Genomic DNA, 57,671 nt, shown 5'->3' with positions numbered 1-57,671 from the left:
TGGTCTGAAATTGCACAAAAACAAGCTCGAGGCTTTACATTCAACATTTATGTCAGCATAGTTATCCTTTATTGTGTATATTGTATTGGATAGTGGAAGACTACTATCATTTAATTTAGCATCTTTGAAAATGTAGGATATAGCATTATTATCATCTTGTAATAATTTATCAATTATATTTTGAATATTTTTATTCTTCATGAACAACTCTTTTCATAATAACTAGATCTTCATTGCTATTATATGCGTTTTTAAGAAGTTTTTCTTTGTCAATTTTAGTGCAATCACATATTTCGTCGTCTCTTAAATCATTAAAAGAAATTTTAGATTCGTTGATATGCGATAACGGTTTTATATTGGCTAGATTTATTTCGTCAAGATCAGTTAGCGATTGGTTAATTGAATCTAATAATTTTTTGGCCATATTAATAACTTCATCAGATGGGTCTAGTAATAAATTATTTGCTATTGTTTTTAGTTCTTCATCGTTCATTTTTGGTCCTTTTTATCAACGCGGTTGAGATATAAAAATTTGATTATTGTATTCATTAAATTCATCAGGTAAATTTTGAAATTTTATTGAATATGAATGCAAATATAATCTTTTTGCTTTTTTTCCACCATATTTAGTATCTCCCAAAATTGGAGATTTTAGATATTCAAGAGTAGCCCTGATTTGGTGCTTTTTTCCTGTAACAATTTGAGCGTAACTACGGTTTCCTTCCTTGAAGAAGATGGTTCTAGCTTTTATTCCAAAATCTGGATTTACTCGCATTTTTTCATTTTTAATATCTTTTTCAAGGCGTACAGTTATGTCAAGCTTTTCTTCGTTAAAGTCTGCAACAAATTGATAAATTTTTTCAAAATATTTTTGATACTCATCAAAAACTACTAAGGTTTTATAGTTCTTTGCATATACCACTAAACCACTAGTTTTTTTATCAATTCGGCCGATTGAAGCCGGTACAAAAGAAGAAGTTTTTTTAAAATTTAGATATTTATGAACTTGGTCATCTAGGCAATTTTCTTCTGAATGCATTGCAATGTTTATTGCTTTATCAACAATTAAAATATTTTTATCCTCATATATAACTTTAAAATTAATATTTGCAGTATTTCTCTTTTTTGGTTTTTGAATTTCAGAGATTCCATAAACAATAATTTCATCGTCTAACTGTAATTTATATTGTTTATCGTTAGTTTTAACTCCATTTACTCTTATGTCTTTTTCACGGAAAATTTTTTCAATTCGTGATTTCGGGACATTGTCACATACTTTTAATATGTATTTATAAAGAATACGATCCACATCATCTTTTTTTGCTCTAAATTTATTCATTATATGTTTCCTCTACAAATAATTCATTATTGGATGCGTCGACTCTTTGAGAATCAAATAAGTCAAAATTTTCATCAGCCATTTCTTCTTCGATATTCGAGTAGCGGCTAAATTCAGGAAAAGGAGGAAGTTCAGCTAGTGTTTTAATTTTAAAATAATCATAAAATTTGTTAGTTATTCCATAAATGATGGGATTACCTGGGGTTTGAGCTACACCTACCTCCTCAATAATTCCTTTTTCTAATAAACTTGCAACAATTCCGTCACTAACAACACCTCTAATGTTTGAAATCATTGAACGAGTTACTGGTTGTTTATATGCAACAATTCCAGCTACTTCAATAGCTGCATTTGAAAGTCTTTGTTTCTTGACAATTGTAACTAGTTCAGATATATATTCCTTTACAGCCTCAACTGTAAGAAATTTATAAACATCATTGAATTCATAAACCTTAATACCATGATCTTGGTTATTAAAAAAAGTCTTGAAATCTCTTAATATTTTTCTGCCTTCTTGGATGGTGTTTAATTTAAAAATATCTTTCACTTGTTCCGAACTTAATCCTTCACTTCCTTGAACGAATAGTAGTGCTTCAATTATTTTATTCTTCATATTCTATTCCTTTTGTAAATTTGATAATACCTTCATCAACATCTTGTTCTAAAATAACAATTTGTTGTCTTGCGAGATCCAAAACGGCCAACATTGTTATGACAAAATGGCCTATTGTTGGTACATTAAAAATCTCATTAAACATAACCTCATTTTTATCAACAAAAAGACTGATTATTCTCTTTTTTTGATCCTCAGGATTTACAGCAACTGTTGATATAGTAATATTTCTAATTAATTCCGAATATGTTCGTTCAAACATTTTTCTTAATGTTATAACTAACTTCGAGCTATTAGAATGTCCATCAAGAATTGTTGAATCAACTTCTTTAACAAATTCCTCGGTTTCTTCTGGTTCTTTTGAAAACAAGTTTTGTCTTTGTTCTTCTTGTTTTTTTAATATTGAGGAAATTTCCTTAAACTTTTCATATTCCGCAATTTGTTCAAGCAATCTTTTCTTTTCTTGTTTGATTTCTTCTTCTGCTTCTGGGTCTTGTAGTAACATCCTTGCTTTTAATTGAACTAGTGTTGCAGCCATAACTAAATATTCTGATGCAAGATCAATTTCATAACTTTCTATGTGTTTAATAATTTCTAAATATTGAGCAGTCAATTCAATTAAATCTACCTCAAAAATACTAATATTCTTTTCTCTTATTAGCGTTACTAAAAGGTCAAGTGGACCATCAAAATTAGAAAGTTTAAAAATATGTTTATCGCTTTCGGTACTTGTGTTTATTTTTTTGTCATCTTCTGAAGATAATTTACCTGATTTTGGTGTGTTTGTATGGTTCATAATATTGATTATTCTCTATTTTCTTTTCGTAAAAGTATTTTTTATGGTTTCATCTGATGAGATATTTTGATCTTGATATTTGCTTGAAACAATATTTTTAACTCAGTTAGCAAAATCTTTTTTATCTAATGTTTGAAATTGTTGAGGTTTTATTGAAGGGTGAAAAATTACCTTAACAACAAGCTTTCCTCGTCTTTTATTATCAAGAGCATTAGCTGCATTATTTATTGTTACTGGTACAAGGGGAATGTAGGTTGATTGAGCTGTTAGAAATACACCACTATTAAAATGAGCTATCTTGCCATCTCTTGTTCTAGTGCCTTCAGGGAAAATAACACCACAAGTTTGGTGTTTTTTAACATATTGCCCAAAATCTCTTAGAATTGCTAACGCTTCCTTTGGCTTTTGTGTATTTATGTAAAAGGTGCTAATTAGTTGACTAATTTTGTAAATTGATTTCTTTTGTTTAGCTTCCTCTCTAGCAACAAATGTCATTGGTTTTGATTTTCTTTCGCCATTACCATGGTTTCATAAAGCTGAAGCAATAATTAAAGGATCTAGATAAGTTGAATGATTAGGCGTTAAGAAACAAGGCCCACTTGGAATATTTTCAAATCCTTCAACTTCAACCTCGACATTCAGGTGTCGCAAAATATTTGAACTATATTTGTGGATAAAATGTTGTTTTTCCACGTCTTTATAATAATCTGGCATTACTCTATTTCTTTTTGCTTTTGCCAAAAGTCTCACAAAGTTGTGTAGTAAAGGAATAAATCTAAGAAATTTTCTTGTTTTTAGTGTCATAAGTTTTTTCTCCTTGTTTTATTTTTTAGGATTTAAATGCAACAGCAACAACATAACCATCTTCACTAGTTGTAGATAATTGGTAATTGGCATATGTATATCTTCCAGCATTCGTTTTTTTGATTAGTATGTTTTTAAAACTGAATATTGAATTGTCAATTTTGAATATGCACTCTTTTAATGCTCATCTGGTTGCTAAAAATATTGGTTTTTTAGAGTCGCTGATTTTTAAATATTCTTCAATTTCAATTGGGTGTAAAATTTTTTTAATGGCGTTGGTGGATATATTTATAAATCTATTAATTTTAGCCATATCAATTGAAATCATAAAACTCCTTAATAAATAATTATTAATTATAATTTAATTAATAAATATTATGATTACAAAAGGAAAAAAATACCAAGCTATTAAACTGGTATTTTGCTATTAATTATTCATCACATAGTGGATCAAATGGAGAAATCGTAAAAATAGGTTTATTAAATGATTCAATTATTTCTTTATCTAAATATTTTTTATCAACAATAGCCATGTAATTATAATCAGTAAATCATTGGTCGCTCATTGACCAAAAACCTTTTGATCCCCGATCGCTTCCTCAACTATTTTCGACCTTTCAATTAATTGCTTTTCCTTGGGAATCTAGGTTTACTCCTACCATATTCATTGCATGAGCAATTACTGAAGCTCTTGATTCGAATTTTTCAGCTTTTGAGAAGTCTGGCGTTTTTGTTAGTGTTAGATCAAAATTGTAAAGTTCGGAATCTAGGATGCCCTCTCTATTTCCAAATGTAGAAACATCGCATCCAAATCATACTGGGTCCCCTGCTTTAATTTGATTAATCATAACTTTTTTCATTATCTCGATATCAATATTAATCATTGTTAAGGGAGTACCGCCAACCATATTATTGCATAGAGGGGCTTGGATAACAGAATTATGTGGAAACTTATTTCTCGGATCAGATACAAGAGTGATTTTTGTTTCAATATGTTTGCTTAGGTATTTTTGATAAAACTCAACTGGTGTCATTTTATCTAATGATACATATTTTTTATCCTTATTCATATATTCGAATTTGAATTCCTTTGGTGGTTTACCTAATGATTTTACTAAAATGTTATAAACATCTTCTAGTGCTTTTTCTTTTAGTAAAGAAACTTTATTTAAATCATTTGTTTGCAAAAATGTTTGTCTCATCTTAGCAGTATAAGCCTTTAATCTTCAATTAATTTGTTCTACCATTTCACTCGTGGCTTCAGAACTGAATGATTCATTCATTGCATCTTTTGTTACAATTCCATATTTCTTAATAAGATTTGTAAAGAAATCTCAATAGCCACCATCTGAAACTGGGTTAGTATTAAAATATCTAAATAGGCGATCTTCATTCTCTAATTTTAGTCCTTCATTTTCAATTCAATTTAAGTAGAAATTTGCCTTTTCTAATTTATCAAAGAAATGAATATAGTTTTGTGAAAGTTCTAATGATTCAACATTAAATTCTTCCATTAGTTTAGTTCTAATAGAGTTTAAGCCAGCAAAAATTCAACATCTTCCTGACGCTTTTTGATTAGTAATATTCCCTACTTTTGTTTCATGAGAAAAAACAAAATTATGTTTTTTTATTGCCTCATTGTTTATTGAGCTTTGTTTTAATCCATTTTTAAAAATGGCTGATTCAATAATTTTGTTATTCATATTATTTTCATAATTTTCTTCAAACTTGTTAATTAATTCAAAATTAATTTCTGACATATTTTTATATTTTCTCCTTATTTTATTTAGATTATTTTGATTTGGTACAAAATTCCGTCACTCTTATAATATCTTCAAGTTTACCAATAAACGTAATTAGGTCACCATTTTCTATTTCAAAGTCGCCGCTAGGAAGAAATCAACTTTCGCCTCTTTGAATTAATGAAACTGATACGGAGTATTTGCTTCTAAATTCTGTTTCTCTAATTTTCTTGCCAATTATTTCATGATTTTTAATCCCGACTTTTGAACTAACAAATCCATCTTGAATTTCAGTAATACATTCCGAAAAATTTGTCAAAGCATTATCCGAAACTAGGATAGCTGTTTTTGTTCCTGCTTCTTCCTCTGGAGAAACAATTCACTTGACACCAATTTGTTTTAAGACACGTGAATGACGAGAATTTGATGCTCTTGCAATTACTGTTTGCACACCTATTTCTGCTAGCGCTGCAACAATTTCAATGTTGTCTGATGTCGCAACGATAACGACATCAAATTCCTTAACATTAATTGATTCAAGAGTTTTTTTATCAGCACAATCAGCGACGTAAATGTTTTCAACTTCATCTTTAAATGGTAGAAGGTGTTTTTCATCTTGGTCAATTAGTACTAATCGAATATTGTTCGTTCTATCTAAAAGAAGTTTTCTTACAACCGCTTGTCCAAAACGGCCAATGCCGATTACACAAATTTCCCTTGCCTTTTTAAAAAGTTTCATATTTTCTCCTAAACTATTTTGATGATTACAAAATCATATACTAATAAATTTTAAGACTTTTATATTTAAATAAAGTAAAGTAATTTCAAAAAGATAACCCTAGCAAATGATTGAACTATTCAATCTAGTTGTCTGCAGATATAAATTATTAAATTTTTCTTTTTAATTTAAGTTGCCTTTTTAAATTTTAACATTTAAATTTTTTTAGTCAATTTCACCAAAAATATATTTTTTTACCTTTTGCTATATAATATAGCAATGATAAAAAAGCATCATATACCTAAAAAAACTAATATTTTCCTAAGATTTTTACGTAAGCTTGGGGTGGTAAGATATATTTTTATAATATATATCTTATTTACTATTCTTATGTCACTTTTGTTATTCTGAAACATATCCCATAAGGCCGATATAAAGGAACCAGTTAAATATATAGATGCACTTTTCGTATCTTCATCAGCATTTAGCGACACCGGGCTAACGCCATTAGTCACATCCGATACATTTAATACCTTTGGCCAGTTTTTAATTGCCTTAAGTATGGTTGTTGGTGGAATTGGAATATTTACATTTAAGATTTACATTTTTCAATCTATATTGGGTTTGAGATCTAACATCTTTAGCAATATGGTTTCTCAAACAGAAAGAGGTTCTATAACTGTTAGTGAAACAAGAAAGATGATTAAGATAGCAATTTCGTTCTTAATTATTACAACTGCTGTTGCTTCATTTATCTTTACAATGCTTTTATATTTGAGACCAAATTCAAATTTTATAACACAAGAGTTAAAAGAAACTAGCCCTTTATTGTTTAATAATAAAGTCGTTTTGAAGGCTAATGAGATACCATATAATAACTTTCTTCAATCATTAAAGTATGGATTTTTTCATGCGATTAGCTCAATAAATAATGCGGGATTTGACTTGTTTGGAAATAAGAGTTTACAACCTTTTTATAATGATTATGCTTTTCAAATAGTGACAATAATAACCTTTTTGATTGGCGGAATAGGCTTCCCAGTGATTTATGATATATGAAAAAAAATTCAATCAGTCAAGTTAGACCAACCACATCATAGATTTAATTTATTCACTAAATTTACAATAATAACTTATCTAATTACTACTGTATTAGGTTTTAGCATAAGTGTTATATTGGAATATAGTTCTAAATCAGAAACTACTTTTTGATATCAAAAGGAATATGGAACTGTGGGCGACAAACTATTTGCTATATACTTTCAAGTTAGTTCAACTAGATCTGCTGGTTTTTCAACTGTAAATTACTATAATTTTACACACTCAACCGTTTTATTACATAGCATCCTTATGTTTATCGGCTTTTCACCAGTTTCAACTGCAGGTGGTATTCGAAATACAACAATAGCAGTTATTTTTCTAAGCATAGTTACAATGATGACTGGCCGCAGTAGAATTAACGCCTTTAAGAGACAAATTGGTAAGGAAACTCTTATTAAAGCAGTTAATGTTTTTACTCTATCTATTGTCTTGATATTTATTGTATCAATTGTTAGTTATTCAACTCTTCCGACTCAAACTAAACAAATTGGTGATGTTAATTATCCAATTATTTTTGCAACATTTGAAGCATGCTCAGCTTTTGGTAATACTGGTTTGACAACAGGACTATCTTCAAATTCACACAACTTGCATATTGCTGGCAAATTAAGTCTTATTTTTATCATGATAATTGGGCAATTTGGTATTCCTCAGACTATCAAAATATTTGGTCGAGGAAGAAAAGCGCCAGAATACTATCAATATATCTATGAAGATGTATCGATTGGTTAGGAGGTTTCTCATGAAAACGAAAGAAATGATTAAAAAAGTTACTAAAATAACTGTTGGTTTATCACTTGGATTAGTAATCCCAATTACTTCTATTTCTTGTGATAATAAAAAAGCACCAGATCAAGCAAAACCTAAAATTCAAAAGAAAAATATTCAAAAACCAGTTAGCGGAAAAATAAATTATGTTGCCATCGGTGATGATTATGCAGCTGGAAATAATAATAGTTTTAATGCTCATAGTAATAACTTTTTTAGCAAAGAAGATAATGAAGTATACGGAATTTCATATGCCTCATATTTAGCTAATTCAATCTCGCTAATCAATGATGATGAAACAATATTAAATAGATATGAAAATCTAGGTTTATCTTATTCTACTACTGATGCTTGATTGCATTTATTAAAACCAACCAATACTAGCAATTTAAATGAATTTAATGAGGTAATAAATCTAAATAAAAAATTAGGTTTGTATAATGCTAATTTGAATAGTGAAAAGGTTATTAGTAATATTAAAGAATCAAATTTTATAACCATTTCATTAGGATTTAATGATATCTTTAAGAAAGATGAAATTTTGTCATTAGTATTAAGACAATTTAAAGATAAAAAAGAAGAAAATCAATTTATTGTAGGCTATAATAAAATTATTTCAGCAAGAATTGCACAATTGTCAAAAAATTATACAGAGATAGTTAGGGAAATAAAACAAATAAATCCTAATATAAATATCAATCTAATTGGATATAGTGCGCCCTTAATTCATACTATCAATATTCAAGGTAATTTTCAAAATAACGTTTTGAAAACAACAACAGATTTATTGAATAAAACAATTAGCAATATCGCCGACAGTGAGAGTTTAAACTATTATAGTTTTTCATCTGAAAATAGCATTTATGAAAATGCTGAACAATTTTCGACTGATTATTTAAGTATCTTTCCAAGTGTCAACGGTTATAAAAAACTTGCGCAAGACATATTTGCAAAAATGTCTACAAATATTACAGAATATAATTCATTATTCAATAACAATGAATTTTCAAATCACAATAAAGCAATTTCATTTATAAAAAAAGCAACAACAATTAAATCATTAATTTTTGGAGTAGTTGGAAATAATGTAGATACATTTAAGAAACCGTATCCATTTGAAAAAAATTCAAAAAATAGTAGTCTTATTGCTTCTGAATCAAGCAATGTTTTTGCTCAAACTGTTTTGGCTGAATTTAGTAGTAAAATAAAAATGCTAAATAATGAACAACTTAAAACTTTTATTGATAACGTTCTTTCAATTATTGGCATTAATGATAAAGAGGCAAAAACATGATTTAATGAATTAATAAATTCATTGATATCTAATCATAAAAATAATTTAATAGTTTCATTATTTGAACAGCTGTTTGATTCAGTTTATGTTCAACACTTTCTTAATAAGGCAAATATCAAGGTTTCACAATTATTGGCAAAAAAATCTCCTCAAAATACTTTAACATCTGAAATTAGGAAAATTCTTACGCAAGAATTTCAAGATAAAAACAGTATATACTTAATCTTAAAATCAGTATTAAATTCTAACTATTTATCTAAAATTGAAAATAAGGTTTTTATTAGACAAAATTTAGCGTCATTAATTAAAATATTATTTTCAAATAAATCTATTAAGCAACTATTTCCACAAGAGCTATTGCCATTATGAGATAAGAAAACAATAGATAAAAATATAGTTGTAAAATTTGACAATCTTGTTAATAAGGCAGTGGATAATTTATTAAGCAAAAGCGAATTATATTTTGCTAATACTAATTTTGATGGTTTCATAAATGATATTTTGAGGGACTCTAAGAAAGAAATTATTTCTCTATTTCAAGCAATTGTTGATTGATTAACCAAAGATAAGGGATCTCTAAAAAAGATTATTGATAAGATTGCAACCTCCTTAAAAAATGTTTATAGAGTGCCGCAAGAAAGACTTGATGACATTAAATATTTCATTCAAACAACAGTGGAAAATCTAAAGGATTTTAAGTATTCATATGAACTTCTTGATCTTTTTGTAGAAACTACACTCGATTCATACAAAGATAATAAGTTGTTAGATACACATTCATTTATTAAAGCATTTGTTAAGGGGTTGCTATTTAATACAAAGGATGCCAATAAAAATAATCGTGTCTTTTTTGCTTTAATTAGCAATGTTCCTAGAACGCCTAATATTGATCTTAATAAATACTATAATGGAATAAAATATCTCGGAGTTGGATTAGTGCAAGCGGAAAACATAATAAATTCAAATAATATAAGTAACCTGCTTGATGATCAAACGAGAGAAGCTATGCTTACATTGCTTAGAAATATTGCAAATAATTCTGATAACATTTTGAATATAACAGGTAAGAACTATATAAAAGACTTATTTTCATTATTGATTGATGATATCACTGCAAAGGGTAGTTTATTTAACCAAATTTTAGATAGACTTGGGGACTATGTTGTTATACATCCATTAATTAATTTCATTAAAAAACAAGGTTATGAGAAACAAATACTATCAGCAAATCCCGAATTTAATAATATAGAAGAGTTTGTAAAGTCTAGTTATTCTTCATTATATAAATCAGTTAATAATAAGATAATTATTGATAAGCTAAAATTTTTGGTAAATGACATTGTTGATAATGGCAAGTTATATGACAAAAGTTCACTATTTGCTTTTGTTGTTTCAACCTTAAAAAGAGTGCAAGAAAATGGATTGATAACATTAGTGGAGACTTTATTGCAACAAATATCGAGTAAGGAAAATACTAAATTATTAGTGAATGTTCTTACCTCATACATTAATTCATCGTTAAATGTAAAACTAACCAATGTTGAAAAAGAACTGATCGAAACTTATATACAAAGCATTTTAAGAAACATTAAGGATTCAAACTTATTTAAACACTTTATTGATAATTTTAAGAAGATAACTAAAAAAATTGATATATCAAAAGTTGACACTTTTGATAAGCTGGGTTTATATCTAAAAGAAGAATTAAGCAATCTTTTGATTGAATCAACAAACCCCGGTGTAATACAAATGTTTCTTGATTTTTTAAGCCTAAAGAATACAAAAGAAAAAGATGGATTCAACAAATTTATTAATGTTTTATCAATATTTTTAAAAAATGAAAATAATGTTGATTTTATTCTTGACAAGCTAAATCTTAAAAAAATTGTTGCGGATATCCCCAAAAAGATTGATTTTGCAAAGCTGCCCCAAAATGTTAGAGATGATGTTAAAGGGTTATTAAATAATGTATTGGCATTAATAATTAAAAGATGAGATGACAAGATAAATCCAAAAATTAAGGAATTAATTAAAAATTCAGTTTCAAATGAAAAAATTAAAAATGTAAAAAATTTAAATGAATTATTTTTCTTATTAATTAATGAAAATAAGGAATTTTTGAAGGAATTTATTTTAGACATAATAAACAATGTTATTTTGGTTAATCAACAAAGCGAGCAAAAAACTGTTGATATAGTTGTTTATTTAATTTCTACTCAAATTAATTACAAAAAATTAAGTGTTAGTGAACAAGGAAACATCAAATCGATAGTCAAAAAAGCAATTGCCTTTGTTAAGGATAAAAAAATATTTGGGCCATTGGTCGAAAGTTTATTAAATACAATGACTTCAAATATTAAGAAATTTGGTATTGATTTTAATAAATATGACTGAGCAAAAATTGTTGACTTTATTGATGATTTAGATATTATAAAAATTGTTGAAGCATCTGAGGATTTCTTTATTAACAAGATATCAAAAGATGAGCTAAAAACATTATTAAAAACTCTCCTTCTAAATGCTGTGCATCTTTTTGCTTTGAACGAGAAGTCAACAAATGATGAATCTACAGCATCTTCATTGCAAGAACCAACTAAAAAAACTATTCCAAACATTAATGTTGAAAAAATTTTAGGTATATTTCAAAAGATATTGAACAAACTTTCTTCTGAAAATAAGAAGGAATTAATACCTTATTTAGTTGATGCTATCTACGATCTAAAAGAAAATGAAGGTTTTAAGAAATTCTTATCTGATTTACTATCTAAATCTCTTAAAAATGGCAATCAGACAGTTATTAAGGAAATATTAAATAATAAAGGAGATTATTCACTATTAGCCAGCCTAATTATTAACAAGTCATATAGCCTTTTATTAAATGAAGAAAATAAACAAGGTTTAGTTTTGATTTTAAATAGTTTATTTGCCGATGACAAACCAATAGTTTTAGATGCAAATAAACTTGCGATTAAATTATTTAAAAATGTTAAAACAAATAATTTATTAAATTTCATTAAAACCAATTTAGACCGTATATTGGGTGACGAGGAATTGCTGGATGTGATTGCCAGATATCTAATTAGTTTAGTAAAACAACAAGTAAACATAAAATTAAGTGGCAATGAAGATCTAACAGTTCTTAATTACCTAAAATCATTATTAAAATCTATTTCAAACAATCCTTTAATCCATAAATTAAAGAATAATTTGGAAGAAAAACTCAGCGAATTAACAGATACATCAAGTTATATTGATTTCCAAAAAAAATTGAGTGATGCCCTTAAACAAACATTTAGTTTTAATAAGGAAAATATAGAACAAATTTTTGATCTTTTAATTATAAAACAAGACAAGAAGGCACTAGGTGAAAAAAAACTTGTAGAAACTTTAAAAGTATTGTTAGGCAAAAAAGAGTTTTTAGAATTTATTTTAAAAAATATTAATCCTAAACAATTGATTAATAATATGTTTGATAATATAAATTTATCTAATTTAAATTTAGGAGAACATTCAAAAGGAGCTCTTACTTCAATAATTAAAGACACGAAAGATCTTATTAATCTAAAATATAATGATTTTGTTTCGCAAAATATCAATGAAATTATTGAAAAATTATTGCTTGAGGATGTCCTAAGGAATGTAGATTCTTTTGAAGGCTGATTTAAGAATTTCTTCATAGTTAACGAGGATTGGATAATTAAAAAGGTAGACTTAATTCTAAATGATATTTTATTATCAAAAGAAAGCGAACAATTAAAGCAATCAATTGCTAATTTCTTAGTTGAATTTGTTGCCGAAAAACTTAATGGCATTGAATTTAAAAACGGCCAAAAAGAATCGCTAAAAGCAATATTTAACAAGGCAATTAATTTCCTTCCAGATCTTAATATAAGCAACGCTATAACTAAATCTGCTATTAAATTATTAGTTAAAAATATTAACCAATATCAATTCAATTTTGAGAAATATAACTTTAATAGTGCGTTCGACTTTATTAGTATATTTAATAAAATAAACATAGATAAGTTAGACCAATTCTTATCAGGATTAGACTCGCATGACTTAGCTAATATTATTCTTTTAGTTATAAATAATTTTGATAAGCTAGAGTTACTTTTTGCTACTCCATCTGTTACTTTGCAAGAAAAATCAAAGAATAAAACAATTGTTGAGTTCAATAAAAAAGAGGGAATTAAGATAAATATAAATGATATTTTTAGATTAATTAAAGTTGGATTTTCAATTTTAAATGCCTCTGATCGCGAGTCTATCAAAAAAGAAATTCCTAGTCTAGTTCAAAAGATACGTAAATCTCCAAAAATAAAAGAGTATGTAAAAACTAAATTAGACTTTTTAACAAATCTTATTTTAAAAGTTGACTCAAACGCTCGAGATTTTGCTGACAAAACAAAAGAAAAGATTATTGAATTTATCTTTGATAAGGAAGATACTAAGGACCTTATAACTAACTTTATTAATACACTAATTTCCTTAGACCAAAAATCATTAGAGAATATTCATAATATAAATGAATTAATTAAGAAACTTTTGAACCTAAATAAGTCTTCGATCAGTGACTTTATTAAAAAAATTGTTTCTAATGCCACTTCTGATGAAGCGTATATTAATAGTTTAGTTAAATTTGTGTTGAATGCAATTCATTCAGAATTAAAATTTGATTCAACTAGCGACGAGTTTGAAAATATTGCTAACTTGGGTACCAGAATTATTAAAAATCTAGGTAATAAAAATATTGTATCAGACATAATAAGTAAGCTTTTTGAGAGTCTTGTTGACATTGATATTATTGACCCAAAGGGCCATTTTGATCAAAATATATTGATATCAAAAATAATTTCAGGGTTAAAGAAAATCGATTGAAAGGCTTTATTTACATCCCAAAATATAGAGGATATGTTTAAATCACTTATTGGAAATAACATATCAAAAGAACAGTTAGTTAAAGAATTTAGTTCTTTATATCATTATTTGGAAAGAAATATACCAAAATTGACTAATCAAATAAACAACCAACATACAATATCTAATAACACTCAAAATGTGCTAAATCCAGTTATTTCTGATGAACAAAAAGAGTTTTTAAAGAATATTGAAGGCACAATATTCAATGTATTAACTGGCTTGAATGGTTCACTTGATTCTAGCGAAACTGTTGGCAAGGAAGCAATAATCGAGGTTGTTCATACAATCTTTAAAGACCAAATTAAAAAGATAAAATGGCAAGAAATAAAACAGGATTTAATACCTAAGTCCGAATTGCAAACTATAGTTGATAAATTTGTAGACAAACCAATTTTAAAAACGTTAATTAGCGATGTTATATCTGATTTTCTAACAAAACCAAAAGTCCAAGCAGCAAATATTGGTGAAATAGTAACTAAAACATTAGAAAAAGTTTCGCAAAAATTAAAAGATAATGTAACAAAAGTACTTGAAGCAGTTGTTGAAGACGATGATTTAATGAAGATTGTTATTGGTCATGTATTAAATTATTTAAAATTGGAAAATGTTACAGCCGAAGATATTTCATTTATCAAAGAATTAATTAGCGCTATTTTTAAAGAATTAATCAAAACTGATTTTTATAAACGAAAAGTTGTTAAGAGAACTATCGATCATATTGTTGGCTATAGTAAAAATTTCTCAATATTTGAACCAGTCAAATGACTCCTTGATGCCATTGAAAAAATTAAGGCCGGATTTTCATTTAATGATCTTAAGATTATTGCTTCTTTTGTTGGTGAAACTAAGGCTATTAATGGTGCTCGCTTGATTAAGCTTATAAATCTATTATTTGGAAAAAGTAATTTAAAAGATTCGGTTTTATATAATGGCTTGCGAAACATTAATATGAATCCCGATCCAACAAAGCGTACTAATATTAATACTCTACTTGATTTTGTAAGTATTGGACAATTAAGCAACTCGACTTCAACGAGTAACATTCAAAATGATGATCCAGATAATATTTCTCCCGACCTTGATGCACTGTCATTGATTAATGAAATCTTTAAAATGTTAAGTATTGAATATTATAAGAATAAAAATACTCAAGATAGTAGTTTTAAAGTCAGATCTAAGACACCTGAATGGCAGGCGTTATATCGTTTTAAGGTAGCGATTGATTATATTCTTTTTGAAACATTTGGACGTGAAACCGATATTGCTCAACGTGATGTGAGTCAAAGAAAAATTAATTTATATACAGGTGTTCGTTCGTTATTATGAGAGATTCAGGAAGGAACTAACATTTCGGCCATTCCGTTTTTAAGCTCTAAATTTTCAGGTATGCAAAGCTATTTTACAAAAGATATTGATCGTCGTCAATTTACTAATTATGCAGTAAGTGAATCTGGTTTTTTATTTGTCAAGTCATGAACTTACTTTGATGATAGTAATTATGGTCCTGAATCAATTACTTATTTAATTACTAGTTCTGGTTATAATGATAAAGAAAAGGGTAATTTAACTAGATTTAAATATAAGATTAGCGAGGGCGGACAAGCATATGAGATTTCTAAAAAAGAATATATCTTACTAACTTTAAAAGAAGGCGGTTATGGTAAATTCATGAAATTAAATAATAAACGTTCGAATTCATCATGGTCTGGACTTGATAAAATTAATCCCGAAGATTTCTATTAGGATTTAGCTAAAAAAATAAAAATAGAGTAAAATAATTATGCACAGCCAACTGCTGCATAATTATTTTATGTAGAGGAAAATCCGCTCTAGCACTTGCTGCGATGCAAGTAGTGATCATGCTAGGCCAAATAAGCCTAGGCAGTTATTTAAATAATTGACGACTAGTGCAACAGAGACGAGCTTATTTAGTTAAGGTGCAACGATGTAAACTCCATGAGTTAGAAACCCAAATTTTGGTAGGGGAACCTGATTAATATAAATGAATAAAGATCGGGAAGCATATTATTTTAATATGTTTAGATAAATAGTTGGCGCTGTTAATTTACAGAACAAAAAGCGGTTTATCGTGCAAAAAGGCATTTTGTGCCTTTTTATTTTTTTTATGCGCAGCATTTAGGCGTTAATAAATTTAGTCTAATTTTAAGAACTATATAAAAAATAAATTTATAGAGAAAAAGCGAAAACTAGAGCCTTTTATCTTTTTTTAACAAAAAATAAGTCACTAATTTTCATTATTTGGTGAATTGGGTATCTACATTATATTTTGGAATAAAATTAAATATATATGGATGTTAAAAAGGAACAATTATGAAAAGAATGAAATTATTATTACCTATACTAACTATAATGCCTCTATTTGTCATATCGGCTAAAATTTCTAATGATCAATTTCAGAGTGATGAAGAGAAACAACGTTTTTATGTTTTGCACGATTACATAAAGCTTACGGGTAGACAAAATACTAAAATAGTTAGAGAGTTTGATGTCGTGAGTAACCGTATCCCCAATTTTTTAACTGGTAAAATGTATTGATTTAATGATAAAGGTTATTCTGTTATTAGCAATAAAACCAAGAAAATTTATGAAGTAAATCCAGATTTGAAATTCGATAATTTTTATCTAAGAGAAGCCAGACAATTAGAATATCTTGGAAACGGTGGTTTTAATGAAACTATTATTATAGAACCTAAGGAAAAAATATTACCTCATGAAAGAGAAAGAGATCCTAACAATCTTATTTCTTCGGAATATATCCACTTTAAAAAAAGCAATTATATTGAAGTAAAAAATGCTAAAACGGAAAAAGAATTTAAAAAATATAAAATTAATAAGGAAAAAAACGGACTTATTTATGCTGACCATGAGGTTGCTAATTCGTGGTGATTTAAGGTAGCTGATTATAATAATTATGGCTTAAATAGTGAAGAAAATTCATTTATTCCAAACGATAATGATGAATTTCAATATTATAAGAAGTTTCCTTCATATTACACCAAAAGTGAACAATATTTAAAAAAATCTAATGGTGGAATTTGCGGTTATGTAGCTATTAATATGTTAATTTTATATAATGAATTATTTGAATCTTCAGGATATTATAACAGTTGAGAAAGAAAAACTTTTTTAAGGATTCCGAATGGTTCATTTAATTCATACAATGATTTAAAGACTAATTTAAATTATGCTCTAATTCCTCAATTAGATAGTAATTTTTTGAAATATTTATATCAAAAAACATGGTTTGGTGGCGGTGTTAATTATTGATGACAGGCAAAATATATTGCAGAATCAATATTAAATAACAAATGATATAACTCTAAAATTAATTATTCATATTGAGGTGACTATATCTTTGGCCAACCCTGGTCAACAATTGTAGATTATAAGAGGCCAACTGCCTTGGCGGGATTTTATACAGGGGTATCTCAAGATGACGGCGATAAGAAATTATGAAAAAGTGGGCATGTAATTGTTGCGTATGGTGCATATGAGGATGGAAGATTTTTGTGTAACTATGGATGAGACAAAAATTATTCGCAAATGATAATATCAAAAAATCATGTTGCTGGAGATTATAATTTTGTAATAAATAATAAGAAAAGAGATAAATTAGAAAAAATGTTTAATTATAATGGAGTTAAATATGATGGGAATGAAATGAATTTTTTACTAAAAGAAAAGGGGTATATTAAATAATGAGTAAAAAGAAGAAAATAATTATTGCTATTGTAACTATTTTGGTTATTGCTTACATTATATTTGTAATATTTGGTTTTGCTTCATCATTAGAAAGAAGATATACAGAATATAAATAATGGAAAATAAAAACAATTCTAAATCAAAATGAATAGCAATACTAACCATTTATACAATATTTGTAGTTTTATTTTTTATTATAACACTTCTATATACGCAGTATTTTTTGGATTATGAAGCCCGGCAATCTTATCCTCAAGTCATTAAACATGAGGAAGCAGTAGCAATATTTTGATATAGTGGATTTAGAGCCACAATTTTAGTTTTAGGGATAATATTAATCACATTTTCCGTTATCTTATATATATGTTTTAAATCAAAAATAAAAACTATATCTAAAACGAACACTATAATAATTAATATATTATTTGCAATTAACATAATTTTATTATCGATATCAGTTATACTAGATGCAACCTTACTCAATGCAATTGATGTTCTTTTATGAAAACTAAAAAGCAATAAACCGACTGAATTCTTAAATCCAAAGCACAAAGCCATTTCGATAATTTATTATGAAAATCTAGAAGTATTAGAAGCATTTCTATTTCTATCATCATCATTATTTGTAATTTTATCGTTCTTTAAAATTTACTATTTTGCAAGCGTAATTCATAAAAATTATTTATTAAAACAACATTAGAATAGAAACTACAAAAATGATTTGAAATACACTAGAATAGGCAAAGATAAATATTATAACGTCATTTAAGTATACTTTTTGTTGTGTTATTAGCGAAATTTTAGATAAAAATTGGAGATGTATTTTATATAGCATATGGAATTTCATCTTTTTATAAAAAGGCATTTTTGTGTCTTTTTATTTTCACTGTTTTTTCCCAATTTGGTTGAAGAAATCATCTTCTTAGCATATTATGTTTATATGTGGAGGACGAATGAACGAAATACTATTATATTTTATATTTAAATACAAAGGTGATTGAAACGATGTTTATAAGGCAATAAAAAATAAGGAAGAAATTAAAGAAGAAGAATTTGATACATTTAAATTTAAAATTCATGAGAAAAATAAAAAATTTATAACTATTTTAGATGATGAATACCCTAAACAACTTTTAAATATAACTAAGCCACCATTTGTATTGTTTTATGAAGGAAATCTTAATATCTTAAAACAAAGCAATAGGCAACAATGCATCTACTTAACAGGATCATATGAAACTAAAAATATAATTGAATATATAGAAAAATACAAAAATGACAATGATAGCGTGTTTATTAATTTATATTGGACTGGATTAGAGCAAAAAATCCTAAAAACATTTTTGAAGCGTAATTTTAAGGTTATTATATTGCTTCCATGTGGAATTGAATATGCTAAAAACAATTTAAATTTAAAAGAATTTTTAAATGATAACTGTTTAATTATATCCGAATATCCTAGTGAATATCACATAACTAAAAATGCATTTTATAGTAGACAAAGAATTAACGCTTGTTTATGTCAAAAGATAATTTTGCTTTCTTCATTGGAAAAAAAATATAACGGAACAATTAATGAGTTTCTTGACCAAGGTAAAGATGTGCAATGCTTACTCTTTAGAGATCATTTAAGTGAAGATCAAAATATTGATTTAATTAATGAGGGGGGCTACACTTATAAATGATAATAATCAAATTTGTTAGGACTTTTATATATCATAAAGATAATTAAAAACTAATTTTGTAATAAAATTTTTAATATATAAGAAAAAAATAAGAAAAAAGGAGATTTTATGACACCTCATATAAATGCTAAAGAAAATGCGTTTGCAAAGTTAGTTTTAATGCCTGGTGATCCCTTGAGAGCTAAGTATATAGCTGATAATTACTTAGAAAATGTTGAATTAGTTTCTAATGTAAGAAATGTCTTAATGTATACTGGTTTTTATCAAGGAAACAAAGTTTCTGTGTGCGCTTCCGGGATGGGTGTTCCATCAATTGGAATTTATGCATATGAACTATTTAAAGAATATGGTGTTGAAGCAATCGTTAGAATTGGTTCAGCAGGATCGTTTAAAGCAGAATTAAAAAATTATGAAATCGTTCTTGCATCATCTGCATATAGCGAAAGTACAGCTTTTAGAAGTTCAATTATTAAAGGAGATAAAAATAATATCGCAATACCAAGCCATGACTTGAATGAATTGATCTTAGATTATGCTAAAAAGTTGGGAATGGATGTTCATTTTGAAAGAATTTTAAGTGAAGATGCATTTTATACAGAAAAAACTATTAGCGAAAGAATTGAAACATCTGGTGGTGCGGTTTGTGCAGAAATGGAAGCATATGGTTTATTTACTGTTGCTGAAAGATTAAACAAAAAAGCTGCAACATTATTAACAATTTCTGATAATCTAGTTACAAATGAATTTACAACTAGTGAAGAAAGACAAAATTCATTTAATGGAATGATGAAAATTGCTCTTGCACTTGCTAAGGATTTTCAATAATGAGAATAATTGATATCATAAATAAGAAGGCTAATAGAGAAGAATTAACAAAGGAAGAATTAGAATTCTTTGTTGAAAACTATGTTAATGGAAATATTCCTGACTACCAAGCTTCAGCCCTTCTTATGGCAATTCGTTTAAATTCATTAAATGAAACAGAAACATCGTATCTAACTAATGCAATGATAAATTCGGGTGACACAATTGATTGGTCATATTTAAATACAACTATTGTTGACAAGCACTCAACGGGCGGAGTTGGAGATAAGGTAAGTATTGTTTTATGTCCAATACTAGCGGCTCTTGGCCTTACAGTTGCTAAAATGTCTGGCCGTGGCCTAGGACACACTGGCGGAACATTGGATAAACTTGAATCAATTTCCGGATATACGATATCTCTAACGGACAATCAATTTAAGACTGTTGTTGAAAAACATCACATTGCAGTAGTGGGACAAAACGAGAGACTAGTTCCAGCAGATAAAAAGATTTATGCACTACGTGATGTTACAGGCACTGTGGAATCCATACCCTTAATTGCTTCATCAATTATGTCTAAAAAGCTAGCAACAGGTTCAAATTGTATACTTTTAGATGTTAAATGTGGTAATGGGGCATTTATGAAAAATATTGATCAAGCTGAAAAACTTGGTAAATTAATGATTGAAATAGGTAAAAAATTAAACAAGAAGATTGCAGTTGAAATTACAAATATGGAGAAACCTCTTGGCCGTGCTATTGGTAATAAAATTGAAATTCTCGAAGCAGTGGATACTTTAAAAGGTATGGGTCCTAAAGATTTTACCGAAATTATATATTCATCGGGTGCTACATTGCTTACTATTTCAAATAATGCTAAAGATGAGCAACATGCCAGAGCAATGATTAAAGAAGTTATCGCTAATGGTAAAGCATTGCAAAAATTCAATGAATGAATTAAAGCGCAAAACGGAAATGTTGATGAAGTTTATGAATCTAATTGATTTAATCCAACATATAAGTTTGAAATCATTTCACAAAATGAAGGATATCTAAAAATTAATTCAGCTATTGAATTTGGATTAGTGGCCATGAAACTTGGCGCTGGAAGAAGCAAAAAAGAGGATAATATTGATTTTGATGCTGGTGTTTATTTAAATAAAACAACAAACGATTTTGTTAAAAAAGGTGATGTTTTATTTACTTTATATTCATCTAAACCAATCGATGAAAAGCTATCTAATGATTTAATAGATAAAATTGAGTTTGGTTCAAAACCTTTTGAAACCAAAGAAGTTCTAACTAAATTAATGTAATTAAAAAACAAAAAATAGGAGAAAAAAATGCTAAATAAGTTAATTGATCATACTTTCCTTGGTCAAGCAGGAACAACAAAAGATATAGATAAATTAATAGAAGAGGCTAAAAAATATGACTTTAAATCTGTTTGTATAGCGCCTTCTTATGTTAAATACGCAAAAGAACAATTAAAAAATACTGATGTCTTAATTTGCACAGTTATTGGTTTCCCATTAGGATATAACGTTGCAAGTGTTAAAGTTTTTGAAACAAAAATCGCTCTTGAACATGGGGCAGATGAAATTGATATGGTTATGAATGTTGGGCGTTTTAAAGACAAACAATATGAATATGTTCTTAATGAAATTAAAGCAATTAAAGAAGTTTGTGGTAATAAAGTTTTAAAAGTAATTATTGAAACAGCACTACTAACAAATGAAGAAATTGCTAAAGCAACTGAAATAGTATTACAATCAGGTGCTGATTTTATTAAAACGTCAACTGGTTTTTCATATAGAGGAGCAAGTTTTGAAGATATTAAAATTATGAAGGAAGTCGCTAAGGATAATTTATTAATTAAAGCATCTGGTGGAATCAAATCACAGGATGATGCATTAAAAATGGTTGAATTAGGCGCTAATAGACTAGGTACCTCAAAATCAGTTACAATTATCGAAGGTAAAGTAGATAATAGTTCAAATTACTAGTTAAAAATTTAACAAATAAGTAAGGACAAAATATGGTAAAAATTTTTCAACACCCTCTTATCAATGCTAAGTTGACAAAGATGAGAGACGAAAACACCACTCATAATGAGTTTAGGCAAAATCTTAATGAAATAGCATCTTTAATGGTTTATGAAATGTTAAGAGATTATCAAACTAAGCCGTTAGAGGTCAAAACACCAACAGGTTCAATTTTTCATGGCGAGCAATTGGATAAGGAGATTGTCATTATTCCTATATTGCGTGCTGGTCTTGGTATGGTTAATGGTATATTGGATTTAGTACCACAAGCTCGAGTTGGTCATATTGGAATGTATCGTATCGAGGAAACCACACAAGTAGTTGAGTATTTTTTTAAAATTCCTAATGTTGAGAAAGATAGCTATGTAATTATTGTTGACCCAATGTTGGCAACAGGTTCATCGGCTTGCGATGCTATTAGTAGATTAAAAAAACAAGGTTTTATAAACATTAAACTTATATGTTTGGTTGGTGTTGAACAAGGGATTAACAAGGTTAATATTGAGCATCCTGATGTAGATATTTATTTAGCTTCAAAAGATGAAGAATTAAATGAAAATAACTATATTCTTCCTGGTTTAGGAGATGCTGGTGACCGTATTTTTGGAACAAAGAAATAGAAAGAGAGACTATGTGTCTCATTTTCTATTTTCTACCTTATTTTTAAAGAAAATAAATATTTAAATTTTGAAGAAAGGAAAAAAATGGCTTTTAATAAAGAATCAAATAATAGAAGATTTTTATTTGCTCTTGATCTTGATGGTACATTGTTAGCAGATTCTGGTGCTGGAACTATTCACCCTAAAACAGAAGAAGCAATCAAGAGAGCTATTAAGGAAGGACATATTGTATCTATCATAACTGGTAGACCATGAAGAAGCACAATGCCAGTTTACCAAAAACTTGGATTAAACGCTATTGTGGGTAATTATAATGGAGCTCATATACATAATCCTGCAGATCCATTCTTTATACCAACAATAACATATCTTGATTTGAATGAGGTTTTATACATTTTAGGTGATCAAAAAGTTAAAAAAGAAATTTCAAATTATGCTATTGAAGGGCCGGACTGAGTTCAATTAATGCATAGAGATCCGAACCTAGAGAAGGTCTTTGGTTTTAATCAAGCTACAAAATTCCGCGAATCAATAAATTTGGAAAAATTACCCTTAAAACCAACAGGAATAGTTTTTGATTGTCAACCTACAACTGATGTTCTTGATTTATTAACATATTTAAAAAGAAGATATGGAGATCTTGGTGAATTTTCATCTTGATCAAAAGGTGAAGGATTAAGCCCTGTTTTTGATATTACATCTATTGGAGTTGATAAAGGTAAGGTTATTTCTTTAATGATGAGATATTACAACATTGATATTGACGATACCATTGTAATGGGAGATTCATATAACGATCTGAGCATGTATGAAATCGGTAATGTGGGAGTTTGCCCTGCGAACGCTGAGCAAGCAATTAAGAAGGTTTCGACAGTTGTGATGCCTCAAACAAATAAAGAAGGAGCTGTTGGATACTTTATTGATGAATTCTTAGATAATCCAGATAAATATATTGAAATGGCTAAGAACCTAAAAAACGAATCAAAGAAGAATTTAAAAACTGTAAAAGCCGATAATTTTTATAATAAAGACGAAAAATAATATGATGACAAAAGATTCTGATTATATTGGCGTTGATGAAACGGGAGTAGGCGATTATTTTGCTCCTATTGTTTCAGTTGCTTGTTTTATTCCGGAAGAAAATATTCAATTAATTAAAAATCTTGGCGTTAAGGATAGTAAAAAACTTAGTGATTCTAAGATAATAGGGATTGCTGAATACATTATTAAAAATAATGTTGTTTTGTTTAAGGATACAACAATGAGCCAGAAGGGTTATAATAACTTGATTAAGTTTGGAATTAATAATAATGCAGTTAAAACTCTTATTCATATGAATTCAATTGATAGATTGCAGAATATTGTAAAAAATAATAAAAAAGTTGTTATTGACCAATATACAACATTGAATAAGTTCAATGAGCATATAGCAAACCTTTATAATAAGAATCTTATCAAGAAGAATATTTTTGAGAGAATTAGTTTGGTACAAGAAACAAAAGCTGAGGATAAATTTTTATCCGTGGCTTGCGCTTCCATTTTAGCAAGATATATTCTTCTTAAAAAGATGGAAGCTCAAAAAGCTAATTATGATGGCTTTGATTTTATACTTGGAGCAAGCGATTTGGTTATTAAACAAGGAGTTAGTTTTGTGAAGAAATTTGGGATTTCTGAGTTATATAACGTCGCAAAGTTTCAATTTAAAACAACAAAGAAAATTCTTGAAGAATTAGAAAAATAGCTGTGTTTTGTGTAACTTAACCATAAAATTTATATATTAAAAAAATCCCTATATTTTCTAGTAAAATAATTAGGTTAAAATATTTTAATTTTTAAAAAATTATTAACAAAAGGGTGAGACTCCTTGGCCAAATATAAAGGCCCAAAAGTCCAAAAGGAGAACTATAATGTCAAAATATGAAATTATGATTCTAGTTAACCCTACATCAACAGAAGAAAGTGTTAAAGATTTAGTATTCTCAGTATTAGATGAAAAAAACACAAAATTCGAAAGATTAGAGAGAACTGAATTAGCGTATCCAATTAACAAATTAACACGTGCAACATATTTCTTGATTTTAACAAGTGCACAACCTGAATTAATAAAAGAATTAACAAGAAAATTTAATATTGATAAGTCAATTATTAGATCATTAATTATTAATTTAAATTCAGAAAAAGGATTGAAGCCAAGAAAACAAAGAAGATTTACAAAAAGAAATTTTGAAAATAGAAGATCATTTGATAAAAATGAAAACAAAGAAGCAACATCAAATGATAGAAGAAATGAACAAAGAAGACCATACATTAAAAAACAACAACCAGTGGCTAAATAGTTAATTTTATTTTATTGGAGGCAAAAGTTATGAACAAAGTTATTTTAGTCGGAAGACTAGCTTCAAAGCCATATAAGGGGATTACTGCTTCAAGCGTTGAATATTCAAGGTTTACAATCGTTGTAACTAGAACATATTCGACGCCTAACTCTGAACCTGTTGCGGATTTTATTCCATGCGTAGCGTGAAGAAGCAATGCATCATTTATTAACAAATTTTTAGATAAAGGGTCGTTGATGCTAGTTGAGGGAACTTTCCAATCAACAAGAACAACTGATCAAAATGGGCAATTAATTAATAATTATGTTGTTAGTGCTGATAAAATACAATCTCTTGAATCGCGAGAAGTTACTGAGGCTAGAAGAAAAAATAATTTTAAAGAGTTTAGCATTTCCAATGAAGAAAATAACAAGGTTCCAACTAGTGAACAAGCATCTACGGAACATACAAGTGATGTTGATGATGCCATAGATGGTTTGAGTTGAGACTTTTAAATAAAGGAGAAAAAAATGGCGAGAATTGTTCGTAAGAAATTATTCGTTCGTAAACGTCCATGTCAATTTTGTTCAAATAAATTACCTGTTGCTTATGTTGATTATAAAAATGAAGAACTATTATCAAAATTAGTAAATCTACAAGGAAGAATTATATCTTCAAGAATAACTGGAACATGTGCTAAACACCAAAGAGCGGTAGCATTGGCAATCAAAAGAGCAAGATTAGTTGCTATTTTGCCTTATATTGGTCCAGTTAAAAAAGAATTTGTTAAGAAGGAAGCAACCCCAAAACCAGTGGTTGATACTACAACACAGGAAACAAAATAAATTTATTTTATAAATAAGTGCACACGAAAGTGTGCGCTTTTTTATTGGTAAAATTGAATGAGAGTTGCTTTTAAAACACCATCATAGAATATTCTTATAGTTTTTTAATTTCAATTATAATTAGTAATATGAAATTAAACCTATCTAATCAGTTGCGCCCTAATAATTTAGATGATTTTGTTTGTTCAAAAATTAAAAGAAACCTTTTCAATTCTATAATCAAAAATAAAGACCTTTCTTCATTTATTTTTTATGGTAAACCAGGTTGTGGTAAAACTACAATAGCTTCAATTCTTGCTAATCAAATGAATGTTAATTATGATTTTTTTAATGCTGCTATTGATAAGAAGGATGATTTACTTACAAAAATCAAAAATAATGACATTTTAATAATTGATGAGCTGCATAGATTAAATAAAGATAAACAAGACATTTTGTTGCCTTACTTAGAAGACGGTTTTATTACCATTTATGCCACAACTACTGAAAATCCTTATTTTAAAATACAACCAGCATTGCGTTCAAGAACTCATATTATTGAAATGGATTTTCCAACGCAACAAGATATTAAAAAAAGACTACAACAGATATCTATACAAATGCAATTCGACTGATTAAAAAATGTTGAAATACAAGATTTTATTGCCACACAGGCTAACGGCGATTTTCGAGGAGCCATAAATATTGTTGATCTTATAAGTAAACTTAGCACAAGTGATAATATTACATTGGGAAAAATTAAAGAGTTGGTCCCCTCAATAAATTTTGCAAGTGATAATAATGCCGATAATCATTATGATTTGCTAAGTGCTTTTCATAAGTCATTACGAGGTTCCGATCCTGATGCTGCTTTGTATTGAGGACTATTAATTTTAAAAACTGGAGACACTAGCGATTTATTTCGTCGAATGTTATGCGCTGCTTATGAAGATGTTGGGTTAGCAAATCCAATGGTCGGCCCACAAACGCTAGCAGCAATTGAAAGTTTCGAGCGATTAGGATTACCAGAAGGTTATTTGCCGATTGGTTTTGCGATTCTTAATATTTCTTTGAGTCCCAAATCAAACTCAGGATATCTTGCTATACAACAAACTAAAAAAATATTGGAACGTAATTTAATTTATCAGCCTCCTTACTATCTTAAGGAATTTAATTTGTCTGCAAGTTTTAAAAAAGAGAAATATAAGTATCCTCATGATTATCCTTATCATTGAGTCCAGCAACAATATCTGCCTAATGAATTGATAAATTTAAAGACATATGAATATCAAGGCCAAGGTTGAGAAAAGAAAGTTAAACAATACTGAGAAATAGTTAAAAAAAAGGAGAACAATAATGTTTAATTTGGATAAAATCAATAATTTAGAAGACTTAAAAAATATTAAAAATCAATTTAATAATTCTCCTGAATTAAAACAATTAATGGAGCAATTAAAAACAGCCTCTAAGGAATTAAAACCAGAAATAGGTAAAAAAATTCAAGAATTAAAAAAACGAGCAGAAGACTTTTTTGATATAGCAAAGGATAAACTTAATAATTTAGAAATCCAAAAACAACTAGAAAAAGATTTTGTGGATTATGCCACTCCTGTTGAAAATGAAGGTTCAATTCATCCCGTTAATCTTGTTTCTCAAAAATTTAGAGAGTGGCTTTTATTTAATGGTTATATTGAGCTAAGTTATTCTGAAATTGAAAATGATAGATATAATTTCGAGAATTTAAACATTCCTGCATCACACCCAGCGCGAGAAATGCAGGATTCCTTATATTTAAATAATAATGAGCTTTTAAGAACACATAATACAGGAATAAGCGCTCGTGCACTTGAGAAATTTGCTAATAAGGAATTTTCACAGTTCGCCATTGGTAAGGTTTATAGAAATGATGAAGAAGATAAAACACATACTCATCAATTTACACAACTTGATTTAGTGAGCGTGGGTAATGTTTCCTTTGCGTCATTAATGTATACATTGAAAGAAATGCTTTCTTATGTACTTGAGGAAGACATAAAAATTAGGCTTCGTCCATCATATTTTCCATTTACAGAACCTAGTGTTGAGGTTGATATTTTTTTCAAAAATAGATGAATTGAGGTTTTGGGAGCAGGCATGTTAAATGATAAAGTTTTAAAATCTGCTGGTTATACTAATATGATGAACGGGTTTGCAGCTGGCATTGGAATTGAGAGAATTACAATGATTAAATATGGTATTGAAGACATTCGAGAGTTATATACCAATGATAAAAGATTTTTAAATCAATTTAAATAGAGGTTTAAGGAGTTAAGAATATGATTTTTTCATTTAAAACATTATGTAGACTAGCTAATTTACAAACTCATACTATCGAGGATGTTGTTGAAGCAATAAATTCAATTGGTTTTGAAGTGGAACAATATTATAAATTCAGTGATGTTGAAGGTATAAAAATATGTCATGTTACAAATACATACAAGAATCCTCAAGCCGATCGTTTAACAGTGTGCGAGGTTGAATATAGTGACGGACATAAAGCTATTATTCAAACAACTGCAACCAATATGAAAAAAGGTCAGTATGTTCTTTCCTTTGTTCCTGGTTCAAGAAGTAAAGAAATTATCTTTGCTCCAAGAAAAATGAAAGGCATTACTTCGGAAGGTATGTTTGTGAGTTTGGATGAATTAGGTTTTAATTCGAATGTAATTCCAGAGGAATTTGGCAATCAAATATTTCAATTAGATAAAATAGATTTAAATATCGACCCAATAACCTATTTTGATTTAGATGATTATATGATTGAAGTTTCAATTCTTTCTAACCGTGCTGATGCGCAATGTTATCTTGTTATGGCTAGAGAATTAGCGGCATTTTTTGATACCGAGATAAAATGACCAAAAAAGGCAAACCCTAACTTGATTTCTTCATTTGAGGTCAAAAAGTTAAATGATACTCATTCTTTTTCATTGGTTGAAGCGTCTAATAGTAATTTAAGATGTTCATTACAAGAACAAATGCTATTATGAAGACATAACATTAAAACATTCAATAATGCTGTAGACCTTACCAACTTAGTGCTTTTATTTGCCGGCGTCCCATGTCATATTTATAATAAAGAAGACCTACAATCAAATGTGTTTAATGTTGATTATTATAGTGGTAAGCTAAATATTTTAGGTAATAAAGAAGTTGAATTAAAAAATGCACTTTGTGTATTTAATAATGAAACGCCTATATCTATTGCTGCTACTATAGGTTTAGAACAATATCAATTTAAGAAAGAATCTCAAAAAGTTATATTTGAACTTGCTTCGTTTAATATTATGAGTGTTAGAAAAAATGCTAAGCAAATCAAATTAAATACAAATTCATCAATGCGTGCAAGCCGTGAGATATCGGATGGCTCTTTGATTTTGGCTTATAATTTTTTAGCTCAATATTTAACTGATTACTCGCATCAAATCAATGTTCCCAAAACCCACAAGAAGAGTATCTTAATAGATAAATCATATTTGAATAAATGCGCAGGGTTTTCAATTAATAAAACTAAAAAGTTTAATGAGGTAATGAAAAAAATATCTAAACTTGATTTTAAATTTAAAAATGATGAATCAGTTGTTGTTTTTCCAACTTATCGCTATGATTTAAATACTTTGCAAGATTTCGTTGAGGAGGTCTTTAGATTTTATGGTTATGATAATTTTCCACTAAAACAACCTAAAATAACAAGATTAAATTATGATATTAACAACGTTTATGAATACTATAGAACATTAGCAAATAAAAATTATTCAAATGTTAGAACATATACACTAATAAAACCTGAGGAAAATATTTTCGACCCTTTTAATATCAGAGAAATTTTGAATGCAGTGGATGCAAAAAATTATGATCACTCGCAGGTTCGTCTATCATTTATTCATAGTTTGAATGAGGTGGCTATTCATAATGAGAAACAAGGTTTTAAAAAAGGGTCTTATTTTGATATCGGAATGATCGGGCGCAAAATGAATATTTTGGGTCTTTGTTCAAATATTAAATCATTTGCTGAAATTAAACAAGATGTTATGTCATTGACTAATAAACAATTAGAGTTTAAAAAAACACATAGCACAATTTTTCATCCCAACGCATCATGTGTTATTTATCTAGGGTCAGAAATGATTGGATATATAGCTAAAATTCATCCCCAAATTATTAACTCAGATTATATTTTTGTAGAAATAATGCTTGATAAATTATTAAATGATTCTAATACTTTTATTAATTATCGACATGAACCTATAAAAACAAGAGATATTACTTTTGAACTAAATAAACACGAAACTGTTGAAAAAATCATTGAAAAAATTAAGTCAATAAAGGGCATTTATTCATACAAAATTATTGATACTTTTTATAAAAATAATGATACTAAAAATGTTACATTTTCCTTTTTAATTGAGGATTGAGCAATTAAAAAACTTGATCAAGTTTTTGCTGTTTCTAAATAATTCAAATTTATATTTTTTTCATCTGTTTTCGCTATTTTTTCCTAAAATACCCTACTTTAAAAGCGAGTATTGCAAAATATTAGTGGAGGCAAAAATATGAATGAAACAAACATAAAAAAGGTTGTTAATATTGATCAAATTTTGAAGGAAATTGAAAAAGAATTCGGTAAGGAATCAATTATGTTATTAGGAGAAGAACCTAACATAATTCCAGAAACTTTTAGTTCCGGTTCTTTAAACATTGATAATATTCTCGGAATTGGTGGATGGCCAAGAGGCAGAATTGTTGAGATATTTGGTCCTGAAAGCAGTGGAAAAACTACATTAGCATTACATGCAATTGCCGAAATTCATAAGAATGGCGGTATTGCTGCTTTTATTGATGCTGAACATTCTATTGACCCAATATATGCTAAAAACCTTGGCGTCGATATTAAAAATTTAATTCTAGCTCAACCAAATTCCGGTGAAGAGGCATTAGAAATAGCTGACAGATTAGCCAAAACCGGTGCAGTCGATTTGATTGTTATTGATTCAGTGGCCGCATTAGTTCCAGAAGTTGAACTAAATGGCGAAATGCGAGACCAAACAATTGGTGCTCAAGCTCGATTAATGTCGAAAGCATTAAGAAAAATTACCGGTACATTATCTAAAAATAAAACAACGATTATATTTCTTAATCAAATAAGGGAAAAAATTGGAGTATTGTTTGGCAATCCAGAAACTACAACTGGCGGTAAGGCGCTTAAGTTCTATTCCTCGATTAGGCTTGAGGTAAGAAAGTCACAAAATATAACTAGCAACGGTGATATAACGGGGAATCAAATTAAATGTAAGGTTGTTAAGAATAAATTAGCCCCACCATACAAAAGTGCACAAATTGAAATTGTATTTTCAAAAGGTGTATCAAGGGTTAATGAGATTATTCAATTAGCAGAGGAATTTATGATTATTTCTCGTAAAGGTTCATGATATAACTATAATGGCCAAAATATTGCCCAAGGTCAAATTAATTTATCGCTATTGTTACAAACAAATAATGAACTCTATAGTGAAATTTATAATCAGGTCATTGAAAAATTAAACAATGTCTAATGTTTATTAAAAATGTGTTTACTTATAAAGACTTGTTTAACCTAAAAAACGTTAAATTATATATAATTTAAAACTATGAAAAAAGAGAATATAAACATTTTATTTCTTGGTGATATATTTGGAAACCCAGGTATTGATTTTGTTATAAAGAATTTAGACAAAATTATTAAAGACGAGAATATAGACTTTGTAATAGCACAATCTGAAAATGTTTCTGGTAGAAAAGGCTTTATTCCTGAACATTACTTTCAATTAAAAAATGCGGGGGTGAATGCCTTTACATTGGGTAACCACGTTTGAGCTAAACATGAAATAATGGATATAATTGATAATAACGACTTAATTAGACCTGTTAACATAGATCAAGGCTATCCAGGGTCAGGTATTAGACTATTTGATGTTAAAGGGAATAAAATTGCTGTTATATCATTTATGGGGATAACTTTTAACCCCCTATTGCAACCTTGGAAACAAGAGGTTGCAAATAACTTTTTTGATAAGTTTGATGAGGTATACAGCTTATATAAAGCTGATTATTATATAGTTGATTTTCATGCTGAAACGACATCAGAGAAATCAGTTTTTGGTTTGTATGTTGATGGAAAAGCTGACGCACTTATCGGTACCCACACACATATTCAAACAAATGATGCTAAAATTCTTCCGCATGGAACATATTATTTAACTGACGCCGGAATGTGTGGCCCAAGGGATTGCGCTATTGGTTCTAATTTTGAAGAAGTTTATCAAAAAATGAGATATGATGCAAGATTGCCATTTAAAGTATCAAACAATAAGTGTCAGTTTAATGGTGTAGTTTTTACGCTAACTAAAAATAAAGATAAAAAAATGATTAAATTAATAAATTTCTTGGAGAAGTAATGAAAGAAAAAAAACAAATAAGCATGAAAGGCAATTTTCTAGTTAAAAAGTATAATTATCGAAAAAACATCATTTTTTATCTTTATCAATCAGAACTATTTAGTGTGCATTTAGATACGAGCGTTATTGTTAATAATCCTCTAAATGAAATAAATCCTTGTGAAATACAAGCGTTGCAAATAATAGAGTCAAAATATGAAACCTTAAAAAAAATTATTGAGAAGTTTATACTAGAAACATGGGAGTGGGAGCGAATTAGCCCATTAATTAGAGCAATATTAATATTTGGTGTTTATGAACTAACTTACAATGATAGTAGCGTAGTGATATATGAATTGGTTAATATTACTAAGCTTTTTTCACCTGGCAATGATTATAAATTTGTTAATAAAATTCTCGATAAAATTTCTAAACAAATAATTAATAAATAATATGAAAAAAACCTTGAAACAGTTAATAAAGGAAAAATTTTTATTGGATGAAAAAACCATCGATTCTTTAGCAATGCAAGGAAGGATAATTGTAAATAATGAAAAAGTTTTTTACCCAACATTAAGATTTAGTGATGATTGTGTTATTACCATTAAACAAAAAAAGGATAATTATGTTTCACGTGGGGCATACAAATTGAAAGAAGCAATTAAGGAATATGGTATTAACGTGGAGGATAAAGTTTGTTTAGATATTGGCTCTTCAACAGGCGGATTTGTTCAGGTATTATTAGAAAACAAAGCAAGAAAGGTTTATGCTCTTGATTCGGGCACAAACCAATTAGCTTTTTCTTTAAGAATAAATGATAAGGTCGTTGTATATGAAAAGACAAACCTTAAGGTAATAAATAATAATTTATTCGGTGAGGATATAAACTTAGTGACTTGTGATGTTTCTTTCATAAGTTTAAAATATGTTTTTGAGGTTTGCAATAAGACCTTTGGTAATGGTGTTTTATTAGTTGCTTTAATTAAACCTCAATTTGAAGCAAGCAGCAAATATGTTGAACCTGGTGGATATGTTCCTAAACAACATCATGAATATATAATTAATAAAGTGATTAATATAGCTAGGGAAAATAATTTTATATTACTAAAGCCTATTATTGAGAGCCCAATCCGTGGGGAGAAGTCAAAAAATATTGAATATCTTTCTTTTTTTGTTAAACAGGAGAAAAAAAATGACTAATGAACAAAGAGAAAAAATTTTTCCTATGTTTAAAAATAATCCTAATATTATCTATTTAGATAACGCTGCCTTAACATTTAAGCCTGATGTAGTGATAAAAAAAGGGATGGAATTTTATGAAAATTATTCAATTTCAACTCGTACTGCTGATTCGAAACTAGGAATAAAATTAAACAGTGATCTACAAAGAATTAGACGTGATGTTGCTATGTTTATTAATGCTGATCCTGAAGAGATAATTTTTACTTCGGGTACAACTGAAAGTTTAAATTTGGTGGCGCAGATGCTTTCAAAGGTTGTAGAGAGTGGTGAAATATTATTTACTTATTTTAACCATTCTTCTGCAATTGTTCCCTTTCTTGAAAATTTTAGCATTAAAAATATAAGATTTAGATATTGTTTTGACGGTGAGGACATTATAAAATCTATTAATAAAAATACACGAATTATTGTTTTACCTCAATTAACAAATAATTTTCAAATAAATCTTGATATTAAGAAAATATACTCACTTTGTAGAGAAAATAATATTATTTTAATAAACGATGCAGCCCAAGCTATTGTACATAGTAGCGTTGATTTTCGCTATTGCGATGTTGTTGCATTTTCTGGCAATAAATTATATGGTCCAACTGGGACTGGAATATTAGCTATAAAAAATAATATTTTAAAAAATCTTCGGCCTTCAAAATGGGGTGGTGGCCAGGTGCAAAATATTTTAGAATCAAATAATTGAGTAATGAGAAATTCATCTTCTAAGTGAGAACCTGGCACACCAAATTTTGCTGGCATTATCCAATTAGGAAGGGCAATTGAGTTTTTTAAAAGTTTTAATGCTACAGAATTATTTAAATATGAGAAAGAAATTGCGATATATGCCTATGAGAAATTGCAAACTTTGCCTAATGTTTTAATTGATTCTAAAAAAGGCGATACGATAATTTTGTTCAATATTAGAGGCGTTCCGGCCCAGGATGTCGCATCATATCTAGGGAACAGAAATATTTATGTGAGATCTGGTGCTTTTTGCGCTTATAAATTTAAAGATACAAACAAATATTGTAGTTCATATGTAAGAATATCGTTAGCAATGTATAACAATAAAGGGGATATTGATAAATTAATTAAGGAATTAAAAAATGGGGGTAATTTTATTGAAATCATTTAGTACCCAAGAAAAACAACAAATAATATTTAATTCTTATTCTGAACCAAAGCACAGTTTATCTATTCCAAGAGGAAATGGTATAAAAGAACATTCAAGAGTTTGCGTTGATGATATAGAGCTAAATTTACTATTTGAAAATGATAAATTAATTGATGCAAAGTATTATGCAACCGGATGTGCTATCTTTATTTCAAGTGTGGAATTGATGATTGATCAAGTTTTAAATAAAGATAAGAGCGAAATTTTGCGTATTCTGGAAGAGTACTTTAAATTAATTAACAGAGAAGAACAAATAGACATAAATATTGATTTAGGTAAATTGTTGGTATTTGAAAATGTTAAGGTTCATCTTAATCGTTTAGAATGTGCCTCAATAGTTTATCGCGCTTTTAAAAAAGGATTAAATGGCTAAGGTTATATTTCATATTGATATGGATGCATTCTTTGTAAGTTGCGAGAGATCAAAGAATGAAAATTTAAAAAACAAACCAGTGGTAATTGCTTTGAATTCAAGAAGAGCAATCATTTCTGCTATGTCTTATGAAGTAAAAAAACAAGGCTTTAAAAGTGGAGATCCCCTTTTTAAAGTAAGAGATAAGATTAAGGATTTAATTGTTATTTCACCTCATTATCAACTTTATTCTTTAATGTCTAAAAAAATTTTTAATTTTATAAAAACAAACTACTCTAATATGTTGGAAGTTTATTCAATTGATGAATGTTACTTAGATGTTACTAATAATATTAAAAAGAATGGCAATGCGATAGATTTTGCTAGAAAAATACAAAATGATATCCTTAATGTATTTGACATTCCCTGCTCAATAGGTATTTCTTATACAAAATTTTTGGCAAAAATGTCTACAAACAAGGCAAAACCTTTTGGTATTTTGGAAACAAAAAAGGAAGATATTAAAAAACATTTTTATGATTTAGGTGTTGAAAAAATTTTTGGTATTGGTAAAGCTAATTCAAAAAAAATAATTAGCTATAACATTAAGACTTGAGCAGATTTAGTAAATTGTGATAATGATATTTTTTTAAGAAGCGTTTTTGGCAAAAATTATTTTAAACTTGTTGAAAATTTAAAGGGAATTAATACAGGGATTGATCATATATTTTATAGCGATGCTAAAAGTATAAGTAATAGCAAAACATTTATTACTGACGACTCTAGTGATAGACTTTTTTTGCTTAATGAATTAAAGAAAATTACTCAAAATGTATGTCTTAGAGCGAGTGACGCAAATTTAGAGGCTAAACAAGTTTCTGTTATGCTAAGACGCCAAAATAAGATATGGATTTCAAAAAACAAAAGCATTTCAACTTGAACTAGCAACTTTGATTTGATATGAAAAAATGTTGAATTGATTTTTGATTCTTTGTGAGATGAAGAGCCACTTCGTGGTTTGGGGGTAAGTATTGGTAATTTAAGGACAATTTTTAATTCTGATTCTTCATTTGATATACTTTCTAGCGATTCAAAAAATATGGTTGAAAAAATAATTAATGAACAAAATTTTATAAATGGTAATAATTTATTAAAAACTTTATATCAATATAGCATGGAAAAAAATATCAATACAGACAATATAAAATTTCTAAGAAAGAATTCAAAGACAAAAAACAAGAGAATTAGTTTGGAGGATTAAATGAAAATAGGAATATATGGTGGTAGTTTTAATCCAATTCATAAAGGCCATATTAGCTTAGCAAAATTCGCAATAAATGAGCTTTCATTAGATAGGTTATATTTTGTGCCCACTAATAAAAACCCCTTTAAGAATAGTAGTGAGTATGTTGCTAATAACCATCGCATTAATATGATCAATATGGTCTTGGAAGATAAAATGTTTTTGTCTGAGTTTGAAACCAATAGAAAAGGTAATTCATACACAATTGATACAATAAATTATTTTAGAAGCAAATTCCCTAATGATGAACTTTATTTATTTATTGGCACCGATAATGTACCCATGTTAAATAAATGAAAAAAAATTGATGAGATTGCTAATAAAGTAAAAATTTGTGCATTTAACCGCGGTAATAAGTTTTCAAAAGTTAATGCGAAGAAATTTAATGTAAGAATTTTGAACAATACTATTTATAATTTTTCTTCAACAAAATATAGAAAAGGTGATTTTTCGCAAGTAGAAGATAGAGTACAAAAATACATCGGTGAAAATTTTTTATATTTTGAGGAAATTGCTAAAAATCTAATCTTTGATATTAAAGATAAAGAAAAGCAATTTAGATATTTTCACTTAAAATGGACGGCAGAATTTGCTATAAAGCTTGCAAAATTAAATAATTATAAAATAAAAAATGCTTACCAAGCGGGTTATGCTCATGATATAACCAAGAATTGGAATGAACAAGATGCATATGATTTTTTGGAAAAATACGGATTTAGTCGAACAAATTTGGAGCCATATAAATTGCATCAAACCACAGCTTTTTTTTGGTTAAGAGATGTTTATAAATATAATAATCCGGAAGTTCTCTCAGCAATTAAAAAGCATACTTCATTAGATATAGAATTATCGTTGCTTGATAAGATTCTTTATGTTGCTGATAAGATAAGTCAGGGCCGTAGATGAGAAGGAATAGAAAAAATAAGACAACTAAGCTTTCAAAATTTTGATAAAGCATTTTCATATATTGTTTCAAGGTGTGCAAAATATGAATCTGATGTTAGAGGCCATTGCTTCAGCGAGGAGCAAAAAGAAATATATAAAAAATGAGGCGAAAATTAAAACCTCATTTTTTTATATATCCAAGGTTTTTAGAGATAACAAATCAATTAGCAATAATTCGCTAATCAATGAAATTTAATAATAAAAATAAAAATTAGCACTCATTTTATTAAAGTGCTAAAAAATATGGTACAATTATTTTATAAATTATTGAAAGATGATTTAAATATGTAAAAAATCTTAATCTTAAATTTAAAAAAAGGAGATAAAGAATATGACAAAAGAAGTTATTTTAGGAATTGACCTTGGTACAACTAACTCTGTGGTTTCGATTGTTGAAAACGGAACTCCTAAGGTTTTAGAAAATCCAAATGGTAAGAGAACTACCCCATCTGTTGTTGCCTTTAAAAACGGTGAAACAATAATTGGTGAGAGTGCAAAAAGACAATTAGAGACAAATCCAGATAGTATTGCCTCAATTAAAAGATTAATGGGTGGTTCAAAAACTGTTAAAGCAAATCAAAAAGATTATAAACCTGAGGAAATTAGTGCCTTAATTCTTTCATACATGAAAGAATATGCGCAAAAGAAAATTGGGAGCGCAGTTAAAAAAGCAGTTATTACAGTTCCAGCGTATTTTGATAATGCGCAACGTGAAGCAACTAAAAATGCCGGTATTATTGCAGGTCTAGATGTTGTTAGAATTATCAATGAACCAACTGCAGCAGCATTAGCATTTGGGTTAGATAAGTCAAAAGATGAAAATCACAAAATATTAGTATTTGACCTTGGGGGCGGTACTTTTGACGTTTCTATTCTTGAAATGGAAAATGGAACATTTGAAGTGTTATCAACCTCTGGCGATAATCATTTAGGTGGCGACGATTGAGACCACAAAATTGTTGATTGACTAATTAAAGAAATAAGCAATAAGTATAAATACGATGCTAGAAATGATAAGATGGCAATGGCTAGATTGAAAGAAGAAGCAGAAAGAGCAAAAATTTCACTTTCAGAATCATTGGTTGCAAACATTTCACTTCCATTTTTAGCTATGAATGAAAATGGTCCAATTAATGTTGAATTAGAGCTAAAAAGATCAAAATTTGAGGCAATGACTTCGGACTTATTAGAAAAAACTAAAAAGCCATTGCTTGATGCATTAAATGAAGCAAAATTAAATTGAAATGATATTACCGAAGTTTTATTGGTTGGTGGTTCAACAAGAATGCCAGCTGTTCAAAAAATAGTTTCTGATATTACTGGCAAAAAACCAAATAATTCAATTAATCCTGATGAGGTAGTTAGTGTTGGTGCTGCTATTCAGGGTGCAGTTCTTGCTGGCGATATTCAAGATGTTCTATTGCTTGATGTTACTCCGTTGACCCTAGGTATTGTTGTTGAGGGAGATATTGTCGCACCTTTAATCCCAAGAAATACTACTATTCCTGTAACAAGAAGTCAAATCTTTTCAACTGCCGCAGATAATCAAACCTCTGTATCAATTGTTGTTACACAAGGTGAAAGACAAATGGCACAAGATAATAAATTTTTAGGAAGATTTGATCTTAGCGGAATAAGCCCTGCACCAAGAGGAGTACCACAAATTGAAGTAAGTTTTTCAATTGATGTTAATGGTATTACCAAGGTTACAGCCAAAGATAAAAAGACAAATCAAGAACAAAGCATTACTATTCAAAATACATCTTCATTATCGAAGGAAGATGTTGAAAAAATGGTGCAAGAAGCCGAACTTAATAGAGAAGCTGATCAGAAAAAACGTCGCGAAATTGAATTGACTGTTAGAGCAGAACAATTAATTCATCAAATTGACAAAACTCTTGAATCAGAAGAAGCTAAAAAAATAGAGGATTCACAACTTTCTGAAATTAAAAAGGTTAAGGAAGATATCCAAAAAGAATTGAATGATAAAAATTACGATGAATTAGAAAAGAAAATAAATGATTTTGAACAAAAAATGTCTCAAGCTATGGAGTTCATAAAGAAGCAACAACAGCAACAACAACAAAATACGACCCCACAAACAGATGAGAATAATACTGAAATGAACTAATTTATAATATATTAAAAACCACTTATCAGTGGTTTTTTTAATTACATTTTTATTTAAAAAATTGCATTAAAAATATAATTATAATTATAAAAAATATGTATTATTACTAATTTAATATATAATTATATATTATAAATTTGAAAGGTCTAAAAAATGAAAACTTCAGCATTTAAATATTCGAAATTTGCATTTAATACTGTTTTTAAGAAGAAAAGTTCGATTATCATTCCTGCTATAACTTTAATTTTTTCATTTATAGTTGGTTTTGTATTTAAATTTGTGATTAGCGAAAAATATTTGACACTTGCTTCATATCTTTATATTTTTTCTGTTCTTATAGTAACTGTATTATTTGCATCTATTAAGGCGCTAAATATTTTTAAAGATTTCGAACAGGAAGGATTAGAGCTTGTTAGCATTGCTAAACCGATCTCAAGAAAAGGGCTGGTTTTAGGCAAATTACTATCATTAATATACTTCGGTTTATTATGATCAACAGTTCTTTTTATTTCTTCATTATTGTCAACATACGCATTATATTCAGGGGCAAATCTGTTTTTATATTCGCTATTATTTTTTGTTATCTCCTTAGCATCTTACTTAATGATTGCTTTAATTACAGCGCTAATAGGATATAAACTAAGCCAAAAAATTGCTATTACATTGCCTTTGGTGTTTTTTATTCCATTAGCTCTTGGTGGTTCTTTATTGTCAGCTAACGCAACAACAAATGTTAATAACGCCGCTTACTTTATTAATAAGAAATATCCATATCACTTTTCTGGCAATGAAGCAAATGTTGAACCATATTTTATAAACAATAATAAGGATGAGTTGTTAATTATCCCCAACGGATCTCAAAATAAGCAATTTTCAAACGAGCAAGTCTCATATCTTAGAGAGGTAATGAAACTTGCTAATAATTCATCGAGTGAGTGGCAATTTTATTCATGATTATCTATTCCATATCAATTACTAGATATTTTTAATACTAAAAACCAAAATGTTTTTGAGTCAATTAGCAAAACTAAATACTCAAATCAAGATAATTATATTTATTATAACAATCTAGATAGCATTTTATATAAATATAAGTTAGACGAAAATCCTAAATTGCCTAAATTTACGGTTACATCCAAAGAAGGTAATATTGAAAAGTATATTGTTCCAGGGTTGTTAAAATCTAATTCAGTTATACCTAATACTATTAATACTGATATTATTTATGCGAGAGAGGGAGCATCTAGCGTTAATATTTCATTCCCTGAGGATAACTCACAATTTTCTGCCGAAAACAATATTGTAGGGAGATTAAAATGACAATATGTTTATGAAGCATTAAATGATAAAATTTTTAACAATATAGCTAAAAGATTTGTTGATGATTTTATAAAGAATAAAACATCTGAAAATGTTATTGATTTGCATAATGAATTAACAAAAGGTATTTCTACTTTTATAAATAATTTAGAAAGTCCAATTAATCAATATTTGAATTCAAATGTTACAATATTCAACGAAAACTCTGTTAAAGAAAAGAAATTGCAATCAGAAATAGAGAGAAAAATATATTTAGGCGTTGCATTACTAAACTATATATATTTTAATTACCAAAATAATAAAATTTTTGAAGCAGTTATAAAAAATCCAAAAAGTTCAAGTTCATATGGCGATAATCAAATTGAATTAAAAATAGCTGGTTTCAATTATTACATCGGAGGATATGCAGGGTTTGAAAAGAGACTTTTTGTTAAGAATGAAAAAGTTTTAATTAGATACGAGTTAACAACAAGCCCTACAAACTATCTTTTCCAATCTGCGGATAAAGTGTTTGCTATAAATCGTGAAAAACAAATTGTTAATAAAAATGTTTACTTTATTTTATGAGCAATTTTGATTGGTGTATTATTTGCTTCAGTTTTTGCTTTATACAAGAGAAAGGATTACAAGTAATTATGGAAAATATTCTAGAAATCATTAATCTAAAAAAAATCTTTCCAAAAACTGATCGCGGAATTAAATCAATTAATTTTGCTATAAAGCATGGTGCATTTCATGCCTTTATCGGAGAAAACGGTGCCGGTAAAACAACAACAATAAAAACAATTATTGGCGCATATGCAAATTATGAGGGTGATATTTTAATAAATAATATTAATATCAAAAAAGCAGAAGCACGTTCAATTATTGGATATGTTCCAGAAGTTGCTGAATTTCCGAAAGAATTAACCGTTTTTGATTATCTTTACAATCTTTCAATACTATCAAATATCAAAAAAACTGATGCTATTAATGAAATTAAAAACTACCTTAAATTTTTTAATATAGAACAGTTATTGTATGAAAGACCTTATACATTTTCTTCTGGACAAAAAAAGAAGATTTTATTAATTCAAGCACTATTGCATAAACCCAAACTATTAATTCTCGATGAACCAGCGGCTAATTTGGATCCGACAGCTAGATTTGAACTTTTTTCATTGTTAAAAGATATTAATGAAAATGAAAAAATTACAATTTTAATTAGTTCCCATGTTTTGGCTGAAATCGATAAATATGTTAACTCTGTAACCCTAATACATAATGGCAATATCTTATATACCGGAATTAAAAAAGAACCATTAGAAAAACTATTTTATGAAAAAGTTATATCTAGCTAGCTTGGTTTTGCCGATATTACCGCTTTGTGCTATTAGCTGTGCTAACATAAATAATATTAAAGATACTTCTATCGATTTTCCTAAAAAACAAAGAAAAGAATATTATAGAAATGAATCAATTAGTTTATTGCTTGATTTCTTTGCTAAAAATAATCTTAATGAAAAAAATATTTACATTTTTCAACAAGAAAATAAATCAGATTCTAAATTTAACGAATTAAAATATGCTTTTGTTTATGATCCTGTATTTATTCAAAATAGCGTTCATAAAAACCAAGATTATCGTCCTTTGGCGTTAACTTCAATGCAGGTTATTAAAAATACATTATCGAATGATTGATATTGAACGTTGAATAATTTATCTAAATTTAAGTACATTTTTAATCCTTATGGCGATAGATATAAAACTTTTGCCAAAGAGCAAGAATACTTTAATGAGGTTAGAAAAAAATTTAATTCTCTTTCTATTAGCGTGCGAGATAATACACCTAAAAAATTGATTAAAATGCCTTTTAAGGATATACCTGAACTTAAAAAATATAATGTCTTCACAGACAAGGAAATTGTTTATCTTTTATTTGATAATAACAAGGTAATTAAGATTTGGAAATTTATAGATAAGGGAATCCCTAAACTTTTGATAGTTCCAGATATTCTTATTTTTAAAAATGAAATGAATATTGAAGATCAACTAAAACAACTAGAAGAAAAAATTTTTGAGAAGCGTGTTAAAACTTTCAAATCGAATTTAGAATCAGCAAAAGAAGATGCTAAACTAGAAAATGAGCCATTTGATGAAAAAACTTTTATTAAGCCATACATTGATGAAAAATATATTGAATTTCACGCAATATATCAATATAATGATGATCTAGCTGATGTTTTAAACGAAATAAATAAAGAAGAACTTAAAATATTTAAATTTACTATGAGGTTTATCGATGAAAAAAATTAATAAGATTATTTTATCTACTTCATTTATTTCAGTCTTACCTTTATCATATGGGCTAGTTTCATGTATTAATAATGAGCCAAGCACTCAATTAAGAAATAATATCCCTAAAGGTTTTGAATATATTCCTAATATTGAAAATCCTGATGAAGAGAGAACCAACTTATTGATAAAGCAGTTAATAGACCTAAGATTTAAAGGCGATGAAGTAGCAAAAACAAATTTTCTTGAGTCTCAAAAAGATGAGAAGAAACTTTTTGATGAAGCAAAAAAAATAACCAAAAAGTTTACCGATGAAAATAATGAGGAAAACATTAAAAATTTAAGGGATTTTTATTCTAAAAATTGACTATTTGTTATAAAAAACATTAAAAGATTTACATGAACTTTTTTGGATTGATGAAAATTTCCGGATTTTGGTCAAGTTAAGCATAGCGATGAATTTATAGCAGCTTTAAAAAACCACGCAGAAAAATTTGAACCAAATGATGCAAATTTTATTGATAACAACTGGGATCAATTAAGGGAAGGAGATGAATCTCCTGAATCCAAAGATGATATTTTTTATCTTAAGAAAAACAAGTTCTTATTAAGAATTTTGATTTCTAAAAATAAAAGTGATAAAAGTTTTTTGACTTTTGATAGAATGATTTATTTTCCTAAATCAATATCTTCGAAGATATCAATTAAGTTAGTTTCAGATGCTGTTCACAATGCGATTATTCATCATAACAAACGTGGATTTGATGCTTTTGAGAATGTTGTTGTTAAGAACTATAATTTTCCAGCACTTGGTTTATTAATATTGAAGGACATATAATATTATGAAGCAAAAAAAAATAATTCTTTCTGGTTTAGCCCTTGCTACATTATTTGTACCAATTGCTGTTATATCATGCCAAAATACGAGTCAACAAAATAACAAATCTAAATTATCCTCAATAGCTGTTAATGATGAAAAAGAGAAAAAATGAGATGTTTTTTTGAAATATGAATATGTTAATTCACTTCTTGATTTAGCCTTTAAAAACAACGCTGATAAAAATGCCTATATACAAAAACAAAAAAGGATAAATGACAACTATTTAACCGAGATTAAAGATTATTTGCTTTATGCCAATAATGTTATTGCATTTTTTAAATCAAATGATAATTTTAATTCAAAGAATAAGGTCATTGCTTTGGAAAAATATCGCCCTGAATTAGCTAAACTTTTTAAAGATAATTGATTATGGTTTTTGTTTAATCTTGATCGATTTACGTTTGCTCTTTATGAAGCTTTTAATCAATTTAAAGGTATTACTGATATTTTAAGTAAAGAACTTCAAAAAAACAGTTTGGATCTAGGGTCATTTAATCGTCCTAAAACAAATGAAATGCTTCAATATGTTATTGAAGAAAGTTCACAAAATAATAAAGATTCCTATGATGTTTATTTATTAACTAAGCAAGGTATTATTCTTGAATTATCGATTACTAAAAAATCTGACGGAAATTCAGAAGTCTCAATTTTTACATATTCTCATATTTATCCGGCTTTGTTTCAAAATGAAGCTATTTTAAAGAAATTTGATCTTGCAAAATATGTAAGAGCCTTGAGATTATACAAAACAAGCGCCGATAAGGCTTATATAAAAACTTTATTCGATGAAGAATTTGGCGGCGAACCGCTTAGATTCACAATTGTCTATGTTGATGATTCAAAATAAAAATAAATATTTATTTTAAAAACTAAAACTCACAAAATTAATTGTGAGTTTTTTATTTATTTATTTTTTGTAAAAATTTTGTTTCCTAATTTTATATACTCATTAACCTTGTCATCAAGAATTTCGAAAGCCATATTATAAATTTCTTTTGAATATACATCGACACCAGCGTCCCTTAAGACATTAACCGGTCAATCTTTATCCCCTGCTGATAGAAAGTTGTTAACATAATTTTCTAATGCGCTTTTTCCTTCGACTTTATATTTTTGAAAGAAGAAGTTTGCTACAATGTAACCGAGTGCATATTTATAAACATAAAAATATGAAAAGAAATGCGGCACCATAACGCTATGAATATTTATTGGATTGCCAATTTTTACTTCATTTTCACTTATTTGATATTTTTTTGATACATCAACATAAATTTTTTCAATAGCTTCATATGAATTAAGAGGTTCATTATTATCAATGCGATTATATAACTCATATTCAAAATTAGACCAATGTGTTTGTCTTAATACTGTGACGACAAAGTCATTAATGCTTTCATTAAGTAAAAAGAATTTTTCTTCATCTGTTTTTGCTTTTGAAATTAAATAATCATTTAGTAATAACTCATTAAATATCGAAGCTATTTCGGCTATGAATATAGTGTATTGACTTCGATATACACTTTGGTTTTTATTTGAAAAATATGAATGCATTGAGTGTCCCATTTCATGGCATAAGGTGTTCACAGAGTTGAATGTATTATCTCAGTTCATTAAAATATAAAGCTTATTAATTCCATGCGTTGAACCAATTGAATATGCTCCCGATCTTTTTGAGGGAACATTTATATAATCTATTCATCTTTCTTTGATAGCTCTATCAACTATTTTTGGGTATTCATATGGCATTACCGAGGTTATGTCTTTTAATATTTTTTGGCCATCCTTAATTGAATATGAATTCTTGATTTTTATCAAATCAAGCGAAGTATCTCATAATTCCATTTTTTTATTGAATTTAGCTTCAAAGAATTTAGCATGCGCATTATGATATTTTTTAAATATATCTATATTTGAAATTACGCTTTCATAAATAATTTCAAGCAATTTTTTGTCAACATGGTCATTCATTAAAATTGAATCAAGCGTTGAAGGATATTTTCGATGTAGGGCATTAACCGATAACTCCTTGATATATTGATATAACATTTTGGCTAAAATTTGTTTATGTTTTAAATAACCATTCAAATAATTAAAATAGCTTTCTTTTCTTACTCGTTCATCAGCGTGTTTTCTAAATGATTGCATGCTTGCTCTTGTAATTTCATGTTTTTTGCCATGTCTATCGTGTGCATAGCCAAATGTAATTTCACTATCGGTTAAAACACCAAACAATTCAGTTACATCTGGATGACCAGAGATTGTATCGTTTAAATATGTTTCAATCTTATCATCCAATTTATGATCTAGTTCAAGCAATATTGCCTCAAGATCTTTTTTTACTTCCTTTAATTCTGGTTTATTTAGCCATTCCTTAATTTTTTGTTTATGTCGATCAATACGATTAATTTCTGAGCCCAATCTTTTTGCGTATTTGGCATTTGTTGCTTCAAAAGTTGCTATCATCTCATTGATTTTAGGACCAATAATGTTTATATTTAATTTATTCGATAGATAGTTTTCAATTTTGTTACTCAACAAAATGAATTCCTCATTTAGTTTTATTGAAGCAACAAAATTATCAAAATTATCATATTTTGAATCTTTTATTTCTATTTGTTTCTCAAACAAGGCAAAATATTCATCAAAAAGTTGCTGATATGTTTTATTGCCTAAAATATCTTCCAGGTCAAAGCGATATTCTGACTCAATTTCTTCATATTTACTATATTTTTTCATTAATACCTCCTCGATAAAATTAAATTATACAAAAAATAAGTTCTAGCAGAACTTACTTATTATTATCTTTATCTATAAAAATTAAGCTATCAATTTCACAGTTTAATCTTTTTCTTGCATTAAAACCGTCAAGTTCCATTAGCACAATAATTTTTAGGATTTCAACTCCTTGATCTTTTAACAATTTTGTTATTGCTTCTAAGGTTCCTCCGGTAGCTAGAACATCGTCAATAATAACTGCTTTTTGTCCCGGTTTTACTAATCCCTTTTGAATTTCAAGGATTGAGCGCCCATACTCTAAACCATAAGCACAACTAATAACTTCGCCAGGCAGTTTTCCCTTTTTTCTTACCATAATAAAAGGTTTAGATAATTTAGCGGCTACAGGAGTGCCAAAAAGGAATCCTCTAGCGTCTGGTCCGACGATAATGTCTGCATCTTTAGCTAATTCTGACATAGTATTAATTGTGTAATTTAGGGCATTACCGTTAGCCAAAAGAAGAGATATATCCTTAAATTTAACACCTGGTTCAGGAAAGTTTTCAACTGTTCTAATATATTTTTTTAATTCCATAGCCATAATATTATATTACAAATTTACTTATAAAATAAGTAGTTACAAAAATTAAAATTTAGAAGTAATTGTATTTTCTATAAAAACATTTTTAAAAAATATACTTAATTTTAAATCAAAAATATTGTCAAATGTTTCTTAGAACCTTTGATTCTGATAAAAGTGCTATAATTCTAATTATGAATAGTAAATATGTATATATTGATTTTGAAGCGATATCAAATCCTTTTGCAAGATTATTAGCAATTCCAGTTAATACTCCCTTTGCTTATACAGTGGGTGCTTTAAATCAAAATGGAAAATTCGAAACAAGAACATTTATTATTGATTTTTTAAAAATTAAATCAATAAAAGGCATTTGATCAACATTGAAGCAAAATATAATAAAACATATATACGATATTAATTCAAAAATTGATATTAATGAAATTACATTTATAGGACATAACCCAACATTAGAAAAGCAAATATTAATAAAATTGTTTCCAAAAAATTTGGTTAATTCATTATTAGATCCCTCATGTCCTGTTTTATCTTTATCTAAACTCACAGGGCCAAAATTTAGTAAGGAATATTTCCCTAATATAAAGAAGGCCATTAATCAGTCTGACGTTATATCATTAAAAAAACGAACCGCAGGTCGAAACGGTGCAATTGCTGCTTTTGTAGGCTTTTGGTTGTATGTTAATTCAGTTTCACATTTAAGAGCCAATGATAAAAGAAAGAAATATATGCTCAATCTTAATAAAAATTTAGTTATTAAGGAACTTAGACATTATTCAGGTGATGATGTTAATAAAATGATATTTTTAGCTTCTGACCCAGAAAGAACAGATTTGTTAATAAAAAGATATTTATATAAAAAAGATTTTTTAAAGTTAATAAAAAATATTGATTTTGATGATAATTTGACACTAAAAGAAATTAAGGAGAAGATTTGAATTCTTTAATTTAAATTTTTAAATATTTTAGAAAGGAGTAATTATGTCATCTAATGTTTTAAAGAAAGAAAAAAAGCATTATTTGAGAAGATTGCTGCCTCAATCTAAGCATGATTTAAAGCTCTATTTTTCAAAAACATGGCCAATAATTATTGGTGAAATTTTGTTTTGCTTAAATGGTTTTTTAGATAACTTTATGGTAAGTCACATTCCTTCTGGAATTGATGCCTTAACTTATGCCAATACTTACACTGGAATTATATATACAATATTTTTTACTATACAAGGTATTGCAGGTATGTTTGTTGGCCAATATTATGGTAGAAAAGACTTTGATAAGGTTAAACAAATTATGAACCTTAGAATATGGATGTATTTATTTATAAGTATTTTGCTTGCTGTAGCTTCTTGAAGTCAGCCGACTGCATTGATACATCTTATTGGCGGTGCCAAGATTAAGGGTGCAGCTCTAAATGAGGCAAGAATGTATTTAATGCTTATTGCAATTTCGTGAGTTTTGACATCCTTTAACTTTAACACGAATATGCAACTCAATGAAACTGGCCATTCAAATCTAGCTTTTATTTCAGCATGTCTAACTCTTGCTACAAATGCTACAATAAATTCTATTTTATTGTATGCATTTAAGGGTCATGCTTATTATGCGGCTTTTGGTTCTATTGTTAGTGGATTGGTATGTTTGTTGTCAGATTCCTTATTAACTTACTATAAGGATAGACCAATATTTATTAACATTTTCAAAATTCACTATATAACTAGGCCGATTGCAAAGCAAATATTAAAACGCATACCTGCTATGTTAATAACAATTGTTGCAATGGTTATTCTACCTATTAGAATGATCATTTGAGCCAGAGCCTTTCCGGATGATTTGGCAAACGGTTCCGGAATCGGGGAAAAGTGAATGGGAATTAACGCAGTTACAATTTTAGGTTTAGTTGAGAGTCTCTCATCGATAACATCGGCCATTACCTCTGCCTGTTCATCTAATGTTTCATATTTTGTCGCTGGTAACCTAGGTAGAAATAATTTTGAGGAAGCAAAAAAACACGGTTATGCTCTAAGGGGTTTTCATACTATCTCAGGTTTTTGCATGTCATTGATTATGTTAGGCGTTATTTTTGGTATTGCCTATTCACCTGCTACATCAAAAGGGACGCAGGAATCTATTTCTCATAATATTGAGTTTTATTTAAGATCAAGTGACCCAAAGTTAATACAATCAGTGTTTGATGTTCAACTAAAATCTGGAGTAATTGATCCGCAAATAATTAATAAGGTAACTCAAATGCTTAAAGATGTTAGAAATGGACAATCAGATTTCGGCAATAGGGAGATTATTGAATTTCTTAGATTGCCCGTTGTTTTGGAATGAATAAGTCTAATGAAAGCACAGGTCGCATCAACATTTACTAGAATATTTTTGCTTACATCATTAACATTTTTATTTATTAATCCTATTTGGTGTTGGTTCTATACAGCCGCTGCATTGCCAGGGGCTGGCGGAAGGAATATTGTTGGTTCATTAACTATGTTATCTGCGCATTGATTATCATTTATGTGATTAATAATCCTAACATTTGTAATCATTATACCGCTACGAAATAATCATACAAGCTCTTTGAGTCTCGAATTGTCATATTTTCTATATTTTTCAATTGATTTCGTTAGATGAGGGATATTTGAAATTGTAGCAGCTAAGGTTAATTGATTAAGAAATGTGACTGAAGAGAACCAACATAAGAAACCAAAAACAATTTCGTAAATTAGCATAATTAATATAATTCTTCATTGCTATAAAAAAAATATTTGGCGGTTAGTATCAATACTAATCTAATTTAAATTATTTGCGCAGCTAAGAATTCGAGCACTTTTGATAATAATATTAGAATTTTTTTAGGTAAACAAGTTGCGAAAGTAATATGTTTGGTAAGAAGTATATAAAGATAAAATTAAAATAAAATGCTTAAATAGTTTTTTGTTTATAATTTATATTGTTAAAAAAAGGGCAATTACCCAAGCGGCCGAAGGGGACAGTCTCGAAAATTGTTAGGAGTTAATAGCTCGCAAGGGTTCAAATCCCTTATTGCCCGCCATATTATTTTAAAAATAAAATATCCAAAAAAGTAGGCATCTCAAAGGCCTACTTTATTTAATTTTTATACCACTGTTTTTCATTAATTCAAGTGCAAAATCATGATATGCTTTTCTACTATGATTTTCATTTTCAAATGTATCAACAAGTTCTTTATAAATGATAATTTCCTTACCTAAACCCTTAAAATTAAGATATGTTTTCAAGGTAAGGGCAAATTGCAATATGCAAATATCAGTGCAACATCCTAGGATTTCAAATACATCATATTTATAAATTAAGTCAATTAAACCTGATTTAACAAAGGCAAAAAAAGCGTTGGTTGAGTTTTTTTTAATAACATCGGTTACATATGGTTTTAGTTCGTCTACTATTTCAGCTTCTCATGTTTCTTCTAAACAATGTAAAGGGTATGATTGCATTTCTACGTCATTTTCCTTGTGTGAGTCGCAAACAAATAACATTTTTTCATTTTTATTTTTAAATAAATACTTTTCAATCTTTGGGATTAGATTATTGATATGAATGCTTGCCATTTTTCCTTTGTTACAAAAACCGTTTAGCATATCAATTACAAAAATTATTTTATTCATTATACCCTCTTAATATTAATTTTATAGAATCAATGTATTAAGCACTTCTATTAAAAAGACCTTGCTATCGTGAATTATTTTAACATTTTTTAAAAAACAATATAATATTAATTTGGATACATCTTTTGTGGGACATAGAGACATATAAATGTTGGTGTATCTAAAGTTCGAATTTTATTTATTTTTTAATTTATATGAAAGGAAATATATGATGGCCGAAGAACAAATGGTTGTTACTTCTGACACAAAGAAAAAAATAAGTTTCTTTGCAGCAATCATGGTCGTACTTGGTGGTTCGATTGGTGTTGGTATCTTCTTAAGATCTAAAGCAGTTCTAGAATACTCTGCCGGAAATATCGCTCTATCATTAGCGACATGATTAATTGCCGGTTTTGCTGTTGTTACTTTAGCTCTTGCTCTAGTTGAAGTAGCGTCAGGTCGTAATGACAACTTAGGTATGATTGGTTGATCTAAGGCGTTTAACACGCTAGCCATATATAAGGCTAATAAGTTCTTTATGACTTACTTATATCTACCATTTACATACTTCTTTATGCCTTATTATGTAATACTTCAATTCCAAGACGCAGCTTCTGGATTTGGATTAACTCCAAACTTTGGTGGATCACATGCTGCTCCATGAATTTACTTCGTTATTGGACTAGTATTAACAATATGAATGTTATTTTCAGCTGGTTTAAGTGGTCGTGCTGGAAACATTCAAAACTTAATAATAACATCAGTTAAGTTTATCCCATTAGTAGCTATCGTAATTGTTGGATTTATCTTCCTAGGATTACGTGTAAAAGAAGGAAATGCAGATATCTGAACCCCTATTACTAAGGAAACATTATTTAACAAAGATTCTACAAACTTCTTAAAATTAACTCCAGTTTTAGGTATATTTGGATCAATTGCAGGTATCTTCTTTGCATTTGATGGTTTCTATGTTTCTGCTGGTATTCAATCAGAAATGAAGAATCCTGAAAAAACTCCTGCAGCTTTAGTTATTGGTCTATTATCAATGACTGGTATTTACATTGTTATTGCTGCAGCTATGTCACTTGGTGCTAAGTCAGGTGGTTTCTATGACTTTGGTGATTTATTAGCAAGAAAAGGTCATGGTTGAGCATTTGGTCTAATTAATGTATTTATCGCTATTGGTGTTATAGGTATTCTAAATGGATTCTCATTATGAGCAACTCGTTTCGTAGAAGACTTAATTAAAGAAGGGGAAATTTATGTTCCTGCTTCAGTATACAGATATATGAAAAACAGTAAAATGCCAATCGTTGGAACTCTATTCTGTTTATTATTATCTCTACCATTTATGGTTGTATTTACAGCAATTGGATCGTATGCATATATCGACATCACTGGTTATGGAACAGGATACGGATACGACATTGGTACATTATTGTCATTCTCAGACTTAATGGCTAACTGAATGGCTGTATTTGCATTTATGTTTATTGCATTAGCAGTTGTTGGTGCTCTTGAAAACAGAAAGAAAAACTTTATTGCTGTTCAAAAGAACAAACACACAGTATGAGCAGGTATTATTGCTGTTGTTATGGTTATAACAACATTAGTATTCTACATGTTAGATCCATTTGTTTCACTTGGATTGACACTTGCTAAATACTTCACAGCTCAAGGATCTGATAAGGCAAACTTTGTTTCTGACTTAGTTGGATATGGTGCAACATCAGCGTTATTTGTTCTATATATGGTAATTTTCTTTGCTTCAACACCTATTGAAAAACAATTAGCTCTATGAAGAAGAGAAAAATTATCAAAAATTCTTGCTGGTCAATACTGTGAATGTGAAGCAGAATATTACTGCCCATGCAGATTAGAATTAGCTAAAGAAGCAAATGAATTAAATAATTTAGTTATTAATACATTTGAAACAGCTCGTTAATTCCAAAAAAATAAAAACTAGCACTTATTTTAAAGTGCTGGTTTTTATATTTTTGTATTTTATTAAAACGGATTCATTATTTTTTTTACTCCCCTTAAAAACTATAAAAATAATGTAAAATTTTAAAAATATATCAATAAAATTATTTTCACTGTTTTGTAAAATAAAAAGGTAACTTATGAAAAAAGAAAAGATCGAAAAATACCCAGAAATTAATGATGATATGTTAGATACTAGGATAAAAGAAGGGTTAACTTCAGCTGAAGCTGCTCATCGCCAGGAAACATTTGGTTTAAATGAATTAAAAAAAACAAAGAAAATAAATCCTTTTTTTACATATTTAACTCAATTTAAAGATATCCTTGTAATTATTTTGTTGTTTGCCGCATTGTTATCATACATTTTTGCAATTATTAGCGCATCTAATAGGCAATGAAACTTTAATACAGAATTAGTTGTTGAATTTATTGAGCCATCAATTATATTATTTGTAGTCTTAACAAATTCTCTTGTTGGTGCAATTCAGGAAATAAAAAGTGCAAAGGCTGTTGATGCATTAAGTAAATTAAATCCCTTGCAGGCCAAAGTTATCCGTGATGGTATATTAATTTCAATAGATTCAAAAGATGTTACGATTGGAGATGTTATATTGCTAGAAGCTGGCGATGTGGTGCCTGCTGATGGTTATTTATTATTTTCTTCGAATTTATCGTCAATTGAATCCTCACTGACGGGTGAAAGTGAACCGGCAATAAAAGATTATAATTTCAAGAGGAATTTAGATTTACCTTTAGCTGATCGTAAATTTATGTTATATTCATCTTCAATTATTGCTAGCGGAACTGGTTATTATGTCGTTAGTGCTATTGGACAACAAACCGAGCTTGGTAAAATTTCATCACTTGTAAGCAATCAAAAAGAGGCTATGAGTCCACTACAAATTAAAATTAACAAATTAGGAAAAATATTTGGATATGTAGGACTTGGATTATTTTTATGTAGCATGCTAGCACAAATTTTGTTTGCTGTCTCAAGCCCTTCTTTGTATAAGGAAATGACCTTTTGAAGTACAGTTATTGTTAATGGAGTTTCACTAGCCGTCGCCGCCATTCCTGAAGGTTTAATTGCATTTACTTCAATTATTTTGGCAATAGGAGTTCAAAGAATGGCTAAGAAACAAGCAATTGTCAAGGATTTGATGGCAGTTGAATCTCTTGGCAGCTGTGCAGTTATTTGTTCTGATAAAACAGGTACTTTAACTCAAAATAAAATGACAATTGTTGACATTTTTAGTTCAGATAATAAAAAACTCAGTGATACATCGATGAATGAAAAATATCTAAAAATTATTGAGTACGGTTCACTTTGTTCAGAGGCAAATTTATCACTAGATAATGGAGAATTTAAGGTTGTTGGCGATCCTACAGAGTCATCGTTTTTATATGAATTATATAAGCATTCAAAATTTATGACCAAGGCTAAACTTGAATCACAATACAAGCGTATTCATGTTTGACCATTTGATTCTGATCGTAAATTGATGACTACTATCAATAAGATTGGCGATAAATATATAGTTATCGTTAAAGGTGCACCTGATGTTTTAATTAATAGAACATTAACAACTATTTATGAAAAAAATAGCATTTTTCATATTAATAATCAATGGTCAAATGAGTCATACCGAGTATTGGCGGTTGCATCTAAAGAAATAACTAAATCAACTTTAGAGGAATTGCTAGCTAAGAAGAATAGTGATCAACTTGATTTTCTAGAGAATAATTTACATTTTGAAGGTTTAGTTGCTATGATTGATCCTCCTAGAGAAGAGGCAAGAGACGCAATTTCAATTTGTCGTCAAGCTGGTATTAAACCAGTAATGATTACTGGTGATAATATAAATACAGCTATTTCAATTGCTAAAAAATTAAATATTTTTAATGAAGGTGATCTAGCGATAACTGGCATAGAGTTAGATAAAATTAGCGATCAAGAATTAAGCCAAAATATTGAGAAATACTCAGTTTATGCTCGCGTTAAGCCAGAAGATAAACTTAGAATTGTAAATGCTTGACAAAAAAGAAATCAAGTTGTAGCAATGACCGGCGATGGAGTCAATGATGCTCCTGCCTTAAAGGCATCTGATATTGGCTGTGCGATGGGTATTACTGGTACAGAAGCCTCAAAGCAAGCAGCCAATATGATACTAGCCGATGATAATTTTACGACAATTGTTTCAGCCGTAAAAAATGGTCGTTCAATATATCAAAAAATAAAAAATGTAATTCAGAATTTGCTAATTACTTCTGTTGCTGAAATTATATTAGTTTTTCTTGGATTGTTGATATTTAAGGCTGTATTTCATAATTGAGATGTTTTGAAAAATAAAGAAATATATATTTTATCAGCGACACAACTTTTATGAATTAACTTATTTACCCATGGTTTTCCGGCCATCGCTTTAGGACTACAAGATACAAAAGAGGATTATATGAATCGACGTCCTCTTTCAAAATATGAGTCAATATTTGCTAATAAAATGGGTATAAATATTTTATGGCAGGGCATCTTAATAGGTATTATATCAATGATTGGCTATTATTTGGGTGCTTTATGAGCTTATAATCAGGGTCTTGGGCCTGATCAAATAATTAGTACCGCTTCAACTATTGCCTTTCTAATTCTTGGTATTACGTCAGCTTTTAACTCCGTTAATTTAATGTCTAAAAAACCAATAATTCTTTCAAATCCATTATATTATTGAAAAGTTTATACATCTGTTATCTTCTCATTGTCATTTTTATTGCTTGTTGCCCTTGTTCAAAAAATAACAATAGCATTTAAGGGATATGAGGATATTTCATCATCACCGACATTGCTTGCTTATGGGCTTGGCCTTCCATTAATTATTATTCCTATTTATTTTGTTCATAAAGTTATATTATTGTTAATTGAAAAAAGAAGAAGTAAAAATAACTCTATTGTGAATTTCGAAATGATATTAACTCCGAAAGAAAGAAAACAAGCTAAAAAATAAGCTTAAATTATCAAAAAAAATGATATGTACCCAGAATCCTGGACACATATTTATTAACTAGGCAACACAAATGGATGTTTTCCTGTATTTTACAGGAGGCATCCATTTTGTTTTTGCCTGAATTCTTTTATTGTTATAATAATCCATATATTCATCTACAGCTTTTGAAAAAGATTGGAAAGATTCAAAGTCTTTTTCAAAACCATAATATATCTCATTTTTCATTCTGCCAAAGAAAGTCTCCATAATACAATTGTCATAACAGTTTCCCTTTCTAGACATTGATTGAATAATCCCTTTTTCTTTTAATCTGTTTCTATAATAAGCATGTTGATACTGTCACCCTTGATCAGAGTGAAATATTAAGCCTTCTACATTTGAGAACTTATCAAATGCGTTGTCCAACATTCTCTTCACCTGTTCTAAGTTTGGATGTAATGCTAAGTTATATGACACAACTTCATTTGTATGCATATCTAATATAGGGGACAAGTAACATTTACCCCATGAGAAGTTAAATTGTGATACATCTGTAGTCCATTTCTGCAAAGGCGCAGTTGTACGAAAGTCTCTGTCTATTGCATTATCAACAATCTTTCCAACTTCTCCCATGTAAGAATGATACTTCTCTTTTGGTCGCTTTCCTAATAGAGATGCTTTATGCATAAGACGTTGAACTCTTTTATGATTAACCTGATAACCTCTTTTTAAAAGTTCCTGGTGAATACGCCTTACCCCATATCTTCCTTTATGTTCATTAAAGATATCTTTGATTTCATTTAATAATTCTTCGTTTCTTAATTCTACAACATCTACCTTATTTATCTCAAAGTAATAAGTTGATTTTGCCATTCGGGTAGCTTTAAGAAGATGTTTTAATTGATATTCTTTTTCACAGAGTTCTTTGATGAGTGCTGATTTTTCGCCTTGAGTAGTGCAGCTTTCATTTCTTCTCTCAAGGCGATCTCTTTTTTTATTACTTCGTTTTCTGCCTTGATATATTCATTTTCTGCTCTTAAACGAATTAATTCTTCGTATTCGGATTCTTCAAGTTTTATGCGATTGTTATAATTAATCTTTTTCATATCTGGATTCCTTGGTTTATGCCCTTTCTTTTTATCGATAAGACCATTATATCCATAAATTTCATATTTGCGAACCCATTGATATAGAATTCCTTCACTTATTCCTGCATTAAATCGCAACAGAACTAATCGAATTTCCTGCAAGCACTCGAGATACTAACTCATGCTTTTATTCTGAAGACCAAGCCTTATTTTGTAATTTGTGCTTTAATGCTTCAGGTCCACGTGCATCTTCGATTCTGACCCATTTTCGAACTGTGTCTCTAAATAATTTTTTTGAAACACCATCAGGTGTGTCTGGGGATATACCTTGTCGATACATTTCAACACACTTTCTTTTAAATTCATAATCATAGCGCATAAAAATAACCCTCCTTACTGGTTTTTATTTGTCCAGTAAAGAGGGTACATATCAAAAGTCATTTTTTTGCGTACTATATATAATTATCATATAAGATCCACCCGTAAATAAACTTATGGTTTAAAATCT

General features: G+C 28.4%; 49 protein-coding genes, 1 tRNA gene and 1 other RNA gene (1 of these 51 running past the window's edge). 36 read left to right on the top strand and 15 right to left on the bottom strand.

The window, feature by feature from the left end:
- From ACWXVM_RS01015 to ACWXVM_RS00975, 9 genes are all read right to left on the bottom strand, one after another.
- Positions 1-201 carry the start of an amidase family protein gene (locus tag ACWXVM_RS01015; protein WP_455993848.1) on the bottom strand. The gene continues 1,128 nt to the left of window position 1, outside the view, so only the first 201 of its 1,329 coding nucleotides appear in the window; the start codon lies at positions 199-201; its stop codon lies off the left edge, out of view.
- On the bottom strand, positions 191-493 hold the full coding sequence (locus ACWXVM_RS01010; protein WP_444704842.1) for an Asp-tRNA(Asn)/Glu-tRNA(Gln) amidotransferase subunit GatC: 303 nt from the start codon (positions 491-493) through the stop codon (positions 191-193). Before ACWXVM_RS01010 ends, ACWXVM_RS01015 begins: the two co-directional genes overlap by 11 nt.
- A 12-nt stretch (positions 494-505) precedes the next feature.
- Positions 506-1,339 carry a pseudouridine synthase family protein gene (locus ACWXVM_RS01005; protein ID WP_455993846.1) on the bottom strand — a complete coding sequence of 278 codons (834 nt, stop codon included), beginning with the start codon at positions 1,337-1,339 and terminating at the stop codon, positions 506-508.
- Positions 1,332-1,952 (bottom strand): SMC-Scp complex subunit ScpB, encoded by a 621-nt coding sequence (gene scpB, locus ACWXVM_RS01000; RefSeq protein WP_438340411.1) that lies wholly within the window; start codon positions 1,950-1,952, stop codon positions 1,332-1,334. The genes ACWXVM_RS01005 and scpB overlap by 8 nt, the downstream gene beginning before the upstream one ends.
- On the bottom strand, positions 1,942-2,748 hold the full coding sequence (locus tag ACWXVM_RS00995; RefSeq protein WP_444704840.1) for a segregation/condensation protein A: 807 nt from the start codon (positions 2,746-2,748) through the stop codon (positions 1,942-1,944). The genes scpB and ACWXVM_RS00995 overlap by 11 nt, the downstream gene beginning before the upstream one ends.
- Positions 2,749-2,763: 15 nt before the next feature.
- Positions 2,764-3,552, bottom strand: a complete 789-nt coding sequence (locus ACWXVM_RS00990) for a lysophospholipid acyltransferase family protein (protein ID WP_455993844.1) — start codon at positions 3,550-3,552, stop codon at positions 2,764-2,766.
- Positions 3,553-3,577: 25 nt separating this feature from the next.
- Positions 3,578-3,880 (bottom strand): 4'-phosphopantetheinyl transferase superfamily protein, encoded by a 303-nt coding sequence (locus ACWXVM_RS00985; RefSeq protein ID WP_438340408.1) that lies wholly within the window; start codon positions 3,878-3,880, stop codon positions 3,578-3,580.
- 103 nt (positions 3,881-3,983) lie between these two features.
- Positions 3,984-5,312 (bottom strand): C1 family peptidase, encoded by a 1,329-nt coding sequence (locus tag ACWXVM_RS00980; protein ID WP_455993842.1) that lies wholly within the window; start codon positions 5,310-5,312, stop codon positions 3,984-3,986.
- 31 nt (positions 5,313-5,343) lie between these two features.
- On the bottom strand, positions 5,344-6,033 hold the full coding sequence (locus ACWXVM_RS00975; protein WP_438340406.1) for an NAD-binding protein: 690 nt from the start codon (positions 6,031-6,033) through the stop codon (positions 5,344-5,346).
- A 369-nt stretch (positions 6,034-6,402) separates the two neighbouring features.
- Here ACWXVM_RS00975 and ACWXVM_RS00970 point away from each other — a divergent pair, with 369 nt between their 5' ends.
- The 4 genes from ACWXVM_RS00970 to ACWXVM_RS00955 all read left to right on the top strand — a co-directional run bounded on the left by ACWXVM_RS00970 (position 6,403) and on the right by ACWXVM_RS00955 (position 17,818).
- Positions 6,403-7,845, top strand: a complete 1,443-nt coding sequence (locus ACWXVM_RS00970; RefSeq protein ID WP_455993840.1) for a TrkH family potassium uptake protein — start codon at positions 6,403-6,405, stop codon at positions 7,843-7,845.
- A 10-nt stretch (positions 7,846-7,855) separates the two neighbouring features.
- Complete coding sequence (locus ACWXVM_RS00965) at positions 7,856-15,841, top strand: hypothetical protein (protein WP_455993838.1); 7,986 nt, start codon at positions 7,856-7,858, stop codon at positions 15,839-15,841.
- 37 nt (positions 15,842-15,878) lie between these two features.
- Positions 15,879-16,190: RNase P RNA component class B (gene rnpB, locus ACWXVM_RS00960), an RNA gene on the top strand.
- 239 nt (positions 16,191-16,429) lie between these two features.
- Positions 16,430-17,818 (top strand): putative cysteine peptidase, encoded by a 1,389-nt coding sequence (locus tag ACWXVM_RS00955; protein ID WP_455993836.1) that lies wholly within the window; start codon positions 16,430-16,432, stop codon positions 17,816-17,818.
- 249 nt (positions 17,819-18,067) lie between these two features.
- Here the strand turns inward: ACWXVM_RS00955 and ACWXVM_RS00950 are convergent, their stop codons facing one another.
- Complete coding sequence (locus tag ACWXVM_RS00950; RefSeq protein ID WP_438340403.1) at positions 18,068-18,379, bottom strand: hypothetical protein; 312 nt, start codon at positions 18,377-18,379, stop codon at positions 18,068-18,070.
- A 395-nt stretch (positions 18,380-18,774) separates the two neighbouring features.
- Here ACWXVM_RS00950 and ACWXVM_RS00945 point away from each other — a divergent pair, with 395 nt between their 5' ends.
- The 27 genes from ACWXVM_RS00945 (at position 18,775) to ACWXVM_RS00815 (ending at position 45,022) form a co-directional block, all read left to right on the top strand.
- Positions 18,775-19,509 carry a DNA-processing protein DprA gene (locus ACWXVM_RS00945; RefSeq protein ID WP_455993834.1) on the top strand — a complete coding sequence of 245 codons (735 nt, stop codon included), beginning with the start codon at positions 18,775-18,777 and terminating at the stop codon, positions 19,507-19,509.
- Positions 19,510-19,614: 105 nt separating this feature from the next.
- Positions 19,615-20,331: a purine-nucleoside phosphorylase gene (deoD, locus tag ACWXVM_RS00940; protein WP_438340401.1), complete on the top strand. Its 717-nt coding sequence runs from the start codon at positions 19,615-19,617 to the stop codon at positions 20,329-20,331.
- Positions 20,331-21,626: a thymidine phosphorylase gene (locus ACWXVM_RS00935; RefSeq protein WP_438340400.1), complete on the top strand. Its 1,296-nt coding sequence runs from the start codon at positions 20,331-20,333 to the stop codon at positions 21,624-21,626. The genes deoD and ACWXVM_RS00935 overlap by 1 nt, the downstream gene beginning before the upstream one ends.
- A 27-nt stretch (positions 21,627-21,653) precedes the next feature.
- Entirely contained in the window at positions 21,654-22,316 is a 663-nt protein-coding gene (gene deoC, locus ACWXVM_RS00930) for a deoxyribose-phosphate aldolase (RefSeq protein WP_438340399.1), read from the top strand.
- Between the two features lie 32 nt (positions 22,317-22,348).
- Positions 22,349-22,975 carry a uracil phosphoribosyltransferase gene (gene upp, locus ACWXVM_RS00925; protein ID WP_438340398.1) on the top strand — a complete coding sequence of 209 codons (627 nt, stop codon included), beginning with the start codon at positions 22,349-22,351 and terminating at the stop codon, positions 22,973-22,975.
- An 84-nt stretch (positions 22,976-23,059) separates the two neighbouring features.
- Positions 23,060-24,016, top strand: coding sequence for an HAD-IIB family hydrolase (locus tag ACWXVM_RS00920; protein WP_438340397.1), 957 nt, complete (start codon positions 23,060-23,062; stop codon positions 24,014-24,016).
- 1 nt (position 24,017) lies between these two features.
- Positions 24,018-24,716, top strand: a complete 699-nt coding sequence (locus ACWXVM_RS00915; RefSeq protein ID WP_455993832.1) for a ribonuclease HIII — start codon at positions 24,018-24,020, stop codon at positions 24,714-24,716.
- A gap of 166 nt (positions 24,717-24,882) precedes the next feature.
- On the top strand, positions 24,883-25,311 hold the full coding sequence (gene rpsF, locus ACWXVM_RS00910; RefSeq protein ID WP_438340395.1) for a 30S ribosomal protein S6: 429 nt from the start codon (positions 24,883-24,885) through the stop codon (positions 25,309-25,311).
- Positions 25,312-25,340: 29 nt separating this feature from the next.
- Positions 25,341-25,805, top strand: coding sequence for a single-stranded DNA-binding protein (locus ACWXVM_RS00905; protein WP_438340394.1), 465 nt, complete (start codon positions 25,341-25,343; stop codon positions 25,803-25,805).
- A gap of 15 nt (positions 25,806-25,820) precedes the next feature.
- Positions 25,821-26,135 carry a 30S ribosomal protein S18 gene (gene rpsR / locus ACWXVM_RS00900; RefSeq protein WP_438340393.1) on the top strand — a complete coding sequence of 105 codons (315 nt, stop codon included), beginning with the start codon at positions 25,821-25,823 and terminating at the stop codon, positions 26,133-26,135.
- Positions 26,136-26,263: 128 nt separating this feature from the next.
- Positions 26,264-27,478, top strand: a complete 1,215-nt coding sequence (locus ACWXVM_RS00895) for an AAA family ATPase (protein ID WP_438340392.1) — start codon at positions 26,264-26,266, stop codon at positions 27,476-27,478.
- Positions 27,471-28,409, top strand: coding sequence for a phenylalanine--tRNA ligase subunit alpha (gene pheS, locus ACWXVM_RS00890; protein WP_455993830.1), 939 nt, complete (start codon positions 27,471-27,473; stop codon positions 28,407-28,409). Before ACWXVM_RS00895 ends, pheS begins: the two co-directional genes overlap by 8 nt.
- 20 nt (positions 28,410-28,429) lie before the next feature.
- A complete protein-coding gene (locus tag ACWXVM_RS00885; RefSeq protein WP_455993828.1) occupies positions 28,430-30,607 on the top strand; it encodes a phenylalanine--tRNA ligase subunit beta in 2,178 nt (725 codons plus the stop codon).
- A gap of 96 nt (positions 30,608-30,703) precedes the next feature.
- The gene (gene recA / locus ACWXVM_RS00880) at positions 30,704-31,702 is read left to right on the top strand and encodes a recombinase RecA (protein ID WP_438340389.1); all 999 of its coding nucleotides are present in this window, start codon (positions 30,704-30,706) and stop codon (positions 31,700-31,702) included.
- Between the two features lie 75 nt (positions 31,703-31,777).
- Complete coding sequence (locus ACWXVM_RS00875; protein WP_438340388.1) at positions 31,778-32,584, top strand: YmdB family metallophosphoesterase; 807 nt, start codon at positions 31,778-31,780, stop codon at positions 32,582-32,584.
- Positions 32,584-33,015: a transcription antitermination factor NusB gene (locus tag ACWXVM_RS00870; protein ID WP_438340387.1), complete on the top strand. Its 432-nt coding sequence runs from the start codon at positions 32,584-32,586 to the stop codon at positions 33,013-33,015. Before ACWXVM_RS00875 ends, ACWXVM_RS00870 begins: the two co-directional genes overlap by 1 nt.
- 1 nt (position 33,016) lies before the next feature.
- Positions 33,017-33,763 carry a TlyA family RNA methyltransferase gene (locus ACWXVM_RS00865; protein WP_444704832.1) on the top strand — a complete coding sequence of 249 codons (747 nt, stop codon included), beginning with the start codon at positions 33,017-33,019 and terminating at the stop codon, positions 33,761-33,763.
- Entirely contained in the window at positions 33,756-34,931 is a 1,176-nt protein-coding gene (locus ACWXVM_RS00860) for an aminotransferase class V-fold PLP-dependent enzyme (protein ID WP_455993826.1), read from the top strand. The genes ACWXVM_RS00865 and ACWXVM_RS00860 overlap by 8 nt, the downstream gene beginning before the upstream one ends.
- A complete protein-coding gene (locus ACWXVM_RS00855; protein WP_455993824.1) occupies positions 34,918-35,343 on the top strand; it encodes an iron-sulfur cluster assembly scaffold protein in 426 nt (141 codons plus the stop codon). The genes ACWXVM_RS00860 and ACWXVM_RS00855 overlap by 14 nt, the downstream gene beginning before the upstream one ends.
- Positions 35,336-36,583 (top strand): Y-family DNA polymerase, encoded by a 1,248-nt coding sequence (locus tag ACWXVM_RS00850; RefSeq protein WP_455993822.1) that lies wholly within the window; start codon positions 35,336-35,338, stop codon positions 36,581-36,583. Before ACWXVM_RS00855 ends, ACWXVM_RS00850 begins: the two co-directional genes overlap by 8 nt.
- Positions 36,584-37,687: a nicotinate-nucleotide adenylyltransferase gene (locus tag ACWXVM_RS00845; RefSeq protein ID WP_455993820.1), complete on the top strand. Its 1,104-nt coding sequence runs from the start codon at positions 36,584-36,586 to the stop codon at positions 37,685-37,687.
- Between the two features lie 214 nt (positions 37,688-37,901).
- Positions 37,902-39,701, top strand: a complete 1,800-nt coding sequence (gene dnaK / locus ACWXVM_RS00840; RefSeq protein WP_455993818.1) for a molecular chaperone DnaK — start codon at positions 37,902-37,904, stop codon at positions 39,699-39,701.
- 153 nt (positions 39,702-39,854) lie between these two features.
- Positions 39,855-41,654, top strand: coding sequence for an ABC transporter permease (locus ACWXVM_RS00835; RefSeq protein ID WP_455993816.1), 1,800 nt, complete (start codon positions 39,855-39,857; stop codon positions 41,652-41,654).
- A gap of 2 nt (positions 41,655-41,656) precedes the next feature.
- Positions 41,657-42,361 carry an ABC transporter ATP-binding protein gene (locus ACWXVM_RS00830; RefSeq protein ID WP_455993814.1) on the top strand — a complete coding sequence of 235 codons (705 nt, stop codon included), beginning with the start codon at positions 41,657-41,659 and terminating at the stop codon, positions 42,359-42,361.
- Complete coding sequence (locus ACWXVM_RS00825) at positions 42,339-43,316, top strand: aromatic motif membrane protein (RefSeq protein ID WP_455993812.1); 978 nt, start codon at positions 42,339-42,341, stop codon at positions 43,314-43,316. Before ACWXVM_RS00830 ends, ACWXVM_RS00825 begins: the two co-directional genes overlap by 23 nt.
- A complete protein-coding gene (locus ACWXVM_RS00820) occupies positions 43,303-44,133 on the top strand; it encodes an aromatic motif membrane protein (RefSeq protein ID WP_455993810.1) in 831 nt (276 codons plus the stop codon). Before ACWXVM_RS00825 ends, ACWXVM_RS00820 begins: the two co-directional genes overlap by 14 nt.
- 4 nt (positions 44,134-44,137) lie before the next feature.
- A complete protein-coding gene (locus ACWXVM_RS00815; protein WP_455993808.1) occupies positions 44,138-45,022 on the top strand; it encodes an aromatic motif membrane protein in 885 nt (294 codons plus the stop codon).
- Positions 45,023-45,078: 56 nt separating this feature from the next.
- Here the strand turns inward: ACWXVM_RS00815 and pepF are convergent, their stop codons facing one another.
- Together pepF and ACWXVM_RS00805 are read right to left on the bottom strand one after the other, a co-directional pair.
- The gene (pepF, locus tag ACWXVM_RS00810; RefSeq protein WP_455993806.1) at positions 45,079-46,911 is read right to left on the bottom strand and encodes an oligoendopeptidase F; all 1,833 of its coding nucleotides are present in this window, start codon (positions 46,909-46,911) and stop codon (positions 45,079-45,081) included.
- A 52-nt stretch (positions 46,912-46,963) separates the two neighbouring features.
- Complete coding sequence (locus ACWXVM_RS00805) at positions 46,964-47,491, bottom strand: adenine phosphoribosyltransferase (protein ID WP_444704823.1); 528 nt, start codon at positions 47,489-47,491, stop codon at positions 46,964-46,966.
- A 173-nt stretch (positions 47,492-47,664) separates the two neighbouring features.
- Between ACWXVM_RS00805 and ACWXVM_RS00800 the strand changes: the two genes are divergently transcribed.
- The 3 genes from ACWXVM_RS00800 (at position 47,665) to ACWXVM_RS00790 (ending at position 50,543) form a co-directional block, all read left to right on the top strand.
- Positions 47,665-48,435 carry a hypothetical protein gene (locus ACWXVM_RS00800; protein WP_455993804.1) on the top strand — a complete coding sequence of 257 codons (771 nt, stop codon included), beginning with the start codon at positions 47,665-47,667 and terminating at the stop codon, positions 48,433-48,435.
- Positions 48,436-48,469: 34 nt separating this feature from the next.
- Positions 48,470-50,212 carry an MATE family efflux transporter gene (locus ACWXVM_RS00795; protein WP_455993802.1) on the top strand — a complete coding sequence of 581 codons (1,743 nt, stop codon included), beginning with the start codon at positions 48,470-48,472 and terminating at the stop codon, positions 50,210-50,212.
- Positions 50,213-50,453: 241 nt separating this feature from the next.
- Positions 50,454-50,543: transfer RNA gene (locus tag ACWXVM_RS00790), tRNA-Ser, on the top strand.
- 52 nt (positions 50,544-50,595) lie between these two features.
- Here ACWXVM_RS00790 and ACWXVM_RS00785 read toward each other — a convergent pair.
- On the bottom strand, positions 50,596-51,135 hold the full coding sequence (locus ACWXVM_RS00785) for an isochorismatase family cysteine hydrolase (RefSeq protein ID WP_455993800.1): 540 nt from the start codon (positions 51,133-51,135) through the stop codon (positions 50,596-50,598).
- A 208-nt stretch (positions 51,136-51,343) separates the two neighbouring features.
- Between ACWXVM_RS00785 and ACWXVM_RS00780 the strand changes: the two genes are divergently transcribed.
- Both ACWXVM_RS00780 and ACWXVM_RS00775 read left to right on the top strand, forming a co-directional pair.
- Positions 51,344-53,059 (top strand): APC family permease, encoded by a 1,716-nt coding sequence (locus ACWXVM_RS00780; RefSeq protein ID WP_455993798.1) that lies wholly within the window; start codon positions 51,344-51,346, stop codon positions 53,057-53,059.
- A 178-nt stretch (positions 53,060-53,237) separates the two neighbouring features.
- On the top strand, positions 53,238-56,096 hold the full coding sequence (locus ACWXVM_RS00775; RefSeq protein WP_455993796.1) for a cation-translocating P-type ATPase: 2,859 nt from the start codon (positions 53,238-53,240) through the stop codon (positions 56,094-56,096).
- Between the two features lie 57 nt (positions 56,097-56,153).
- On the opposite strand, the gene ACWXVM_RS00770 is transcribed toward ACWXVM_RS00775, so the two are convergent.
- Positions 56,154-57,098, bottom strand: a complete 945-nt coding sequence (locus ACWXVM_RS00770) for an IS3 family transposase (RefSeq protein ID WP_455993874.1) — start codon at positions 57,096-57,098, stop codon at positions 56,154-56,156.
- A 252-nt stretch (positions 57,099-57,350) separates the two neighbouring features.
- The gene (locus ACWXVM_RS00765) at positions 57,351-57,542 is read right to left on the bottom strand and encodes a hypothetical protein (protein ID WP_455993794.1); all 192 of its coding nucleotides are present in this window, start codon (positions 57,540-57,542) and stop codon (positions 57,351-57,353) included.
- Between the last annotated feature and the right edge of the window lie 129 nt (positions 57,543-57,671).

The sequence above is a fragment of the Mycoplasma sp. 2261 genome (assembly GCF_053851575.1).
The sequence above is the reverse complement of the archived record's forward strand: the minus strand, read 5'-3'. Positions and strand labels throughout refer to the sequence as shown.